The sequence below is a fragment of the Methylobacterium sp. Gmos1 genome (assembly GCF_053764715.1).
Genome location: NZ_JBSNCC010000014.1, coordinates 52786 through 108837 on the forward strand (window position 1 = coordinate 52786; position 56052 = coordinate 108837).

The following is a 56052-nucleotide window of genomic DNA, read 5'->3' on the forward strand; positions in this document are numbered from 1 at the left end:
CCGACCTCGTGGTGATGAACGACGGCGCACCCGAGGCCGGGGCGGAACGGCTCCTCGCCCACCTGCGGGCGCGCTGACGCGCTGCCCGCCCCCTGATCCGGGGACGATGGGGCGTTTCCCGGCGGCCTTTGCGAAACCTTTCACCCTCGTCCATGATTTCCGCTGCACTCCCACCCGGTGGGGGTACGAACGGGAGATCAGGACCACCGTGATGAGCGAACCGCGCGAGACCGAGCTGAAGCTGGACGTCGAAGCCTCCGACATCGCGCGCCTGCGGGAGCACCCCCTGCTCGCCGGGGACTGGACCGAGACCGAGCTGTCCTCGACCTATTTCGACACGCCCGACGGCCGCCTGCGCGAGGCCGGCTACACCCTGCGGGTGCGCCAGGACGGCGACCGCCACATCCAGACCGTGAAGGCCCGGGGCAACGGCGGGGTCGGCCTGTTCGACCGGCCGGAATGGGAGAGCGACGTCGCCGGCCCTAACCCCGAACCCGCGGCCTTCGCCGGCACCCCGGTCGCGAAGATCCTCGACGGCGGGGCGGATCTCGCCCCCCTCTACACCTCCACGGTGACCCGCAGCGTGCGCTGCCTCGGCGAGACCGGGCCGGCCGGCAGCCGCATCGAGGTCGCCCTCGACCGCGGCCGGGTCTGGGGGCCGGACGACCGCGTCTCGCCGGTGAGCGAGATCGAGTTCGAGCTGACCGGCGGCACGCCGTCCGCCCTGTTCGATCTCGCCCGCTCGCTCGGTGCCGACGTGCCGCTGCGCCTCGGCGTGCTGAGCAAGTTCGAGCGCGGCGACGCCCTGATCGGGGGCCGCCTCGGGCGCGCCGTGAAGGCCGAGCCGGTGCCGCTCGATCCGGACATGACCGCCGCCCAGGCATTCCAGGCCGTGGCGCTCGCCTGCCTGCGCCAGACCCGCCTCAACGAGACCGTGCTGCTCGCCCGCCGCGACGTCGAGGCGCTGCACCAGCTGCGGGTGTCCTTGCGCCGCCTGCGCTCGGCTTTCTCGCTGTTCGGCGGCGTGATCGAGGACCGGCGGATGCCGGCGATCAAGGCGGAGGTGAAGCGCCTGAGCGAGTCCTTCGGGCACGCCCGCAACCTCGACGTCTATCTCGGCAAGACCCTGCCGCGCGAGCGCGAGCGGCGCCCGGACGAGAACGGCCTCCTGATCCTGGAGCGCCACCTCGAGACCGAGCGCGCGGTGGCGCACGAGGCGGTGCGGGCGGTGCTGGAGAGCCGCGAGTGGCGCGACTGCCTCCTCGACCTCGTCGCCTGGATCGAGGCCGGCCCCTGGCTCGGCCCCGACAACCCGCACGCGGCCCGCCGCGACGGCCCGGCCAAGGCCTTCGCCAGTGAGGAACTGGAGCGCCGCCGCCGCCAGGTGAAGAAGCGCGGCCGCCACCTCGCCGATCTCGATCCGGAGGCGCGCCACCAGGTGCGGATCGCCGCCAAGAAGCTGCGCTACGGCGCGGAGTTCTTCGCCGCCCTGTATTCGGGCAAGAAGGCGACCAAGCGCCACGCCGCCTTCGTCGAAGCCCTGGCCGACCTCCAGGACCACCTCGGCGACCTCAACGATATCGCCACCGCCCACACCCTGGCGGCCGAGCTCGCCAGGGGCGCACCGGAGGGCGCGGTCTTCGCCGCCGGCATGGCGACCGCCGACACCGAGGCCCGCAGCCAGCACCTGCTCGCCGAGGCCGCGAAGGCGCACGAGGCGCTGATCGACGTCCGGCCGTTCTGGCGCTGACGTCCGGGCCTGCCCTGCGCCCCTCAGGCGCGGGGCATCAGAGCGTAGAGGGTGATCGCGGCGGCGTTCGAGACGTTGAGGCTCTGGATCGCGCCGCGGAACGGGATCCGGGCCATCACGTCGCAGCACTCGCGAGTGCGCTGGCGCAGGCCCTTCCCTTCCGCCCCGAGCACCACCACCAGCGGCGCCCGCGGGCCGACCGCGTCCAGGGTCTCGGGCGCCTCGGAATCGAGACCGACCCGGGTGAAGCCGCGCTCGCCGAGCTCGATCAGGGCTTCGGCGAGGTTGCGCACCACCACGAACGGCACGTGCTCGAGCCCGCCCGAGGCGGATTTGGCGAGCACGCCGGTGACGGTCGGCGAGTGCCGGGCCGTGGTGACGATCGCGGTGACGCCGAAGGCCGCCGCCGTTCGCACGATGGCGCCGACATTGTGCGGATCGGTGATCTGGTCGAGGGCGAGCAGCACCGCGTCGTCGGGCAGCGCGTCGAAGGCCGGGCCGGCCAGGGGATCGGCCTCGAGGTAGAGCCCCTGATGCACCGCATCGGGCCCGAGCAGCCCGGTGATGGCGCCGGGCTTGACGATCTCGGGCGTGATCCGCAGCACGCCCACCTCCTCAGCGAGGCGGAGCGCCGCGTTCTCGGTGGCGAGCAGCCGGCGAAACTCCCGCTTCGGGTTGCGCAGCGCCTCGGAGACCGGGTGCCAGCCGTACAGCACCGTCAGGTCGTCGCCCTCGTCGCGCGCCTCGTCGGCGAACCGGCGGCCGGGACCGCTCCGGCCGGGCCCGCCCTTGCCGAACCCGCCCTTGCCCGAGCTTCCCTTGCCCGGTCCACCCTTCCAACCGCCCCCGCGCGGCGCCTGCCTCGTCGTCATCTGTCGTCCTGCCCGCGTTCGAGGCCCAACCCGGCGCCGACAAGACCGAGCCCTCGTCCCCCGTCAAGCCCATCAATCCGGTTGCCCTGCCGGCAGAACCCCACTATAGCTCCCCTCGCCCCGCACCGGCGCCCTTCGTCTAGCGGTCTAGGACGTCGCCCTTTCACGGCGAAAACACGGGTTCGAGTCCCGTAGGGCGCGCCATGCGGTGGCTAAGTCATTGTAATCCTAGAATCTGTTGGTTTTCAAGTGCTTACCCGTCGGCGCGTACTACACGCGCGTGCTACGGGACCAAGTACGATGGGCCGCATGAAGTTCGTTCAGCGCCGCGCCGGCCGTGACGAGTTTCGCTTCCCCCTCCCCAACGACCTCGCCGGCAAACCAACCCCGCCCCCCGGCCGGAGGCGCTGGCAGCTTTCGTCAATGCGCGAACCGGCCGCCTCAAGACCGAGGTCATCCGCTTCCTTGAGACCAATGACGGCCCGACGCCGACCGGCGGGTGCTCGCTCACATCGCCGAAGCGCACCGGCTCGTCGATCAAGCGCGGCGCATACTGCGCGAGGGGCCGAAGGCAGGGATCAGCGCGGACCAGATCGCTGCCCTGGCGCGCGACCACGAGGTCCATCTCCGCGGCACGGACGAGGTGATCCGCACGATCCGGACGCAACCGCCCCATCGAGCAGGATCCGGGATGACGCCGGGATGCGCCGGGGCACCGATCACTCAGCGGCCCCGTCGCGCGAGCGTCATCGGGCGTAGCGGGTGAAGACGAAGTCGCGCTCCCTTACCCGCGCTTCGTGGCAGGCAAAGCAGGTCTGGTGCTGCGCCTCGTCGACGGGCTTGCCGTCGATGAAGCGGCCGAAGCCCCAGCCACCCGATTGCGGGTAGCGCGCCGCGTCCTTGACCATGACCTGCACGGTCGTGGCGGAGCCCGGCACCGTGGCCGACTCGAACTCGGCGGAGGGCGTGCGCGTCCAGGCGAGCTTCACCAGGATACTACCGTCCGGGAACGGCAGCGTGCCGGTCCGGTAGGCCCGCACGGCGACGTCGTTGCCGAGCACCGCCCGCAGCTCGTTCAGCGGTGCATCCTCGAGGGCCGGGGCGATCAGGCGCCAGTCCCGGTAGCCGTCCGGGACGATGACGCCGTAGACCGGCGAGGCCGGCTTCGCCCCGTCACCGGATGCCCGGGCCGCGGCCAGGGCGAGACCGGCGGCGGCGCACAGGAGCAGGGCGCGCCGCCCGCTTGCGCGACGGTCAGAGGCCATCGACGTCCACCACGGCCTGCGCGAAGGCTCGCGGCGCCTCCTGGGGAAGGTTGTGCCCGATGCCGCCGGTGATCGTGCGGTGCTCGTAGCGCCCGGAGAATTTCTTGGCGTAGGTCGCGGGGTCGGGATGGGGCGCGCCGTTCGCGTCGCCCTCGAGCGTGATCGTCGGGATCGCGATGGTCGGGAAGGCGGCGAGCTTGCGCTCGGTCTCGTCGAACCGCGCCTCGCCCGGCGCCAGCCCGAGCCGCCAGCGGTAATTGTGGATCGAGACGGCGACGTGGTCCGGATTGTCGAAGGCCGGGGCCGAGCGGGCGAAGGTGGCGTCGTCGAACCGCCATTGCGGTGAGGCGAGCTCCCAGATCAGCCGGACGAAGTCGCGGGTGTAGCGGGCGTAGCCCTCGCGCCCGCGCTCGGTGGCGAAGTAGAACTGGTACCACCATTGCAGCTCAGCCTTCGGCGGCAGCGGCATCGCGTTGGCCTGCTGGCTGCCGATGAGGTAGCCGCTCACCGAGACGAGGGCCCGGCACCGCGCCGGCCACAGGGCGGCGAGGATGCAGGCGGTGCGGGCGCCCCAGTCGTAGCCCGCCACGAGCGTCCGCTCGATCCCGAGCGCGTCGAGGAAGGCGACCGCGTCGTGGGCGAGCGCGGCCTGCTGGCCGTTGCGCGGCGTCGCCTCCGAGAGGAAGCGGGTCGCGCCGTAGCCCCGGAGGGAGGGGATCAGCACCCGATAGCCCGCAGCCGCGAGCACCGGCGCCACCTCGGCGTAGCTGTGGATGTCGTAGGGCCAGCCGTGGAGGAGCAAAACGGGCTTGCCGTCCGCCGGTCCGGCCTCGACGTAGGCGACTTCGAGGTCGCCGGCCCGGACCCGCTTCAGCGGACCGAACGCGGCTTGCGGTCCCGATGGCGCCGGGGCCGCACCCTGCGCTGCGGCGGCCGGAATGATCCCGGCGACCGTGCCGGCAGCCAGTGCGGCACCGAGCTGTCCGAGCAGCTGCCGGCGTGCCAGCGTGTCGATCTCGTTCATGGCAACAACCCTCGTGATGATGGGGCGGTCCGACTTCAGCAAGCCGGACGGATCGAGGCTCAGGCGACGGTCAGCACGACGTCGATGTTGCCGCGCGTCGCCTTCGAGTACGGGCAGATCTGGTGGGCGGCGACGACGACCTGCTCGGCCAGGGTGCGATCGAGGCCCGGCACGTCGATCGTCAGGCGGGCGCTGAGAAAGAAGCCGCTGTCGTCCTGGTTCAGCCCGATCTCGGCGTCGATGCGCGACGGCCGGGGCAGCGCGATCCCGAGCGTCCGGGCCGCGCGCTCCATCGCGCCCTCGAAGCAGGCGGACCAGCCGGCCGCGAAGAGCTGCTCCGGGTTGGTCCCCTCCCCGGCGCTGCCGGGCCGGGACAACCGCAGGTCGAGCCTGCCGTCGGGGCTGCGCGCCGTGCCCTCGCGCCCTCCGAGCGTGTGAACGTGAGCCGTGTACAGGCGTTGTGCCGTGTCGTTCATGGATCGATGCTCCTGGCGGTCCGCAGCGGCTCGTGAGCCGGACGGCGGTGCGACGCCCGGCTCATGCCGTCCCCGTCGATCGTCGCCGGCATCGTCGTGCCCCCGCGGTCCCGTCCCCAGTAAGCCGCCGGTTCTTGTGCCGAGTATGTGCTAACAAGCCGGTTTTGTAAGCGCATGTACGCGGCCGGAGCCGCGGGCCGGACCGGCCGCGGGGCCGGCGATCCGGCCCTTGCGCGTGATCCCGGCCGGGACTATCAGCGGCGCCCCAAGCCGGAGCCGCGACGCCGATGAGACTGACCCTGACTGCAATGCCGACCCGCCTTGCCGCCAGGACCGTCTCCCCGCATGTCAGCCCAGCTCTCGCTTCTGAACGTCACGTGGTCCGCGCCTGACGGGCGCGCCGTCCTCTCCGACCTCTCCGTCACTTTCGGGCTCGAACGAACCGGCGTCGTCGGCCGCAACGGCGTCGGCAAGAGCACGCTGCTCGGCCTCCTGGCGGGACGCCTGAGACCGTCCGGCGGCAGCGTCGTCCGCGATGGGACGGTCGCGCTGCTGCGCCAGTTCGCGAGCCTCGCCCCCGACGAGACCGTGGCCGACCTGTTCGGGGCGAGCGCGGGCCTGGCGCTGCTGCGCCGTGCCGAGGCCGGCGCGGGCGAGGCCGACGAACTCGCCGCGGCCGACTGGACGCTCGAGGAGCGCCTGACGGGGGCTCTCGCCCTGATGGGCGTGCCGGTGAGCCCCGAGACGCCCCTGTCGCGCCTCTCCGGAGGGCAGCGCGCCCGCGCGGCGCTCGCGGCGGCGATCTTCGCACGGCCGGATTTCCTGCTGCTCGACGAACCGACCAACGACCTCGATTCCGACGGGCGGGGGGCGGTTCACGAGGCGCTGCGGCGCTGGCGCGGCGGCGCGATCGTGGTCAGCCACGACCGATCCCTGCTGGATGCGATGGACGCGATCCTGGACCTGGAGCCGACGGGGGCGAGCCGCACCCGAGGCGGCTTCGACGCGTACCGGCAGGCTCGTGCGGCGCGCCTCGCGGCGGCCGAGCACGACCTCGCGGTGACCGAGAAGCGGGCGGCGGACCTCGCCCGCCGGGCGCAGGAGACGGTCGAGCGCCAGCAGCGCCGCGACGCGGCCGGAAGCCGCCGTGCCGCGCGGGGCGACCTTCCCCGCCTCCTCGCCGGGGCCCGCCGGGACAACGCCGAGCGGACGGCCGGCGGCACCGCGCGCCTGGTCGAGCGGCAGCGCGCCTATGCCGAGACCGAGCTGGCCCAGACACGCAACCGGATCGCGGCGGTGAAGCCGGCCGCTCTCGCGGTCCCGCCGAGCGGCCTTCACGCCGACCGTCATGTCCTCGCGGTCGAGGACGTGACGGCCGGCTACCGGCCGGGGCGGCCCGTCCTGACCAGCCTGTCCCTGGCGATCACCGGTCCTGAGCGCGTCGCGTTGTGCGGGCGCAACGGGTCGGGCAAGTCGACCCTGCTCGCCCTCGTCGCGGGCCGCCTCAGCCCGTGGGCGGGGCGCGTGTCGGTCGGCGTGCGCGCTGCCCTGCTCGACCAGCGCCTCGGGCTGCTCGACCGCGACCGGACCGTGGCGGAGAACTTCGCGCGCCTCAACCCGGGGGAGGACGCGAACGGATGCCGGGCGGCCCTGGCGCGGTTCCAGTTCCGCGCCGCCGCCGCCGACCGGACCGTCTCGGTTCTGAGCGGCGGCCAGCAGGTCCGGGCGGCGCTGGCCTGCGTGCTCGGCAACGCGGCGCCGCCCCAGCTCCTGATCCTCGACGAGCCGACCAACCACCTCGACCTGGAGGCGGTCGAGGCGCTGGAACTGGGCCTTGCCGGCTACGACGGCGCGCTCCTGGTCGTCAGCCACGACGAGGCGTTCCTCGCGGCCTTGCGGATCACGCGGCGCGTCGTCCTCGACGATCCCGCCGGGTGACACGATGTCCGGAAGATTCCCTCCGGACATCGTGTCACCAGCCCGCGCGGCGCAGCTTTCTCGGTACACATGAGCGAAGCCGATTTCCGCATCGCGAAAGCGATTCCGCAGGGATCGCCTGAAGCGATCAATCGGAAATCGTATGACCTGCGCGAGGGCGCGTTCAGGCGAGCGTGACGACGGCTTCGAGACCGCCGCCCGCGCGGTTGCATAACGTGAGCTTGCCGCCGAGCGCGGCGGCGAGCTGATCGGCGATGGCGAGGCCGAGCCCGGTGCCGCCGGTGTCGCGGCTGCGCGATTCTTCCAGCCGCACGAAGGGCAGCAGCACCGCCTCGAGCTTGTCCGCCGGGATGCCGGGTCCCCGGTCCAGCACCGCGATGGCGAGCCGGCCTTCCCCCGCCCTCACGTCGATCTCGGCCCGGCCGGCGTAGCGCAGGGCGTTGTCGATCAGGTTGGTGAGGATGCGCCGCAGGGCCTGCGGGCGCGTCGCCACCGTGACGTCGGCCAGGGCGGTGAGGGTCACGTCGCGGCCGGCGTCCTGGTAATCGAAGACGAGGCTCTCGATGAAGGCGCGCAGATCGAGGCGGGCCGTCGGCTCGACGTCGCCGTGCACGCTGCGGGCATAGGCGATCCCCTCGCGCACCAGTGCCTCGACCTCGTCGAGATCGGCCAGCAGCCGATCCTGGACGGGCCCCTCGGCCCCCGTCTCGACCCGCAGCCGCATCCGGGTGATCGGGGTCTGCAGGTCGTGGGAGATCGCCGCCAGGATGCGCACGCGCTCGTCGAGGTGGCGGCTGATGCGGGCCTGCAGCGCGTTGAAGGCGCGTCCTGCGCGCGCGACCTCGTCCGGCCCGGCCTCCGCGAAGCGGGTCGCGGGCCGGCCGGGCTCCAGCCGGTCGGCGGCCTCGGCGAACCGGGTCAGCGGGCGTACCGCCAGCCGGACGGCGAGCCCGACGCAGGCCGCCAGCACGAGGAGCTGCACGCCCAGGGCCACCGGCAGCCACGACGCGACCGGTCGCATCGCCGGCCGCACGTCGATGGTGAGTTCCGCGCCGTCGGCGAGCACGACGTGACCCTGCAGTCGCTCGGACGGTGCCGGCACCGCGTCGAACCGCACGGGGAAGCGCGGCGCGAGGGCGGTGCGGATCTCGTCCGCGATCATCCGGGTCCGGGCTGGGAGGTCGGGCGTTCCGGCCGTGCCTGGACCGAGCTCGTAGCGATAGGTCGGCCGGTCGAGCAGCGGCAGCCACCCGGCCCTCTCCTCGGCCGGCAGCCGGTCCAGCAGGGCGACCGCGACGGCGACGTCGCGCTGGAGCGTCGTCAGCATGACCGCCCGCGCCGACTGGTCCCGTTCCAGGAGCATGATCGCGAAGGCGAGCCCCTGCCCGCACAGGAGCCCGGCGAGCAGGATCAGGAAGAGCCGGCTGCGCAGGCTGCCCGGCAGGCGCGGCCTCATTCGTCGCGTGCCTGCGCGATGACGGCCGGCCATTCGTCGCGCGCCTGCGCGATGACGACCGGCATCGCCAGGACGTAGCCCTCGCTGCGCACCGTCTTGATGTAGGCCGGCTCGCGGGCGTCGTCCCGCAGGCGCTGGCGCAGGCGGCTGACGAGGAGGTCGATCGAGCGGTCGAACAGCTCGGCCTCGCGGCCCTGCGTGAGGTTGAGGAGCTGGTCGCGCGAGAGGACCCGCTGGGGGTGGTCGAGCAGGACGCGCAGCAGCCGGTACTCGGCGCCGCTGAGCGGCACGACCGTCCCGGCCTCGTCGAGCAAGTGGCGGGCCGTGGTATCGAGCCGCCAGGCGCCGAAGGCGACGAGGCGGCCGGCCTCGGTCACCTGGAGGTTCGGCGGCAGCATCCGGGTCCGGCGCAGGACCGCCTTGATCCGGGCGAGCAGCTCGCGGGCCGAGAACGGCTTCACCAGGTAGTCGTCGGCGCCCATCTCCAGGCCGACGATCCGGTCGGTCTCGTCGCTGCGTGCCGTCAGCATCAGCACCGGCGTCGTCCTGTGCCGGCCCGCCCGCAGCTCCCGGCACAGGACGAGGCCGTCATCCCCGGGCATCATGATGTCGAGCACCACGAGGTCGACGCGATCGGCCTCGAGGAAGGACCGCATCTGGCGGCCGTCGGCGGCCAGGCTCACCCGCAGGCCGTTCTTCCTCAGGTAACCCGAGACCATCTCGCGGATCTCGCGATCGTCGTCGAAGACCAGGACGTGATCGATGTGCTCCACGGTTCCCGTCCCCCGTTGCGCGCCAGGGATAGCGGGGCCGGGCCCGTCCGGCGAGCCGGTTCCGGTCACGCAATGTAGCCGGCCCGGCCGGTATCCTCGGGCGGGATCGCGCGGCCGCTACAGAGCGATACAAGGATCGGGCGCGCCGCACACAGGCAGGACATGCGGGGCTGATGAGGAAGGGCGGCTCGGACCCAGAAGGAGCCCGTCCGTGATTCTCGCCATCGCCGCCTATCTCGCGGGCGTGCTGACCCTCCTCAGCCCGTGCCTCGTTCCGGTGCTGCCCTTCGTGCTCGCGCGGGTCGACCGGCCCTTCCTGACGGGCACGCTGCCGTTCCTGGCCGGCCTCGGCGCGGCCTTCGTCGCGGCCGCCGGGCTCGCCACCCTCGGGGGCGGTGTCGTGGCCTGGCTCGGCATGGCCGGCCGCGTCCTGGCGTTGGGCGTGCTCGCCGTCTTCGCGCTCACGCTCCTGTCGCCCCGTGCCTCGGCGTGGCTGCACCGGCCCCTCGTGCATCTCGGCGGCATCCTGTCGCGGCGCGCGGCCGAGCCGGGTGCCCGCCGGTCGAGCGGGATTACGGGATCGCTCGGCCTCGGCGCCGCCACGGGCCTGCTGTGGACGCCCTGTGCCGGACCGATCCTCGGCCTCGTCCTCACCGGCGCCGCCCTGAACGGGCCGGGCTGGCAGACGACGGCGCTGCTGGCGGCCTATGCCTTCGGGGCCGCGACGGCCCTGGCCGCGGTCGCTCGCCTGGGCGGCGCGGTTGTCGCCCTGGTCCGACCGCATCTCGGGCTCGGCGAGCGTCTGCGCCAGGTCGCCGGGGCCGCCATGATCGCGGTGCTCGCCGCGGTCGCCCTCGGGGCCGATGCGGACCTGCTGGCGCGCTACCCCGCGGCAGCGACGACCGCCGTCGAGGACGCGATCCTGACGATGCTGCGCGTCGACGCCGCCCGGGCCGCCCCGACCGACGCTCCGACCGCCAGCGATCTCCCGGTCGAGAGCCGGCTGCCGAGCCTCTCGGGCGCTACGCACTGGCTCAACGGCGAGCCGCAGACGGTCGAGGGCCTGCGGGGCCGGGTCGTGCTGGTCCATGTCTGGACCTATTCCTGCATCAACTGCATCCGTACGCTCCCCACCCTGCGGGCCTGGGCCGAGCGGTACCGGGCGCAAGGGCTGGCCGTGATCGGCATCCACGCGCCTGAATTCGCCTTCGAGCACGATATCGGCAATGTCGCCGCGGCGATCCGGCGCTTCGCCCTGCCGTATCCGGTGGCGGTCGACAACGAGTTCCGGCTCTGGCGCGGCCTGCGCAACGCGTACTGGCCGGCCTTGTACGTCGTCGACGCGCAGGGACGCATCCGTCATCACCAGTTCGGCGAGGGAGGCACCGCGCAGTCGGAAGCTGCCATCCAGGCCCTCCTGGCCGAATCCGCCGGAGGTCGTGCCTCCAACGACGGCCCGAGCCCGACGCGAGCGACCGGTATCGAGGCCGCTCCCGATCTCGCGCATCTTGCGTCCACCGAGACCTATGTCGGCTCGGACAAGGCCACGCATTTCGCGTCGCCGGAAGGAGTGTCGCCCGGGCTGCGCCTCTATACCCCCGGTCGGCCGCGGCTGAACGAGTGGTCGCTAGCCGGACACTGGACCATCGAACCCGAATACGCCCGGCTCTATGCCCCGGGTGGCAGCACGACGTACCGCTTCCGGGCGCGCGATCTCCACCTCGTCGTCGGGCCCGGACCTGACGGGCGCCCGGTGCCTTTCGACGTGTCTCTCGACGGCGAACCACCCGGCGCGGATCACGGCGCCGACATCGGATCGGACGGCGGCGGCGTCATCGCGGAAACGCGTTTGTACCAGCTCGTTCGCCAATCCGGCCCCGTGCGCGAGCGCACGTTCGCGATCCACTTTCATCGTCCCGGCGCTCGCGTCTATGCATTCACGTTTGGCTGAGGGTGTCACTCGTCTTTGTGACCCGATTCGCGGGGAAGCCGACACCGCCTAGTTCAGCTCTGCCGGCAATTCGCGTACCGGTAATTCTGCTGTGCGCCATAAGGAGCTTCGTGAACAGAGCCGCTGGGATGGCGCTCAGCTTCCGAGAGTTGCAAGTTGCATGAAATAGCTGGTCAGGGTGGCCACAACATCCGGGTGTCGTGGCTGCCGCTACAGGTCCGCTTTCTCCTGCTGAGCGGACGTCCGGACCGGCACGCTTGAAACTCCGCAAAGGGGGCGAGGCCGTGTGAAAACTCGGCGATGCCCCGAAAGCTGTCGACTAATTTCCCGCGCTGCCGCTGTCCGAGGATCCCGGGTGAGGCCAAGCTGTCGCGCAGCCTCGGTCGGTAGCGGCCGTTCCGCATGTCGGGCTGATCGGATGTGAACCCGCCTGAGCCGGATGGCCCAGGCTCCGGGCGTTCCGCGAAGGCCCCGACCGGGTTCGGGGCCGGACGTCATTTCCGAGCCCGTCAGGCGTTCACGCCGCCGTCGACCGTCAGTGTGGTGCCGGTGATCTGCCGTGCGCTGGGGCTAGCCAGGAAGGCCACCGCGGCCGCGATATCTTCGGGCTTCCCGTAATGGCCAAGAGCCGTTCCCGCCCGCTGCATGTCCGCCTGGGGGCCATCGGCAGGATTCATGTCGGTGTCGGTCGATCCCGGCTGCACGAGGTTCACCGTGATGCCGTGCGGGCCGAGCTCGCGTGCCAGTCCCCGCGTGAAAGAGAGCAGGGCCGACTTCGACATGGAGTAGACCGTCACCCCGGCGAACGGGACCCGCTCTCCAAGGCACGAGCCGATGGAGATGATACGACCGCCTTCCTTGAGGTGGGGGATGGCGGCCTGGGAGGCGAGTACGACCGAGCGGACGTTCACGTCGAGGAGCGCGTCGATGTCGGCGAGGCTCATCTCCACCACCGAACCGCCCCGGGCGATGCCGGCATTGTTCACGAGGATGTCGAGGCCTCCGAGTCCCTCGACCGCCGAGCCGACCGAGCGCTTCACGGCCTCTGCATCCGCGCTGTCGGCCTGGATGGCGAGGGCGCGCCGGCCCTTCGCGTCGATGGCGCGAACGACCTCGGCAGCGCGCTCGGCGGAACGCTCGTAGGTGATTGCGACGTCCGCACCCTTGTCCGCGAGCGCCAACGCGATGGCAGCGCCGATGCCGCGGGAAGCGCCCGTCACGAGGGCGCGCTTGCCTGCCAGTTCGCTCATGGTCCACCTTTTTTGTGGCGATCGACATACAATTCGCTAAGCTTGTAGAGGGGCCGGGTCAAGCGGTTTATGTAACGAACGATGCAGAATGATCCGACGCTGCGCGCACCTGGCGAGATGGCGGCCCGAGGCCGCGGACGGCCCCGTGCCTTCGATCGTGATGCGGCGCTGGGACAAGCGGTGCGCCTGTTCTGGCAGAAGGGCTATGCGGCGACGTCCATCTCGGATCTGACCGCGGCGATGGGGATCGGCTCGCCGAGCCTGTACGCCGCCTTCGGCTCGAAGGAGGGGCTCTACGCCGAGGCGCTGCGCCATTACGGGGAACGATACGAGGCATCCGTCTGGGCCAACTTCGCCGCGGCAGCGACCGCCCGCGACGCCGTCGAGGCTCTCCTGAGGGACTCGGCCGCCGCGCTCACGGGCTCCTGCGGCCGCGTGGAGCCCCTCGGTTGCATGGTGACGCTCTCGGCGGCCGGCAGCGAGGGGCATGCGGAGCTCGGAGACCTGGTGCGGGCGGCCCGGGCGCAGGGGCTCAAGCGGGTCGAGGAGCGGCTTGATCGCGCCGTGGCGAAGGGCGAGTTCCCGGCACCGGTCGATGTTCGCGCGCTCGCCCGGTTCGTGCTCACGGTGCAGAACGGCATGTCGCTTCAGGCCCGCGATGGTGCGAGCCGAGAGGAGCTCGAAGCCGTTGCCCATTTCACGATGGTGGGATGGGGTGCATTGGTCGGCCGGTGACGATTGCTGCCCGATCCAGCCGAGTGGTGCGTCGCTTGCCGCCCGGGGTCCTGCTCACGACGCCCTGCCGTGCCGCCGCCGGCGCCGTCGAGCGCAGCAACGAGCGGAGGGCCTGCGGCCGGGCCTCAATCGCGATCTCGGCAGCCCGGAGCCTGCACGCCGTGCCCCGCGCCAGGTCGCGAACGCCGCGGCCTTCCCCGCGGGAGCCGGCGCCCGGCCGGTATGGAGCGCGTCCCTCCGGAGCGGTATCCTGTCCGCTTCGCTCCCGATCATGCGGTCTCTTGTCACCAATGCTCCGCGATGGCATCGCGACGGGCGAACCACGTGCCCTCGTGGGCGGCCGCATGGGCGAGGAAGCGCTCCAGCCCGCCGATACGCCCGGGCCGGCCGATGATCCGGAGATGCAGGTCCACCGAGAGCATCCGTGGCGCGTCGCCGCCCTCCCGATAGAGACGGTCGAAGGCGTCGATGCAGTGGCGGGAGAAGTCGTCGCCGAACACGAAGCCGCCGCCGCGTTGGAAGCGCATGTCGTTGGTATCGAAGGCGTAGGGCAGCACGACGTGCGGACGTCCCTCCCGGCCCGGCACGAGATAGGGAAGGTCGTCGTTGTAGGCATTCGAATCGTACAGGAAGCCGCCGTGCTCCAGCAGCAGCCGGCGGGTGTTGACCGAAGTCGCCGAGCGGGTGTGCCAGCCGACCGGAGCGCGGCCGATCGCATCGCGGATCGCCGCGACGACCTCGTAGACGGACTCGTTGCGCTCGTCGCCGAGGGCGAGGACGGGCAAGTCTTGCTTCCTCGGTATGGGCGTCGCGCAAGCGTGCCTCAGCGATGACGATGAGGCGTCGCATGATGGCGACGATGGCCACGATCGACGGTTTGCCGGCCTTGGGGAGGCGCTGATAGGCCACCTTGAGGACGGGATCGCAGCGGGCGGCCGTGTCCGGCATCTCCTTGGCCGCCATGGTGGTCGAGCGGCCGAGGAAATCGGTGCGAAACGGCCCGGGCTCGACGACCCGCCGAATGTCTCGACTGCCTTGGCCACCGCCGACCTCGCGGCCGCCGCATCCGTCACGTCGAGCGGCAGCGCGATCATCCGGCCTGCGAAGGTGGCCGTCATCGTACGTCGAGCGCGGTCGCGACGACCTGATCGCCGCGCTGCGCCGCGGCCAGAGCGAGGCGCCGGCCGAAGCCGCCCGAGCAGCCGGTAATGAGTCAGGTTTTCACTGCGCCTTCTCCTGGCTGTGTCCCGACGCCACGACGTCATCGCCGCCGCGGAGCATCACTATCGGCGATGATTGACCAGTCCTTCTCCCCGAGGCCCGCCGCGACAGCTCTGCTGAGCCCCTCGCGGACGGCCTCATGCGGCGGGAGCGTGCGTCAGACCTCGATGCTGGCCTCGGTCGCCAGACGCATGTCCCTTGAGGGCGAGCCTGGCTCTGGATCCCGGCTCGAAGGATCGTTCAGCGATCCTGCCCCGCGTGGTCGGCGACCAGATCCCTGGTATCCGCAACCTGGGCATGCCGATGCCGCCGCCGGCGCGAGACATCTGGACGGGATACCATCGGGATTGACGGCGTCCTCAGCGCCCCTGTGCGTTCATCTCGGCGTTCATCTCGACGGAATCGGACCATCTCGTGAGCGCGGCCGCGTGATGCCGACACGGGACGATGCGGGTTCGCGCGTTCCGCCGGCGCCGCGCAGGATCATGCGGTCCGTTCCGTCGCTCCCTTCCGCGCTCGCGCGACGGTCAACCACACGGCCGAGACCAGGAAGTAGAAGGCACCGAACGCGGCGTAGGGAGCGATGTCGGTGATCCCGGGCGTCGAGGCACCGTTCGCCTTGACGATGAAATGGCCGCCCGCAAGCGCCGACTGGGCTCCGCTCAGCGCCATCGCCCATTGGGCACCGGCCTGCCAGCGCCGCACGCCGGTCGCGAGCTGGAGCAGACCGGAGAGGATGGCCCAGACCCCGAACACCGCCAGCACAGCGTGCGGGCCCCATCCGAGCGCGAGCGCCACCGCGACGGCGACGGCGGTGCTGGCGGCCGCGTTGAGGGCCTGGCTGGGATTGGCGGCCAAGCCGCCGCTGCGCCGGGCGTCGACGACGTTGGCGACGGCGTCCCAGGCGGGATAGGCGACAAGGAGCGCCGCTGCCGCCGGTGGCACGGCCTGTCCGATGGTGAAGGCGGCCGCGACCCAGCCGACTGACACCCCGGCACGGAGGAAGTAATAGGAGCGCAACCAGCGCGACGTGTCACGGACAGGGTGTTGGATGGTCGTCATCGGCGTTCCCTTCGGGTGAGCGGCGCGACGGGGGATGCGGAACGCGGGCAAGTCCGAGTTCCGTGGGGGATGTGGCGACGGGCGATCACGCGGCGGATTCGGCGACCGAACCGCCGGGCTTCGTAAAGGCGACATCTTTTCAGAGAGATTCGCGTCACTCCGGAAGAACCATGTACGAGCGGACGTCGATGACACCCATGACCGGATCGCTGGAAAACTTGACCGTTCTTCCGGACGGCGGACCGGGCTCGGTCTCCGGCGACCTGCTCTCGCACGTGCTGGCGCAGATCCGGCTCACCGGGGATCATGTCCGGTCACACGAGGTTGATGGGTCGACGGGCTTGGAGCTGGAAGCCGGCGCCGCCTATGTCCTGGTGGTCGCCGACGGCTCGCTCGAGGGCGAGGACGAGGCCCGGACGCGCATCGTGATCGACACGGGCGACCTCGTGCTTCTGCCCCGCGGGCTCGGAGGATCCCGGCTGGCGGCATCCGCCTCGCGGGCATCGGTGATCGTCTGCCGGTTCTGGTTCGATCCCCACTCTCTTCGCGGCATGATCTCGGCCCTGCCCGGGCGCATCCACATCCGGCGCGCCGAGGGAGCCGGGTGGCTCGACGGCATCGTCCCCTTCCTGATGGTCGAGGTGACCGACGACGAGCCCGGCGCGGCCCTGATGATCTCGCGGATCATCGACGTCATCGTCATCCGCACCCTGCGGACCTGGGTGCAGCGCGGGCACACAGCCGGATGGCTGGGAGGGCTGTCCGACGCGCGCATCGCCCGGGCGCTGAAGATCATCCACGAGCGACCGCTGCCGCGCTGGGGCGTCGAGGCCCTGGCCGACGCCGCCGGCATGTCCCGGTCGAGCTTCTGCGAGCGCTTCACCGCTCTCGTCGGACGCTCGCCCCTGCGCTACCAGAACGAGTGGCGGCTCACGCTCGCCCGGGACATGCTGGTCGCGCGCGAGGCACGCATCGGCGAGGTCGCGCTCCGCGTCGGCTACGAGTCCGAAGCCGCGTTCAGCCGTGCTTACAAGGCAATGTTCGGCCATCCACCGAGGGACGAGCCCGCACCGTCGAGCGAGACGTGATTGCAGAAGCGCGCCGTCTTCTTGGGATGGCAGGCGCTTGACGGATCGCGAGGCGGCATCCATCGGCGGCAGCGTGGTCTCAAGCTCGGATTGAGGATCCGCGGCCGCACGCCTCGCGCGATGCGTGTCCTGCCGCATCCCCGCCGGCCCGGCGCGGTTCGGAACTGGTCGCCCTGCCGGAGCGCAGATCGTTGCTGTTCTGCAACATTCCGGTGATTTCGGGAGCGATCTCCGCCGCGCCGGCCGCCGGCCCTGGAACGGGGGTGAATTGTTTCGCGCAGAAACACAAGGGCTTACGATGTGACGTGGCGCGTAAATTAGAATGATATGAAATAAGATTAGATATTGACCTGGCCCATCCCTCTTGTGAAGACGTGTATCGGGTGATTTGCTGATCGAAGGAGAGTTGAGGCAGGCCTGGAGCTGAGTCATGCAGCCAATCTCGATCGACGCGCTGCATCGGGGCGATGGCGTGAAACTGCGGCGATTCCTGACGCGCCGGCTCGGCAACCCGGCCGATGCCGCGGACGCGCATCAGGAAACCTATCTGCTGATGCTGTCGGCGCTCTCCCGGACGACGATCGAGCGACCCTCTGCCTTCCTGTTCCAGATCGCCAGCAACGTGGCCCGCCGGATGCGCAACCGGCAGCGGCTCGAAGGCACGATCTTCCAGGCGGTCGGCGACGACGACTGGGCCGCCCTCGCCGACGGGCACGCCCTACCCGAACGCCAGGCGATGGCGCGCCAGGAGCTCCGGCGGCTCGCGGCGGCGATCGACGAATTGCCTCCGCGCTGCCGCGAGGCCTTCCTGCTCGCGCGGATCGACGGGCTGCCGAACGGAGAGGTGGCCGCGCGGCTCGGCATCAGCCGCAACATGGCCGAGAAGCACTTGATCAAGGCGCTTCTCCATTGCCGGCGCCGCTGCGGCGAACTTTTCTAGGGAACGGACATCAGGACCCGGACGCCTCGTCGATCATGGTGGGTGGGGCTTGCATCCACGGACCGTCCGGGGCCTTGGTGAGCCCCGACGAAAGGGCTGCCGTGGCGACCACAGACGACGCGCAGGACCCGGACGCGGCCGGGACCGACCCGGTCGAGGAAGATCCGATCGAGGCGCAGGCCGCGGCCTGGGTCGTGCGCCTGTCCTCGTCCGACGCGACCGAGGCCGACCGCGCGGCCTTCGCGGCCTGGCTCGCCGCCGACCCGGCCCATGCGGCCGCGCACGCGGAGATGGCGGCGTTCTGGCACCGGCTCGGCCACGTGCCGGATGCCCGGCAGCGCCGCACCAAGGGAGCAGCCAGGGGAACGGCCAAGGGGCCTGCCGGGCTGGCGGCCGTCCTGGTGCTGGGCGGCGCCCTGGCCTGGCAGGCGGGCCTCGCCGACTGGCTGCGGGCCGACCTGTGGAGCGGCGTTGGGGCCATCACGCACGCCACCCTGGACGACGGCAGCCGCGTCGACCTGAATACCGGCACGGCGATCGCCCTGCGCTTCACCGAGGTGGAGCGCCGGGTCGAGTTGCTGCGCGGCGAGGCGGTGTTCGACGTGGCGCGCGATCCCGGCCGGCCCTTCGTCGTCGAGGGCGGCGGCGTGAGCGTCCGGGCGGTCGGCACGGTCTTCGTGGTCCGCGCCGACGGGGCTGGCCGGCCGGTCGGCGTCTCGGAGGGCCGCGTCGATGTCGCGATCGCGGACCGGCACCTCGCCGTCTCGGCCGGCGAGGCGGTGATCGCGCCGGATGGGGCCGCCGCCAGCGTGGTGAAGGCGGATATCGGCCGGGCGACGGCCTGGCGCGACGGGCGCCTGACCGTCTCGGGCGAGCCCCTGTCCGATGTCCTGGCCACGCTCGGGCGCTACCGCCGCGGGCGCATCCTCCTCCTCGATGCGAGGGCAGGAGCGCGGCGCGTCACCGGCGCCTTCGACCTGCGCGACACCGACGAGGCTCTGGAGGCCATCGCGGCCAGCCTGTCGCTCCGCGTCACCCGGGTCACCCCGCTGCTCGTCCTGGTCGGCTCGCCGCTCTGAACTTTTTTCGAAAAATCTCACGAACCGACGTCAGGAGATCGCGGCCTCGTTGATCTCAAGCGGGTGAGGGGCGAGAGCGCGCCAACGCGCCGCCCTCGCATTCGCAAGGATGGACGGGGTGGTCGGAATGGCGGCGCGGGAGCGTGGGGTTGCGTGTGGACGGCCGGCGGGGCTCGCCCTCGCCGGCGTGTCGCTGCTGGTACTGGGGCTCGGTCCGGCCCAGGCCCAGGCGACGTCGCGCGCCGCCGCGAAACGGGCCGAGGCGGCGCCCGTCGCAGCGCCGGCCGCCGACGCCGTCGCCCTGTCGATCCCCGATGGGCCGCTCGAACCGGCCCTCGTCCGCTTCACCGAGCAGGCCAAGGTCAAGCTGGTCTACGGGACCGACCTGACCCAGGCCCTGACGACGACCGGCATCGAGGGCACGTTCCCGCCGCTCGAGGCGCTCGGCCGGCTCCTCGACGGGACCGGCCTGAGCTATCGCCGCGTGAGCCCGTCCACCCTCACCCTGGTCAACCCGCGCTACGTCCAGCTCGGCGCCAGGCCCGAGGAAACGGTGCGCCTCGACGAGATCGTCGTCGAGGGCGGGCCGGCCGCGGCCCGCGCCGCCGGCCTGCCGCCTCCGACCGGCACCGTGGGGCAGCCGCCGCCGCCCTTCGCCGGCGGGCAGGTCGCGACCGGCACCCGCGTCGGCTTCCTCGGCAACCGCTCGGTCCTGACGACGCCGTTCAACGTGACCGGCTTCACCGAGAAGCTGATCGCCGACCAGCAATCGCGCACGCTGGCCGACGTGGTGCTGAACGATGCGTCGGTGCGCAACGACGCGCCGCCCTTCAGCGAGCGCGACTCGTTCTTCATCCGCGGCTTCCCGGTCACCAGCCTCGATGTCGCCTTCGACGGCCTGTTCTACCTCGCCAACCCGCGGCGCACGCTCACCGAGGGCCTGGAGCGGGTCGAGATCCTGAAAGGGCCCTCGGCGCTGATCAGCGGCGGCACCGGCCGGGTCGGCGGCACGATCAACCTGATCCCCAAGCGCGCCTACGACGAGCCGCTGACCCGGCTGACCACGACCTACCTCAGCGACTCGCAGGTCTGGACCCACGCCGATCTCGGCCGCCGCTTCGGCCCGAACGGGGAATGGGGGGCGCGGACCAACCTGTCCTATCGCAGCGGCAACACGGCGCTCGACAAGAACGCCATCGAGGTCGGCGTCGCGACGCTCGGCCTCGACTATCGCGGCGAGCGCCTGCGCGCCTCGCTCGACCTCGTCCACAACACCCAGAACATCACGGCGCCGACCTCGCTGTTCAACGCGGTGGCGCCCGGCGTTCCCGTGCCGCGGGCGCCGAACCCACGGCTCAACACGGCAAGCTCGCTCGAATACATCGACAGCCGCTACAACATGGCGGCGGGCCGGGTCGAGTACGACATCCTGCCCGACACGACGCTCTACGCCGCCGGCGGCGTCAGCCGCTACAACGAGGACTTCCTGACCTCGTCCTACCGGATCACCAGCGCGACCGGCCAGGCGACGAACACCCTGGCGATCCAGCCCCAGGAGATCACCGGCATGACCGGCGAGGTCGGCCTGCGGGCGAAGTTCCAGACCGGCTTCATCGGCCACCAGCTCAGCGTCGCGGCGGTGGAAGCGAACAACCGGGGCTACCGCGGCGGCTTCCTCGCACCGACCCTGCCGGTGTTCCAGACCAACATCTACGATCCGGTCCATCTCCCCCGGGGCTCGGTCAACACCCTGTTCCTGCCCCGCTCCGACGGGGGCCGGCCGCTCTTACAGGAATTGAGCGTGCGCAGCGTCGGCCTCGCCGACACCCTCTCCCTCGGCGACGACCGTTTCCTGCTGACGCTGGGCGGGCGGTTCCAGCAGATCGACCAGCAGAGCTACAACACCCGTCCGGGGACGGGCTTCGGCAATCTGGCAACGAGCTACGACCAGGGCCGGTTCAGCCCGGCGCTGGCGGCGGTGTTCCGGCCGACCGACACCCTCTCGTTCTACGGTAACTACATCGAGGCGCTCGATCCCGGGCCGTCGCCGCCGGTCACGGCCGTCAACGCCAACGAGATCTTCGCCCCCGTCGTCAACCGGCAGCAGGAATTCGGCGCCAAGTACGATTTCGGCACGGTCGCGGTCACGGCCTCGCTGTTCGAGATCACGCAGCCCAACGGCTTCACCGATCCAGGTACCAACCGGTTCTCGGTGGGCGGACTGCAGCGCAACCGCGGCCTCGAACTGACGGCCTTCGGCGAGCCGCTGCCGGGGGTGCGGCTCGTCGGCGGCGTCACCTTCATCGACGGGCGCCTCGTCAACACCGCAGGGCGCCAGTTCGACGGCAACCGCGCGCCCGGCGTGCCGGACGTGGCGTTCAACCTCTACGGCGAGGTCGACCTGCCGCCGTGGCTCGCCCCCGGCCTGACGCTGACCGGCCGCGCCATCTACACGAGCGGGCAGTTCTACAATCAGGCCAACACGCAGAGCGTGCCCGACTGGACCCGCTTCGATGCCGGCCTGCGCTACACCTTCACGGGCGCTTCGGGCAAACCGGTGACGATCCGGGCGGTGGTCGAGAACGTGTTCGACAACGCCTACTGGGCCTCCGCCGCCCGCGGCTTCCTTGCGGTGGGAGCGCCCCGCACGGTCGTCGTCTCGGCGACGATGGACTTTTGAGGGTTGGGCGGACCTGGACAAGAAAGGCGCGGGATCCCCTCTCCCACGCGGGAGAGGGGATCCCGCGCCATTTCCAGATCCATCGCTGTCGTCGCCGCACGCATCGATCGGCACCGGCCAGGCCACCGCCACCACGACCAACGCAGCATAACATTCCCGCTTGCGCCGAATAAGCGGATCATCCCGACCGCCATACCCTCGGAAATTCCACCCTTTTTGTTTTTCGAATAGTTCAAATATACGCGCCAATGCGCGAAGTTTTGTCATTTTTTCTTGACTCATGCTCATCTCGCAGGCGAAAGACATAGCCGTCATGGAGGTCGATGCGCGCCACGCGCTCTCCTCGAGCCCGGCCAATTCCGATCTTGCGCACGCCGCGGGATCCGCGCCGCCGGTCGGCGCCCCACCCGGAGGCCAGAACAAGGTTTGGTCGTCATGCCCCCATCGTCCCAGTCCGTCGCCGAGGCGGCGGCGTTCCGCAGCTTCGCCAACGGCTACCGGCGCGAGATCGATGCGGGCATTCCTGTGCGCCACGCGCTGGCCGACGGGCCGCCGGCGGCCTGCGTCGAGTGGAACCTGCGCAGCCAGCGGGTCGCGATCCGGGCCGAGATCGTCGCGCCCTCGCTCTGCGGGGCGCAAGGCTTCGGGCGGCTCTGGACGCGCCACCTGCACGAGCCGCGCTGGCGCGCCGTCGCGCCGATGCGGGCGCTGCAGGAGCTGCTCGGCGAGGCCTATGCGCGCTGCGACGCGGGCGGGGGCGAGGCTGCGCGGGAGCGCGAGCTCGACCTGCTCGGACGGGTCCTCGACAGCTACCGCGAGACCGCCCGCCAGCTCGCTCTCGCCCCGCCCGGGGACGCGCACTTCATCGACGCCGAGCGCGCCCTGGTCTTCGGCCACTGGCTGCACCCGACGCCGAAGAGCCGGCAGGGCCTGACGCCCTGGCAGGCCAAGGCCTACGGGCCGGAGGAAGGCGGGGAATTCCGCCTCGTTGCCTTCGCGGCTGACGCCGCGCGGGTGCGGCACGATTCGGCCATCGCCCGCTCCGCCCCCGAGATCGCCCTCGAACTCCTCGGCACCGATGCCGGGCGCCTGGGCCTGCGCCCGGGCGAGATCGCCCTGCCGATGCATCCACTCCAGGCCGAGGCGCTGCTGCTCGCGCCCGAGATCGCCGCGATGGTGGAGGCCGGGACCCTGCGGCCCCTCGGACCAGTCGGTCCGCGCTTCACCGCGACCTCGTCGCTGCGCACCGTCTACGCGCCGCACAGTGACTGGATGGCGAAGTTCTCGCTGCCCGTGACGCTCACCAACTCGCTGCGGGTCAACCGGATGGCCGAGCTGCAGGCCGGCGTCGCGGTGGCGCGGCTCCTCGCGCGCGGGGGCGGGCTGGAACACCCCGCCTTCCGGATCCTCGCCGACCCGGCCTACCTGACGCTCGCCTGCCCGGGCCGGGAGGAGAGCGGCTTCGAGACGGTCTTTCGCGAGAACCCCTTCCGGGGCGCGGCGGCGCGCGGCATCGCAACGGTCGCGGCGCTCACCGCCGAGCCGGTGCCGGGCCGTCCCTCGCGGCTGAAGGCGCTGCTGCGCCGGGTCGCCGACACCGATCTCGCCCACGCGGCGCGGACCTGGTTCAGCCTCTACCTCGACTGCATGGTCGAGCCGGTGATCGCCCTCTACGACCGGCACGGCATCGCCCTCGAGGCACACCAGCAGAACGCGCTCATCGACGTCACCGGGGGCTGGCCGGCCTGCGGCTTCTACCGCGACAACCAGGGCTTCTACCTCTCGCAAGCAGCCCGCCCGCGGATCGAGCGCCTGGTGCCGGAGGCCGGCACCATCGCCTCGCTATTCTTCGACGATTGCGAGATCCGCCGGCGCCTCGCCTACTACCTCGTGGTCAACCAGGTCTTCTCGGTGATCGCCCGGATGGGCCATGACGGACTGGTCCGGGAGGAGGTGCTCCTCGACGACCTCGGTCGCCGGCTGGAGGCGATCGCGCGCCGCATGGCGGGGCCGGGGAGAGCCTTCGCCCGCTCGGTCCTCGACGAGCCGATGCTCTGCACCAAGGCCAACCTGCGCGTGCGCCTGGCCGACCGCGACGAGCTGGCCGACGGCGAGAGGGCCGGCCTCTACATCGACATGCCGAACCCGCTCGCCGAGCGGCGCGGCGTCCGGGCCGGGTCGGGCCGTGTCCTTGCCTCCTGAACCCGCCGAGGCGCCGGAGGACCGCGTGCTGCGGCAACTCGCGGAGGCCGCCCTGTTCGAGGGGCTGGCCTGCGCGAGCGCGGTGCCGGGCGGCGGGCGGCTGCGCTGGCGGCTCGGCGCGCACAGGTTCCGCGCCCGCGGCACGCTCGGCCCGTTCGGCCGCCCCCGCCTCGTATCGGGTACGATCGAGACGGCGGACGCGGGGGGGGACTGGCGCACCGCGTCCCTCGATGCTCTGGTCGCCGCGCTGCCGGGTGATCGGGACCGGCGCGAGCGCCTGCTCGCCGAGCTCCGGCAGACGATCGCGCTCTGCCGCTGGAACGCCGAGAACCTGACCGCGCCGGGGCGCCGGGCGCTCCCCTTCGCGGCCCTCGATGCGGCGGTGTGGGAGGGCCATCCCTACCATCCATGCTTCAAGGCGCGCACCGGCTTCACCCTGGACGACCAGGCGGCGTACGGGCCGGAAGCCGCGCGGCCGTTCCGCCTCGACTGGCTCGCCTTGCCGCGCGGCGCGGTCGCGTCGTCGCTGCCGGGCGGCGAGGACGCGTTCTGGCGTGCCGCCCTCGGCGCCGACTGGGACGCGCTGGTGCATCGCCTGCGCGCGGCCGGCCATTCCCCCGCCACGCACGCGGTCCTGCCGGTCCATCCCTGGCAGATGCGCCACCTCGGGGCCCGGGAGCCTTTGCGCACGCGTCTCGCGGCGGGCGAGGCGGTCGCCCTCGGGCCGGCCGGACCGCGCTACCGCGCGAGCCAGTCCCTGCGCACCCTGCACGATGCCGACGACCCGCGCCGGGCCAGCGTGAAGCTCGGCATGAGCGTCGTCTCCACGTCGAGCCTGCGCATCCTCGATCCGCACTTCGTCCTGACCGCGCCGGCGGTCTCGGACTGGCTCGCGGCCGTCGTCGCCGGCGACCCGGCGCTGGAGCGAATGACGCTTCTGCGCGAGTTCGCCGCCCTCCTCGCCGACCGGGACGGCCCGCTGGCCGGCCATCTTGCGGCGATCTGGCGCGAGAGCCCGAACCTCGCGCCCGGCGAGGCGGCCGTGCCGTTCAACGCGCTCGCCCTGTGCGAGCCGGACGGTACCGCCTTCGCGGCGCCCTGGCTGGTGCGGTACGGGGGCGAGGCCTGGCTCGACCGGCTGGTCGATGTCGCGGTGCTGCCGGTCTGGCACCTCCTGGTCGCGCACGGCGTCGCGCTCGAGGCGCACGGCCAGAACATGATCCTGGTGCATCGCGACGGCTGGCCCGAGCGGGTGATCCTGCGCGACTTCCACGAGAGCGCCGAATACGCACCCGATTTCCTGCGCGACGCTCCCCCCGTCCCGGACCTCGGCGCGATCGATCGAGCCCATGCCGGCCCGCCCGACGACCGCTTCCACGCCATGCGCTCGGCGGCGGTCCTGGCCGAACTGGTGACCGACAGCCTGTTCGTCTTCAACCTCGCCGAGATCACCCACCTCATGGCCCGCCGGCACGGGCTCGACGACGCCGGATTCTGGGACCGCTTCGGCCGGCGCCTGCGCCGCCACGCGGCCGAGCACGGGCTGACGGACCGCCTCGCGGCCCTGAACGTCGAGGCCCCCACCCTGCGGGTCGAGGCGCTGCTGGCGCGAAAGCTCGGGCTCGCGCAGGCGCATGGCAGCCACGGAGCGCCCAACGCCCTGTTCCCCTCCCCCCTCACCCTCCTGCGGACAGGCTGATGATCGAGATCGACGGACGCACCCTGGCGGCGGACGAGATGGAGGCCGCGCTGGCCCGCGTCTCCGTGCAGGCCGGCCTGCGGGGCAACGGCGAGCGCGTCGCGGCGCGGTTCCGCGACAACGCCGCGAGCCTCGTCTTCATCCTGGCCGCCCGCCGGGCCGGGGCGACGCTGCTTCCGATCCACCCGGCCCTGCCGGATGACGGCGCGCGGCGGCTGGCCATGCGGGCCGGCTGCCACCGGGTCTTCCTCGACGACCTCGTCGCCGAGACCCTGGACGACGTCCCGCCGCCGGTGCCGGGCGAGGGCCACCTGCTCCAGATGAGCTCCGGCACGACCGGCGAGCCGAAATGCATCGCCCGCCCGTGGAGCGCGGTCGCGCGCGAGATCGAGAGCTACGTCGCGGCCTTTACCGAGCCCGCCGGGATGACGCCGGTGATCGCCTGCCCGATCACCCATTCCTACGGGCTGATCTGCGGCCTCCTCGTCGGCCTGGCCCGCGGCCGGGTGCCGGTGGTGCTCGACACCGCCAACCCGAAATACCTGCTGCGGCGCCTGCGCGAGATCGAGCGGCCGCTCCTCTACACCTCGCCCGCCATGCTGCACACGCTCGCCCGGCTGATGCCGGAGGGCGAGCGCATCCACGCGGCGATGACCTCGGGCACGCTTCTGCCCGCGCCGTGGTTCGCCGCCATCCGCGCCCGGGTCGCGCACCTGTTCCAGCAATACGGCTGCTCGGAGACCGGCTGCATCGCGGTCAACCCGGACCTCGACCGGGCAGACGCGATCGGCCGCCCGCTGCCGCATCACCGCGTCACCGCCGGGTCGAGCGCCGAGGCGCCGGCCGAGATCGTCGCCGAGGGCGAGGCCGGCACGGTGCGGACCGGCGATCTCGGCTATTTCCGGCCCGACGGGATTCTGGTCTTCGTGGCGCGCTTGAGCGACACGATCAACGTCTCGGGCCTCAACGTCTATCCGGGCGAGGTCGAGGACGTGGTGATGGCGATGCCCGGCATCACCGACGCCGTCGCCTTCGCCAGGGCCGATGCCTTTGCGGGCGAGCGGGTGACGCTGCTGTTCAGCGCAGCCGTGCCGGTGGCGCCCCGCGACCTCCAGGATTGGTGCCGCCGGTACCTTGCCGGCCATCAGGTCCCGGTCGAGGCTGTGCAGGTCGCGGCGATCCCGCGCCAGGCCAACGGCAAGATCTCCCGCCGCGAGGCCGCCGAACTCCATCGCAGCGGCGCCCTGGAGGCCGCACGATGATCCCCGGGCTGACCCAAGACGAGGCCGTCGCGGCGATCGGCGCGGTTTTGCGCGAGGAGATGAACCACCCGTATCTCGACCGGTTCGGGCCGGGCGCGCGGCTCAACGAGGACCTCTACCTCGATTCGGTGCAGGTGCTGCAGCTCGTCCTGTCGCTCGAGATGAGCCTGAAGCTGTCGATCCCCGAGGAGGCGATCGCCGGCCGCGAGCTCGCGACGGTCGCCGACCTCGCCGGGCTCCTGGCGCGCGAGCCCGCCGCCGTCCCGGCGCCGGCCGCCGCCGCGCCGGAGGGCGTCCACGGGGAGCTGGCCTACGACCTGAAGATCCACTGCTTCGTCAGCTGCGTCTGCGACGGGCTGAAGGCGCGCGGCATCGACCACCGGCCGTTCTACGCCCTGATCTGGGACGCGGAATTCGCCATCACCGACGACTTCCGCCTCGCCTACCACTCGGACGCCATGGACCACGAGGCGTTCCGCTACTGGTTCACGCGGCTCTACGGCGTGCCGCTCCACGCCTGGTACGACCCTTCGCGCTCGAAGGACGAGAATATCGCGACCCTGCTCGACCTCCTGGCGCACCGCGCCCCGGACGAGCAGGTGATGGTAATGCTCGACATGTTCCACCTGCCGGAGCGGGAGAACAAGTTCAACCAGAACCCCTTCCCGCACTACCTGCTGGTGAGCCTCACCGACGACCCCGACACCTGGCAGGTGCGCGATCCCGACTTCCGCTGGGAGGGACGCATTGCGCGCGAGCGGATGCTCAACGCCATCCGCCAGCCGAGCGTCGCCGGCGGCTACCGGTTCGATCCGTCGCGTGCCCGCGCGCCGGCCAAGGCCGACCTCGCAGCCTTCTTCGAGGCCTGCTTCGTCCTCGATTCGAACCCGCTGATCGACGCGGTGCGGGCGATCGTGGCGGCCCACGACGAGGGCCGCGGCGGGCTGACGCTCGCCGGTCTTGATGAAGCGTTGCGCGAATTGCCGGTGATCACGATCCGCAAATGGGCCTACGAGCACGGCTTCGCCTTCTTCTGGCGCGCCCTGCGCTGGCCGGACGCCGAGTTCCAGGCGATCTGCGACGAGATCGAGGCCCTGGTGAACGGCCTCACCGCCCTGCACTACGCCGTGCTCAGGCTCGCCCGGACGCAGGACCCGGCGCAGGTGGCCGACATCATGGCGCGACTCGACGCGCTCGACGCGCTCGAATTCTCGCTCAGGCGCCGGCTCGACGCGGCCTGCCGGGTGTGGGGGGCGGAGAGCCAGGTCGCAGGCGCCATGCCCGCCCCCGCCGCCGGGCGAGAAAAGATCCCTGCGAGAAAAGATCCCTGCGAGGAAGGATGCCCGTCATGATCGAGACCCGCGCCGTCGTCGGCACCCCGCACGCGAGCCGCTACCTGCAGCAGCTCGCCAAGCACTGGGCGCACAAGTTCGAGACCACCTTCGATCCGCACTCCGCCCGGATCGCCCTGCCCTTTGGCGAGGCACGGCTTTCCGCCACCGACGCGGCCCTGACGATCGACCTCTCGACGGACGATGCCGGCAAGCTGCCGGACTTCCGGGCCGTGCTGGTGCGCCACATCGAGCGCTTCGCCTTCCGCGAGACCCTGCACTTCGACTGGACCTGACCGGATGGACATCACGCTGCGCGCCATGCGCGACTCCGACCTGGCGGACCTCGTCGAGATGTACAACCAGCCCGCCTTTCGCGACGGGACCCTGGCGCTGCCGTACGAATCGCACGAGGCGGTCAAGGCGTGGGCGACGCCGCGCTCGCCGCGGGACCTGCACCTCGTGGCCGAGGCCGAGGGGCGCGCGGTCGGCGCCGCGGCCCTGCGCCCGTTCTACGGCCGGCGCGCCCATGCGGGCGAGTTCTGGCTCGGCGTCAACGAAGCGTTCGCCGGGCGTGGCATCGGCTCGAAGCTCCTCGCGGCGATCATCGACACCGCCGAGAACTGGCTCAACGTCACCCGGATCGAGATGACGGTGTTCGTCGATAATTCCCGGGCGATCGCGCTCTACCAGCGGTTCGGGTTCGAGATCGAGGGGACGCACCGGGCCGCGAGCTTCCGCAACGGCGCGTTCGCGGACGTGCACTGCATGGCGCGGCTGCGGCCGGGGGGTGTGCGGTGAGGGCGCCGCCTGCGTCCTGACGCCCTCCCGGTCGTCCCGGGATCCGCCGGGCTCGCTCCGGCTGCCGAACGCCACCTCACGAGGACACCCACCTTGCCGTTATTCTGGACGATCCGGCACGCGCTCGCGGCCCTGCTCCTGGCCGTCCTGGCGGCCGTCCCCCTCGCCGCCGCCGAGATCACCGTGCCGCATGCCAGCGGCCGGACGATCCTGCCGGCCCCTCCGAAGACGATCGTCGTGTTCGATCTCGCCGCCCTCGACACGCTCGACGCCCTCGGCGTTCCCGTCTTCGGGGTGGCGGGCGGGGCGAAGCCCCCGTCCCTCGCGCAGTACGACGAGCCCCGCTACCGCCGGATGGGCACGCTGTGGGAGCCCGATTACGAGGCGATCAACGAGGTCGGGCCGGACCTGGTCATCGTCGGCGGCCGCTCGGGGCCGCACTACGCCGCCCTGTCGAAGCTGGCGCCGACCATCGACCTGTCGAGCGACCCCGCCGACCCCCTCGGCAGCGAGCTGCGCAACATCCGCACGCTCGCCCGGCTGTTCGGCAAGGAGGCGCAGGCCGAGCAGCGGATCTCCCGGATCGAGAGCACCATCGCGGCGGTCCACACCAAGGCCGGGCAGGCCGGCAGCGCCCTGTTCATCCTCTCGACCGGGGGGCGCCTGAGCGCGTTCGGCCCTGGCTCGCGCTTCGGCCTCCTCCACGGCGCCCTCGGCTTCCGGCCTGCGGCGCCGGACCTCGGTGCCGGTATCCACGGCCAGCCGGTCTCGTTCGAGTTCATCGCCAGGACCGATCCCGACTGGTTGTTCGTGCTCGACCGCGACGCGGCGATCGGCGCCCGCGGCCAGCCGGCGCGCCAGTTCCTCGACAACGAGCTGGTGCGGCGGACGAAGGCCTGGCGCAAGGGGCAGGTCGTCTATGTCGATGCCGCCAGCTGGTACCTCGCCGCCGGGGGCTTGCGGTCGCTCCAGACCACCGTCGACCAGATCGCCGCCGCCCTCGACGGTGCGCGCTGACGATGGGATTTCCTCTCCGCGGCGCGATCCTGCCGGGCCTCGCGCTCCTGGCGCTCGCAACGGCCAGCGTCCTCGTCGGCGTCGGCGACCTCGACGGCCCTGGGATCCTGCTGGCGAGCCGGGTGCCGCGCACCCTCGCGCTGATCCTCGCCGGGGCCGGGCTGGCGGTGGCGGGCGTCATCATGCAGCTCGTGGTCCAGAACCGCTTCGTCGAGCCCTCGACCGCCGGCACGACGGAATCGGCGACCCTCGGCATGCTGCTGATCACGCTCATCGCCCCCGACGCGCCGGTCGTCGTCAAGATGCTGGTGGCGACCGCGACGGCGCTCGCCGGCACCGCCCTGTTCCTGCGGGTGCTGCGCGCGATGCCGCTGCGGGCGCGCCTCACCGTGCCGCTCGTCGGGATCATGCTCGGCGGTGTGATAGGGGCGGCCTCGACCTTCATCGCCTACCGCACCGACATGCTGCAATTCCTCGGCACCTGGCAGGCCGGCGATTTCTCGACGGTCCTGCGCGGGCGCTACGAGCTGCTCTGGCTCGCCGCGGTCCTCACCGTCCTCGCCTATGTCCTCGCCGACCGCATCACCATCGCGGGCCTCGGCCGCGACGCGGCGCTCAATCTCGGGCTCGACTATCGCGGCGTCGTCGCGCTCTCGGTCGCGATCGTGGCGATGATCACCGCCGTCACCATCGCGAGCGTCGGCACGATCCCGTTTCTCGGCCTCGTGGTGCCGAACCTCGTCGCGCTCGCCGCCGGCGACAACCTGCGCCGTACCCTGCCTCTCGTGGCGGCCGCGGGCGCCGGGCTGCTGCTGGCCTGCGACGTCGCCGGGCGGGTGATCCGCTACCCCTACGAGATCCCGGTCGGCACCGTGATGGGGGTCGTCGGCAGCGGCCTGTTCCTGGTCCTGCTGCTGCGCCGGGACGCCCGCCATGCGTAGCGGGCGCGCCGGCCTGAGGCCGGCCCACATCCTGGCCGTCCTCGGCTTGGCGCTCCTCGGCCTGGCGATCGCCTTCATGACGATCGGGGCCAACGGCCGCTGGGGCTTCGTGCTGCCGTTTCGCGGCACCAAGCTCGCCTCGCTGCTGCTCGTCGCCTGCGCGGTCGCCACCGCGACGGTGTTGTTCCAGACCGCCTCGGCCAACCGCATCCTGACCCCGGCGATCATGGGCTTCGACGAGCTCTACCGGCTGATCCAGACCGGGCTCGTCGTCGGGATCGGGACCGGGGGGTTCGGCGATCCCCGCCTGCGCTTCCTCGCCGAGACCGGCGCGATGGTGCTGTTCGCGCTGCTCCTCTACCGCTGGCTGCTCGCCCGCAACGAGGGCGGCCTGCATCGCCTGCTGCTCGTCGGGGTGATCTGCGGGGTGTTGTTCCGGAGCCTGTCGCAGTTCCTGCAACGGATGCTCGACCCGAACCAGTTCGTCGTACTGCAGACGAGCTTCTTCGCCAATTTCAATGCCGTCCGCCCGGACCTGCTGGCGCTCGCCGCCCTCCTGGTGCTGGCCGCCGGGATCGGGACGTGGCGCCTGCTGCCCCGGCTCGACGTGCTGCTGCTCGGCCGCGACGCCACCATCGCCCTGGGCGTCGATCACCGCCGCACCCTGACCTGGGTGCTGGTCCTCGTGGCGCTCCTCGTCTCGGTGTCGACGGCGCTGGTCGGGCCGGTGACCTTCCTCGGCCTCCTCGTCGCCCACCTCGCCTACCGGGCCATGCCGACCTACCGCCACGCCCTGGTGCTGCCGGCCGCAGCCCTCATCGCGGCGATCACCCTCGTCGGCGGGCAGCTGGTGCTGGAGCGGGTCTTCTCGCTCAACGCCGCCCTGTCGATCGTGATCGAGTTCCTGGGCGGCCTTACCCTCCTGGTCCTCCTCGCGAGACGCCCCCGATGATCGAGACGCAAGACCTCACGCGCCGCTACGGCGACACCGTGGTGGTGGACGGCGTGTCGTTGCACCTGCCGGAGCGCGCCTTCGTCTCGGTGATCGGGGCGAACGGCGCCGGCAAGTCGAGCGTCCTGTCGATGGTGAGCCGGCTCCTGCCGATGAGCGCCGGCCGGGCCTTCGTGGGCGGCCTCGACGTAGCGGCGACCCCGGGCGACGTGCTAGCGCGCCGCCTCGCAACCTTGCGCCAGGACAACGGCGTTGCCGCCCGGGTGACGATCCGGGACCTCGTCGCCTTCGGGCGCTATCCCCACTCGAAGGGCCGGCTGACCGCGGCCGATCGCGGCCTCATCGCCGACGCGCTCGCCTTCCTCGACCTCGAGCCCCTCGCCGACCGCTTCCTCGACGAGGTCTCGGGCGGGCAGCGCCAGCGCGCCTACATCGCCATGGTGCTCGCCCAGGACACCGACTGCATCCTCCTCGACGAGCCCCTGAACAACCTCGACATGCGCCACGCCGCCGCGATGATGGGCCTGCTGCGCCGGGCGGTGGACGAGCGCGGCAAGACCATCGTCGCGGTGCTCCACGACATCAACTTCGCTTCCAGCTACTCCGACCGGATCGTGGCGATGCGCGACGGCAAGGTGGTGGCGATCGGCCCGCCGGAGGAGATCGTCACCGCAGAGGTGATGCGCGCAGTCTACGGGATCGACGTCGAGGTGGTGGTGGTGAAGGGCTACCGGACGGTGTTCTTCTACCGCTGACCGCCCGGTGCCACGGAGATCGTACCGCCGGCTGCAATCGATCCGCTGACCTGCGCTCGAAGATCAAGCGCGGACAGTTTCCTCTCTCTTAGAATTTCCGATCTGGGTCTTGAATGCGCCGAGGCCGCCCGGGGCCTGCTGCTCCAATCCTCTCACCCATGATGCCGGTCGCCTCCACCTTACGCCGTGCGACGCGACAGAGCCTGAGTTGGGCCGCCCGTTCGGCGCCCCAACGGAACGGCGCCGCTGAGGGGTGACGTTTGAGTGCCCGCACCTGCCGATGTCGCGGTCACCGCTGAAGGACCCGCTCCTTCCTGCGGAGGGGACATAAGGGCCGGGATGCTTGACAGTATGCAGGGGATCGGCAGTTCGCAGGCGCATGGTCGGCTATGCGCCACTTCCAGGCATTTCATCGGCTTCTCCCCATGGCTGCTGACAACCCGACACCGGACCTCCAGGCATCCGCCACTGCACAGGTAATGCGTGCAGAGTCGTGCGACGCCCTCTAGGCGATGGCGGCAGGCTGAGCGGGTGGATCGAACGACCAATCATGTGCGGTGGGTCGGCCTTGTCGTCGCCGTCGAGAGCCCTCGCCCTGCAGCCTCATACCCGGGCCTCTATCGGCTCAAGATCCAACGCGACAGAACTGACGCATGTTATTGCCCCGCAATAAGTGATGAGTTAGATATACCTAAAGCAAAGGTCGTTGTATGCAGGCCCGGCGACGAATTTTAAAAAAATACAAACGAATATGCACGCCGTCAATCCATAATATACCCTGCGCTAAACCCAGTTGCCGATGGGCTCGAGGCCAAGGCCGGGCCCGACACGATCGCCCAGCGTTTCGTGCGGCCGCCTCTCCCGCGCGTCACGCCTCGCGGGGGGGGCACGAACAAGACCATCGTCCGTACCCTGGGCCTGAGCCCGCGGACGGTGGAGATCCACCGTGCGAAGGTCATGGAGGCGCTCGGTGCCCGCACCCTGCCCGAGGCGGTCCTGATCGCCACCGCAGCCGGCGTCCGACCGGCCGATCAGCCCGGCGCCTCGGGGCACGCGGCCCAGCCTCACCCCGAGGGCCGGGCCGCCGAGGCGGCGGGCGACCGCTGGGCATGATCCGAAAAAGCCCGGCTCACGGTGCGAGTCGTGCCGCCTTGAGCTCTGGACCGGCCGAACAGTGCGACCACCTCGCGGTTGAAGGCCGGGATGTCGTCCGGCATCCGGCTCGACACGAGGTTGCCGTCGACGACGACCTCCTGATCCAGCCACTCGACCCCTTGCGTCTCGAGGTCCGTCTGCAACGACGGCCCCGGGGCCATCCGCCGGCCCCGCAGCTTGCCGGTCTCGATCAGCGTCCACGGGCCGTGGCAGATCGTGGCCACGGGCTTGCCGGCATCGAGAAAGGATTGCGCGAACGCGATGGCGGTCTCGTCCATCCGGAGCGTGTCCGCGAGATCGGTCTGCCTGAGCGGCAGCTCGAACTGACCGTCCGTGACTTGGCCGACCTTGCCCGAGTGCTCCCTCAGCTCGCACAGGAGACGCGCCATGCGCTCGGTGCCCGAGGGCACGGCGACATGGACCACCCACTCGTGCGCCGTCGCCTCCTCGGCGAGCCTCGCTCACCGCTCGATGCGGCGGTGCCAGCGCAGCGGGAGTGTTGTGAGGTGCACATAGCCTGGTTGGCGCGAGCTTCCGGCGCGGGATCCATCAGGGACCCCTCCCCCATGCGCCATGACCCTTTCCGGCACCCGGCCACGCCCAACCGTTCGCACAACGGTGGTAGGCGGAGACCTGCCTATGCGGTGACAGGGTGAACGCTCAGAACTGCACGCCCCGGGTCAGCGCACCGTCGACGACGAGGTTGGTGCCGGTGACGAAGCTCGCGGCCGGGCTCGCGAGGAACACGGCGGCGCGGGCGATCTCCTCCGGGCGAGCCATCCGGCCGGTCGGGTTGAGGCGCAAGGCCTCGGCGAACAGGGTCGGATTGCCCTCCTCGATCCGGTGCCACACCCCGCCCTCGAAATAGGTGTTGCCGGGCGAGACCGTGTTGGCGCGGATGCTCTTCCCCGCGAGCTGGAAGGCGAGCCCCTGCGCGTAGTGGATCAGCGCCGCCTTGAAGGCGCCGTAGGGCCCCGCCGCGAAATCGATCTCGCGGCCCGACACGCTCGAGATGACGGTGATCGAGGCCGCCTTCGAGCGCTCAAGGAGCGGCATCGCGGCCTCGACCGCTGCCACCGTGCCCATGAGGTCGACCGAGAAGCCGGCGCGCCAGGCGGCCTCGTCGGCCCCGACCGCGAGCGCGCTGACGTTCGGCACCAGGATGTCGAGGCCGCCGAGTTCGTCGGCAGCCTCCGCGATCCAGGTCTTGAGCGCCCCCGACTCGGCGACGTCGACGGCGCGGCCCGTCGCCGCGACGCCCTTGGCGCGGAGCGCCGCCACCTTGGCGGCGACCTCCTCCGGATTGCGGGCGCAGAGCGCGACGGCGGCGCCCTCCTCGGCGAGAAGGTCGGCGATGGCGCCGCCGATGCCCTTGGTGCCGCCGGTGACGAGGGCACGGAGCCCCTTGAGGCCGAGATCCATGACGCGCTCCTTGGATGGTTAAGCCAGCGCGATCGACTTCGCGATCGAGGCGCCCAAAGTGTATTTCGGATCGACCATGTTGCCGAGCCGCACCCGCCCGCACTGGGTCAGCAGCATGTAGGCGTCGATTTCCTCGAAGCCGAAATCGCTGGCAAGCCAGCGCACCAGCTCGCGGTAGGCGATGCGGGCGGCATCCTCCATCGGCCGCGACGAGCCGATGGTCATGAAGAAGTCCTCCGTCTCGAGGCGCGGCCAGCGGATGGTCCAACCCTTGATGAGGTCGATCTGCACCGTCGTGTGGGTCGGGTGCTCGACCGCGACGCCGCAGAGCTCGCCGTCGCCTTGCGCGGCGTGGCAATCGCCGAGGTAGAGCAGTGCCCCCTTGGTGTTGACCGGCAGGTAGATCACCGCGCCGACGCCGACATCGGGCAGGTCCATGTTGCCGCCGTAATAGTCGGGCTGGAGCGAGGAGATCGCCTCGATCTCCGGCGAGGTGCCGATCGTGCCGATGAACGGCTGGTACGGCAGGGTGATGCGGTCGTTCCAGCGCACGCCGCCCTCCGCCGTGACCTCGAGCTTGCGCACCCGCTCAGGCAGCGACGGGTTGAGGAGCGCGGTGTCGCCTGTGGCGACGAGGCCGCCGAACTCGGGCATGATCAGCGTCGTGCCGCAGGGCTGGGGCCCCCGCGGGCGGATCGACTTGATGGCGACCGCCAGGCAGTCGCCCTTCTCGGCGCCGTTGACCCAGATCGGGCCGTTCTGCGGGTTGAGATAGGGAAAGTTCAGGATCTTGGTCGGGCTGTCGGTCTCGTGGCGGATCTTGCCCTCGAAGGCGTCGTGGGTCTCCACCGTGACGACGGCACCCGGATCGACGGTGAGCACCGGGTCGACGAAGGGCCCGTAGACGTAGTGGTAGCGGCCCTGCTCGGCCTCCGTGATGGTGTGCTCGGCGCCGGGCTTGCCCTTGGCCACGCCCTTCTTCGCCATGATCGACTGGTCGAGCCACTGCATGGTCGTCTCTCCCTTGATTGAACTCAGACGGCGAGGTGGCGCCGCACCAGGTCGCGGTCGTCGAGGTCCCGCGCCGTCAGCTCCGCGACGATCCGGCCCTTGTCCATGACGTAGCTGCGCTGGGCCATGGCGCGGATCAGGTCGAGGTTCTGCTCCACGAACACCACCGTCACCCCGGTACGGCGGTTGAGGTCGACGAGGGTGCGGCCGATCTCCTGCACCACCGAGGGCTGGATGCCCTCGGAGGGCTCGTCGAGCAGGATCAGGGACGGCGCCCCCACCAGGACGCGGCCGATCGCGAGCTGCTGCTGCTGGCCGCCCGAGAGGGTGCCGGCGCGCTGCGTCCGGCGCTCGCGCAGGATCGGAAACGGGCCGTAGGCGCGCTCGATGTCGAAGGGTGTGCCCGCCTCCAGCAGCGAGGCGCCGACAGCCAGGTTGTCGGCGACGCTCATGCGCGGGAAGACGTCGCGCCCCTGCGGCACGTAGCCGATGCCGAGGCGGGCGCGAGTGTGGGCGGGAAGCCGCTCGACCGCCCGGCCCTTGAAGGCGATGCCGCCGGCGGCCGCCGGCAGGAGGCCGATCAGGCTGCGCATCAGGGTCGACTTGCCGACCCCGTTGCGGCCGATCACCGCCACGATCTCGCCGGCCCGCACGGCGAGGTCGACGCCCTGGAGCACCGGCTTGCCGCCGTAGCCGGCGCGAAGGCCGGCGGTGGAGAGCAGGATCTCAGGCATCCTGGCTCCTCCTGGGCGCCTCGGTCTCGCCGAGATAGATCGCCGCGACCGCCTCGTTCGCCACGATCTCGTCGGTGGTGCCTTGGGCGAAGATGCGCCCGAGATGCAGCACGGTGACCCGCTGGGCGATCTGCCGGACGAAGGCCATGTCGTGCTCGATCGCCAGGATCGCGACGCCGTCGCCGTTCAGCGCCTGCACCATCTCGCCGGTGGCGAAGGTCTCGGCCGGCGACATCCCGGCGGTGGGCTCGTCGAGGAGCAGGAGGCGGGGTTTCAGGCTGATCGCCATGCCGATCTCCAGCCACTGCTTCTGGCCGTGGCTCAGCGTGCCGGCCCGCTCGCCCGCGGGTTCCGCGAGGTTGAGGAAAGCAAGAAGCCGCCGGATCTCGGCTCCGAGCGAGGCGCCCTCGAGGTGGTGCTGGAGCGCAATCTCGAGATTGTGGGCGACCGTCAGCCCGGGGAAGATGCCCGGTACCTGGAACTTGACGCTGAGGCCCCGGCGCACCCGCTCGAAGGGCTTCAGGGCGGTGATGTCCTCGCCGCGGTAGAGCACCTGGCCGCGCTCGGGCGTGTACTCGCCGATGAGCAGGCGGAAGAAGGTGCTCTTGCCGGCGCCGTTCGGACCGATCAGGCAATGGACCTCGCCTTCGCCCACGCTGAAATCGACGCCGTTGGTGACGTGCAGGCCGCCGAAATGCTTGTCGAGGCCGCGCGTTTCGAGGATCGCGGTCATCGCGCCGGCGCCTTTCGGGTGAGGCGGGAAAGCCCGCGCATCAGCGCGACGACCAGGCCCTCGGGGGCGGCGAGCACCACGACGACGAGGAGAAGGCCCATCACCACGAGCGCGTACTGGCTGCCGTAGATCGTCAGCGCCTGGAACCCGCCGAGCACCGCGAGGGTGCCGACGAGGGTGGCGGTGAGGTCGCCCCGTCCGCCGACCGCGACCCAGATCACCGGCAGCGCCGCCGCGGTGAGCCCCATGCTGGAGGGCGTGATGTACTGCCCCCAGGCCGTGTAGAGCGCGCCCGACAGGCCCGCGAGGGCGGAGCCGATCACGAAGGCGCCGAGCTGGTAGCGGCGCACGTCGTAGCCCAGCATCTCGGCCCGCTCCGGGTTCTCGCGGATCGCCACCAGGACGTTGCCAAAGCGGGCATTCACCAGGATGCGCAGGGCGAGGTAGGTGACGACGAGGAGCCCGAGCAGCCCGTAATAGAGCGCCACGTCGGGAAACAGCACGAGGTCGCCGTCGAACCACGGCACGGTGAGCGGCGGCATGCCGCTCATGCCGTTGTAGCCGTTGAGGCGGGCCGCCCCGATGCGCCAGTCGGGCCCGGCGGTCTGCGCCATGAAGCGCTCCAGGGCGAGCGTCACCGACAGGGTGATGATGCCGAGGAACACGCCGCCGATCCGGCCGAAGAACAGGAAGTAGCCGAGCAGTGCGGCGAACCCCGCCGCGAGCGCCACCGCCAGCACCAGAGCGGCGATGGTGAAGCCGTAGGCCGCGCCGACATTGAGGGTGAGCACGCCGTAGGCGTAGCCCGCGAGGCCGAAGAACGCGGTCTGGCCGAAGCTCAGTGCGCCGCCGTAGCCCCAGATCAGGCACAGGCCCAGCGCCATGAACACCCAGCAGAAGAAGTAGGCGGTGTTGCCGACCGTGTAGCCGTCGGCGAACCACGGATAGGCGACCGCGAGGGCGAGCACGACCGCGAAGGCGGTCCAGAAGGCGGGGCCGCGGCCGAGGGTCTGGGGCCCTTCGAGCCGGCGCAGGAGACGACGCATCGCGTGATTCCTCATGCCCGCTCGCGCAGGATCAGGCCCGAGATCCCCCGCGGCAGGACCCGGATGACCAGGATCACCGCGACGAGGAGGCCGATCTGCCCGAAGAGCTGGCCCTGCCATGAGGTCAGCACCGCCCGCACCGTGCCGAGCACGAGGGCGGCCGGCGCGGTGCCGAGGAAGATGTCGGCCCCGCCCACCACCACGGTGACGAAGGCCTCCATGATGAAGGTGGTGCCCATGGTCGGCACGATCGTCATGGTCGGGGCGTAGAGCCCGCCGGTGAGGCCGGCGAGGCCGGCCCCGATCCCGAAGGTCAGGGCGTAGACCTTGCGGGTGTCGACGCCGAGCGCCTCGGCCATGTGCGGCACCTGGATCGTCGCCCGCGCCAGCGTGCCGAAGCGGGTGGCGTTGAAGGCGAGGTAAAGCCCGGCGAGGACGCAGAGCGCCGCCAGCATCAGCACGACCCGGTAGGTCGAGTAGGAGTAGCTGCCGAGGGAAAAACTTCCGAGCGGCGTGCCGACGCCCGGCATGCTGGAGCCGAGCAGGATCAGCGTCCCTTGCGTCGCCGCCAGGCTGACGCCCCAGGTCGCCACGATCGTGTCGAGGGGCCGGCCGTAGAGGTGGCGGATCACCAGGCGTTCCAGCACCATGCCGACCGCGCCGGCGACCAGGGCCCCGGCGAGGATCCCGAGCGGCAGCGGCAGCCCGGCGCGGGTCGTCGCGACGGTCACGTAGGCGCCGCACATGATGAACTCGCCGTGCGCCAGGTTGATGACGCCCATCATGCCGAACACCACCGCGAGGCCGCAGGCGGCGAGCACCAGGAACGCGAAGGCGTCCCCGAGCTGGTAGAGGAAGGCGAAGGCCGGATCGAGGAGGACCATGCGGGAGCCGTCTCAGGAGAATTACGGTTTCTGCTCGATCTGTTCAGGTAAGAAACGGGCGCTCTCCCCTCTCCAGGCGATGCCGGGCTTGCCCGGTATCGCTGCAAGGTGTGGGAGAGGGGCCTGGGGATCGAAGATCCCGCGTGAGGGTGGCTCGGCTTCAGGATTGAACTCTGAACGCCGAGCTGGGCAGCGGAACGGTCGCAGATCCATTCGGCACCGTCTCCACCCTCGCCCCTACCCCTCTCCCACACCTCGCAGCGATACCGGGCAAGCCCGGCATCGCCTGGAGAGGGGATCCCGCGCTTTACTTGTTTCGGAGCAGATCAAGCGGTGTTCGCACGAGCCGAGGCGGGAGCCCCGGCCGTCGACATCACGGCTTCGGCGGGTTGCTCGGGGTGTACTGCGCCATCGGATCCTTCTTGGTCAGGTCGCAGCCCGCCTGGCCGAGCCAGTACGGCTTGATGTCGGTCCAGGTCTTGTGAAACGAGATGGCATGCTTCTCGTCGACCTTGGCGAGGTAGATCGTGTGCGAGACGTGCTGGCTCTTCGGATCGATGCAGACCTTGCCCTCGGGCGCGTCGACGCAGACGTCGCCGGCGGCGATCACCTTGCGCAGGTCGGCGCGCTTCGTCGAGCCGTTCGCGCGCTCCACCATCTGCTTGTAGAGGTAGACCGCGTGATAGGAGTTCTCGGCCTCCTGGTTGACGTAGGGCTCGTTCGGGAACTTCGCCTTCCACTTGGCCAGGAACGCCTTGCTCTGCGGCGTGTCGACCTCCTCGATGTAGTTGGTGGTCACGTACATGTTGGCGAGGCTCGGCGGCTTGAAGCGCTTGTGCTCGTAGCCCTGGCCGACATTGACCGAGGAGCCCATCGGAACCTTCAGGTTCGCGGCCGCGGCCTGCTCGTAATACGAGGCCTGGGCGGTGCCGACGAGCAGCGTCATCAGGATGTCGGGCTTGGCCTTCTGGATTTTCTGGATCGTCTGCGAGAATTGCGACACGCCGAGCGGGATGAACTCCTCGCCGACCATCTCGCCGCCATTCTCCTTCACGATGTTGCGCACCCACTCGGCCGAGATCTGGCCGAAGTTGTAGTCGGCCGCGATGGTGTAGACCCGCTTGCCGAACTTCTCCATCATCCAGGGGATCAGCGTCGAGAATTGCTGCTCGGGCACGGCGCCGGTCACCACCATGTGGCCGTCGCAGACGCCGCCCTCGTACTGGTTGTTGTAGAAGGCGAAGCCGTCGAGCTGGTCGACGATCGGCCGGTAGGCCTCGCGCGAGGCGGACGAGAAGCCGGCGAAGACCGCGGCGACCTTGTCGCGCTGGAGCACCCGGCGCATGAATTCCTGGTAGCGCGTGTTGTCGGACTGGGTGTCGTAGATCACCAGCTCCAGCTTGCGCCCGGCGATGCCGCCGGCGGCGTTGATCTCGTCGGTGGCGAGCTGGATGCCGTGGACCTTGCCGATGGTGGCGAGCGCGAAGTCGCCGGACTGGTCCTCGAGCACGCCGAGCTTGATCGGCTCGGCGGCCCGGGCGGCCGGGCCGGCGAGCACCAGGGCGGCCGCGAGGGCGGTCAGGCGGGATCCGTGGCGGGGTCTCGTCATGGTGGGCGTCCTCGTGCTGGGGGTCACTCGGGAAAGGCGATGCGCCGGGCCGGCGCCGGCACGTCGGGGCGGGCCCGCACCAGGGCCTCGCAATAGTGTTCGAGCGGCAGGCGGGCGCGCATGCTGTCCCGCCGCAGGACCTCGAAGGCGGCCTCGTCGTCGAGGCCGCGCTCCTGCATCACCCGCAGGATCGCCTTGACGACGTGGCGCCGTCCGCGCCGGCGCTCCTCGTGACGCGCCAGCTGCTCCTCGAGGGCGCGGCGCCGCTGGTGCTCGTTGATCGTGAGGTACAGGGCGGCGTAGACCGACGCGCCGTGGATCGGCTTGCGCAGGAGACCGGTCGCGCCGAACTGCAGCAGGCCCTTGAGCCGGCTCGGCGCCTCGACGCCGACGAGGCCGAGCACCGGGACCGGCGGCAGGTCGCAGACGGTGCCCGACGCGGTCCCGGGCAGCGGCAGGTCGCCATCGAGGATCACCAGGGCACGCTCGGGTTCGAGCTCCGCCCAATCGACCGGAGGGGCGTCGCCCGCCGGCCAAGTCGACGTCACGGTCAGCCCGAGCTTCATCAGCGTCGCCACGAGCGTATCGCTCATGGTCGTCGGCGCCACGATCAGGTGGGCCTGCATCCCGCTGAAATTCTGAATGAGGCGCGATCCCGTCACGACGGCACCACGCGCAGGCTCGGGCGCCGGAGCACCGGGACGACGCGCGGGGCGCTGCGCACCAGGTAGGGGTCGGGCGCGACCGGAGCCGGCGCCTCGGCCAGGATCGTGAAGCGCGCCGCCGCGGTGGAGAGGCCGATGCGCGGCGTCAACGCTGTATGGAGCGTCGTCTCGTCGAGGCGCACCGTTCCCTGCGGCGCCTCGAAGGCGACTTCGCTTGCCGCCCGCCGAAGGGCCGCGATCCCGTCGGTGCCCGCCCGCGCCAGGGTTCTGGCGAGGAGGTGGACGGCGATGTAGGCGGCTTCCGTGTCGGCCGACGGCGTCGGCCCGCCGGGAAACCGCGCGGCGTAGGCGTCCGTGAAGGCGCGGTTGCGATGGGTATCGATGGAGGAAAAGTAGACGCTCGAGCTGATATGGCCGTCGACGGCCTCCGGGCCGATCGCTTCGAGTTCCGGCTCGGCGAGGCTGCAGCTCGCGACCGGAAGCTCGCGGGCCTGATCGATGCCGCGCGCCCGACAGGCGCGGCGCAACTCTTGAAAGAACCGGTAGGCCGAGACTCCGATCAGCGTATTGAACACGAAATCCGGTCGCGCCGCCATGATGGCGTCGATCACCTGCCCGAACTCGGTCTCGCCGACAGCGAAGTAGCGCTCCGCCGCGACCCGCCCGCCGGAGAGCGCTATCGTTTCGCGCAGGATGCGGTTGTTCTCCCACGCCCAGATGTAGTTCGAACCGACACAGAATGCGGTCCGGTCGCCACGGGCGAGCAGGTACTGGGCCAGCGGCACGATGTGCTGGTTCGGGGACGCACCGGTATAGATCACGTTCTCGGAGGTCTCGAAGCCCTCGTAATGCGATGGGTACCACAAGATCCCATCGAGTTTTTCGAAGACCGGAATGATTTCCTTGCGACTCGACGAGGTATAGCAGCCGACGACGTGGCGAATCCCGTCACGCAGCAACTGCTCGGCACCCGCGGCATAGCCGGCGATCGCTCCCTTCGGGTCGATGATGTCGGGCACCAGGGTGATCCCGAGGCCTCCCGCATTCACCTCCTCGATCGCCAGGACGGCGCCGTTCCGCATGGCTCGTCCAACGAGGCCGTAGGGCCCGGCGGTGGAGAACAGGATGCCGATGCGATGTCCGTCAGTCATCGGTGCCTTTGGAACGCAAAAAGCCCGCCAGCGCGAAGCGCTGCGGGCTGCATTGCCGGATCGGAGGGAGCCTTGTGGCGCGGGAATGGGCATCGTTGCCCAGCGCCTTAAAAGCAGGCTCCAACGTTACGCCGACGATGTCAAGCTGGTTTCTGAAACACGCGGAGACGTCCGTCGGAGGGCGAGCGCGCGCTCTGACGCCGATGCTCCAGGGCGGCGCGCCCATCCGCGCGCTCCCACGTCTCGCCACCGGACCTCGCCGTCACGCGGACCGAATGCCTCGGCGCGGACGTTCGTGTTGGGGCTACAGGTTCGGAACGTCCTGGAGCCCCCACGCCCGTCGAGGGCTCGCCGCTCAGGACCTGCCGAAGCCGTAGAGCGCAGCCGGATTGTCGACGAGGATGCGCCGCCGCGCGGCCTCGCTCGGGGCCCATTCGGCGAGGAGATCGAACAGGCCGGCATCGTCCGGCATGTGCTTCTCGCCGCGATGCGGCCAGTCGCTGCCCCAGACCATCCGCTCCGGCGCCGCCTGCGCGAAGAGCCGGGCGACCTCGGTCGCGTCGGCGTAGGCCGGCGGGCCGCTCGTGGTGTTGAGGTAGGCGCCCGAGAGCTTCATCCAGGTCCGGCCGCCGTCGAGGAGCTTGCGCACGACCGGGACGGCGCGGTGGTTCGGCCCCTGCCCCGGCAGGAGGCGGGCGAGATGGTCGATGACGAGCGGGGTCGGCAGGCGCGCCAGGACCTCGGCGTGGTCGGCGATCTGGTCGCCGGTCATGTAGACCTGGACGTGCCAGCCGAGGGGATGGACCTTCCGGGCCATCGTCTCCAGGCGCTCGGCCGTGGTGGCGCCCCAGGATTGCGGGGTCACGAAGTTGACCCGGATGCCGACCGCGCCCCGGGCGGCCATGTCCTTCAGCTCGGCCTCGGTCACGTCGAGGTCGACGACCACGACGGCGCGGGCCGACGCGCCGAGCTGCGCCACCCCGTCGAGGGTGGCGCGGTTGTCGATGCCGTAGGTCGACGGCGTCACGACGACGGTGCGGCTCGTCCCGATCCGCTTCTGGAACAGGCGGTAGGCCGAAACGTCGCTGTCGGCGACCGGCTGTCCCTTCCAGTGGGCCGAGGCGGGAAAGCGCGTCGAGAAGATGTGGATGTGCGAGTCGCAGGCATTCGCCGGCACCTCGGTCTTCGGCGGCTCGGTGCCGGCGGAGAACGGCACGGCGCCCTGCTGCGCGAGGGCGGGACCGCCCCGTAGCCCGATGGCGGCAGCCGCGCCGAAGCCGGCGGCCCGCAGGATCTCGCGCCGCGACAGGTCGAAGGTCGTCACGGTATGTCCTCCCATTGGTGATTGGTGGGCCGGGCTCAGAAGCCGTAGAGCCGGGCCGGGTTGGTCACGAGGATCTTCGCCTGCACGGCGGGATCGGGCGCCCACTCCGCCAGGAGGTCGAGGAGGCCGGCATCGTCCGGTTTGCCTTCGGCCGGCGAGGTCGGATGCGGCCAGTCGGAGCCCCAGACCAGCCGCTCGGGCGCGAGCGCCACGTAGGCGCGGGCGAGCCGGCCGCGATCGGCGTAAGAAGGCGGGCCGGACTTCGACAGGATGTAGGCGCCGGTGAGCTTCACCCAGGCGCCGCGATTCGCGACCAGGTCGGCGATCACCCGGAAGGCCGGATGGTCGGGCCCAGCGGGCTCGGGCAGGTGACCCATGTGGTCGAACACCACCGGGACCGGCAGCCGCTCCAGCACCTCGCGCAGCTCGACGATCTTCTCGCCTTCCGAGACGAGCTGGATGTGCCAGCCGAGATCGGCGATCTTGCGGGCGACCGGTTCGAGATCCGTGATCGGGGCGCCGCCCGGGAGCCGCGTGCCGAAGCGCACGCCGCGGATGCCGGCCTCGTCGAGGCGGCGCAGCTCTTCCGGGGTGACGCTCGCATCGAGCATCGCGATGCCGCGCGCCGTCGGCCCGAAGGCCGTGACCGACTTCACCAGCAGCCGGTTGTCGGTGCCGTAGGTCGAGGGCTGCACCACGACGTTGCGGGTGAGGCCGAGCCGGCGCTGGAGTGCGCGGTAATCCTCGATGCTCGCATCCGGCGGCCGCAGGGTCGCGGCCGGTGCCGAGGGGAAGCGGGCATCGTAGATGTGGTGGTGGCAGTCGGTGGCGTTAGCCGGGACCGTGATCCGGGGCTTCTCGGTGCCACTGGACCAGCGCACGGCCTCGGCCGCAGCCGGCGTGCCGCCGAGGGCGAACCCGGCCGCAAAGGAGCCCGTCGCCAAGGATCCGGTCGCCAAGGATCCGGTCGCCAGAAGCGCGAGGTGGTCGCGCCGGGTCATCGTGCTCATCGATATCCTCAGGCGTGGGAGAAGAGGGGCTGGCCGGGAGCCGGCATCGGCGCGGTCAGGATGCTGCCGGTGGCGGATTCGGTGATGAACAGGGTCTTTCGGTCCGGCCCGCCATACGCGACGTTGGTGGTCGAGATGCCGGCGGGCGACCTCACCCGCAGCAGCGGCTCGGCGACCGGGGACAGCCGCCAGATCGAGCCGAAGCCCGTATGGGCGACGATCAGGCAACCCTCCTCGTCGAGCGCGATGCCGTCCGGCCCGCCCATCCCGCCGTGCAGCTGCGCGAACACGCCGACCTTCGAGACCAGCCCGCTCGTGCCGAGGGGGATGCGCCAGATCTGCTGCGCCCGGGTCACCGCGACGAACAGGTTCTTCATCGCGGTGTCGACCACGATGCCGTTGGGGCTCGGCACGGTGTCGATCAGGCAGGTCAGCTCGCCGGAAGGGCGCAGGCGGTAGACACGGCCCGTCGGGTCCTGCAGCCCGGTCTGGCCCTGGTCGGTGAAGTAGAGGTCGCCGTTCGCCGCGAAGGTGAGGTCGTTGACGCCGCGAAATCCCTCCGAGCCGGCGGTCTCGAGAAACGGCGTCACCGATCCGCTGCCGGGATCGAGCAGCATCAGTCCGTTCTTGTAGCAGGTGATGAAGATCCGCCCGTCCTGGTGGATCTTCAGGCCGTTCGGCCAGCCGTCATACTCGGCGACGAGGTCCCAGGCCCCGTCGGGCGTGATCCGGAAGATCCGCCCGTGCGGGATATCGGTGACGTAGAGACGGCCCTCCCGGTCGAAGACCGGTCCTTCGAGGAAGGAATCGATCGCCTCGCCGCCGCGGTTGGCGTTGGCCCAGGCGGTGGGCTTTCGCGTGCGGTAGCGGTCGGGCAGGCGGGTGAAGATCTCGGCCGTGACGGCCGGCGGGGGAGCGAAAAACATCGGGGCCTCGCGAGATCGGGACTCAGGCCGGCACCGCCTGCGCCCGCACGGCGCGGGCGTGGGAGCGGCTGATCATCAGCACGCTGACGGCGGCCGCCACGTCGAGGAGCGCCACCGGGAGCAGGCCGAGGGCGAAGCTGCCGGTCTCGGTCTTCACATAGCCGACGACGTTCACCATCAGGCCGCCGCCGATCAGGTTGGCGATGGCGTTGATGCCGGCGAGCCCCGCCGCGAGCGTCCCAGCCGAGAGCCAGCCGGCCGACAAAGCCCAGAACGGCCCCTTGAAGGCGTAGGCGCCGACGAGCGCGAACGACACCGCGACGATCGTCAGGGTGATGCCGCCCGCGAGGTTGAGGAAGGCGAGGCCGAAGCCGGCGAGCAGCAGCGGGATCGCGGTGTGCCAGGTGCGCTCGGCGCGGCGGTCCGAGTGGCGGCCCCACAGGATCATCAGCAAAGTGGCGATGCCGTAGGGCACCGCGTTGACGAAGCCGGTCTGGAGGTTGGTGAGCCCGAACGACTTGATGATCTGGGGCTGCCAGACCGAGAGCGTGGTACCGGTGGCCGAGGCCCCGGCGCAGACGAGCGCCATGGTGAGGAAGTACTTGTTTCGGGCCAGCCCCCACAGCGAGATGTGGCCGACCGGGGTCTTGCCCGCCGCCTCCTCGGCGAGCCGCCCGACCAGCCAGCCGCGCTGCGCATCCGTCAGCCAGGTGGCGTCCTTCGGCTTGTCGGTCAGCACGAACAGGCAGGCGATGCCGAGCAGTACGGTCGGCAGGCCCTCCAGCACGAACAGCCATTGCCAGCCCTTGAGGCCGAGGAGGCCGTCGAGTTCGAGCAGCGAGACCGAGAGCGGCGAGCCGAGGAAGGTCGCGAGCGGGATCGAGACCGTGAAGGTGGCGAGCACCCGGGCCCGGTACCGGCTCGGCAGCCAGTAGGTGAGATAGAGGATCGCGCCGGGAAAGAACCCGGCCTCCGCCGCGCCGAGCACGAAGCGCATGACGTAGAGGGAGTGCGGCCCGGTCACGAGGGCCATGGCCATCGTGATCAGTCCCCAGGTGATCATGATCCGGGCGATCCAGCGCCGCGCCCCGACCTTCTGCAAGGCCAGGTTGCTCGGCACCTCAACCAGGAAGTACGAGACGAAGAACAGGCTCGCGGCGAAGCCGAACATCGCCGGGGTCAGCCCGAGATCGTGATTCATCTGGAGGGCTGCGAAGCCCACGTTCACCCGGTCGAGCAGGGCGAAGAAGTAGCAGACCATCAGGAACGGCACGAGCCGGAGGATCACCCGGCGCATGGTCGTTGCCTCTAAGGTCTGCGGGTCGTCTGTGGTGGCGCTCACGTCCCGTCCTCCCGTTCGATGTTAGTTGTCGAGGCTGGTCGATCAGAGGCCTTCGCAGCCGGCCTTCTCCAGCTCGCGCTCAACCCACGAGCGGTCGACGGTGCCGGCCTTGATCGCCGCCATGGTCTTGGCCTCGCCCTGCTGCTTCTTGTCGGCCGCGACGAAGACCTTTTCGGTGAGGTCGTACGGCACGCAGACGAAGCCATCGTCGTCCCCGACGATCAGGTCGCCGGGCTCGATCACCATCCCGTCGATGGCGATCGGGCAGTTCATCTCGCCGGGACCGCTCTTGTAGGGCCCGCGATGGGTCACGCCGGCGGCGTAGACCGGAAAGGCGTTCGCCTTGATCCAACCGAAGTCGCGGACGGCGCCGTCGACAATCACGCCGGCGCAGCCGACCTGCTGGGCATGCGAGAGCATGAGCTCGCCGAGGATCGCGTTGGTCAGATCGCCGCCCGCGTCGACGACGATGACGTCGCCCGGCTTCACGCGGTTGAGGGCGGCATGGACCATCAGGTTGTCGCCCGGGCGCGCCTTGACGGTGAGGGCGACGCCGCAGAGCACGCCGCCGGCATGCATCGGCCGCAGCCGCGGCCCGCCATGCGTCATGCGCCCCATCGAGTCGCTGATGTTGGCGACCGCGATCGCCTTGAACTTCTCGACCGTGGCGGCATCGACGGTGCGGGTGCGGGGATGGATCTTGAAACCGATGGACATGGGGGGATTCCAGGATTTTCGGGTTGTCGTTGTGCAGTTCATTCCACCCACGACCTCATCCTGAGGTGCGAGCGAAGTGAGCCTCGAAGAAGGGCTCCAGCATGCATGGAGATTTCTGGAGCCTTCCTTGTAGGTCAGTCGATCCTTGATCGACTGGCATCTCAGGATGAGGTCGCGGGTAGGACGAATTAGTCTATGTCGATACGTTCTGGGATGGCGCGGAGCGTCGGGTCACGCGCTGCCGGCAGGCTTCAACCCCGCCTTCTCGACCATCGCGTCCAAAGCCTCCTGGTAGGTGGCCGGCACGACGCCCTTGAAGTGGTCCTTGAGCCCCAGGCTCTCCTTCCAGCGCAGGCGCTGGGCGATGGCCCGGGCCATGATCGGCTCGACGCCGGAATCGGCGACCGCCTCAGCCGACATCTCCAGTTCCTCGGCCCGGCGCTTGGCGTGGATGACGCCGGACGGGGTCAGGCTCTTCACCGTGTCCATCCACGGCCGGTCCAGGGTCTTCGAGGCCGAGGCGAGCACGACCTCGTCGATGCCGTACTGGCGGGCGGCGAGCAGCATCTCGTCGTGCAGCGCCTCGATGCCCTTGATCAGGACCGAGCGGAGGATCTTGATGCCGGACGCCGTGCCGAGGGCCGGGCCCATGAAGGCGATCTGCATCCCCCAGGGCACCAGCAGGTCGCGCACGCGCTCGCCCGCCGGGCCGCTCGACAGCATCCGCATCGAATAGCCGTGCAGCGGCGTGCCCTCGATCGCGCCGTCGCCGAGGAGCGCGCCGGTGGCCGACAGGCGCTCGGCGACGCCCTGCTTCACCTTCGGGGTGGCGGAGGCGAAGTCGAGGAAGGTGTGGCGCTCCGACAGCACCGGCGCGAAGGCCTCGGCGCTCTCGATCGAGGCGACGCCCGGCGTCACGCTGACGATCAGGTCGGCGGCCTCGGCGAGTTCGGCGTTCGAGCGCACGAGCGTGACGCCGGCCTCCCGCGCCCGGCCCTGGATCAGGTCGGCATAGGGCCCGTCGAAGGCGTATTTGTCGTAGCAGGCGATGGATTCCAGGCCGGCGCCGCGCAGGCCGGCCCCGAGGGTGCTGCCGATCTCGCCGTAGCCGACGAGGCCGAATCGGAATTGCGTGCGCTCGGTCATGAGAGACTCCTGTGGTGTCGGGTTTCAGTGCGCCGCTTGCGTGAGGCGGGGCGCGGGGATTGATTTCGCGAGGTGGTCGCGCAGGATCTCGACCGGGTGCGGCAGCCGCACGCCGTCGACGATCTTCACTTGCGAGCGGCACGAGTAGCCGTCGGCGAGGAGGCGGCCGGTCCGGCCCTTCTCGGCCACGGGCTTCGCCCAGCTGAGTCCGTAGATGCGCTCGGAGGTCGCCCGGTTCTCGGCCTCGTGGCCGTAGGTGCCGGCCATGCCGCAGCAGCCGGAGGGCAGCACCGTGAGCCTCAGCCCGAAGGCCTGGAAGACCTGCATCCAGGCCGCCACGGCGGGCTGCGCCGTCGCCCGCTCGGTGCAGTGCGGCAAGAGCCAGTACGGCTCGCCCACCGCCCCGGCGGCGCGGGCGTCGAGGCGCGCGGCGAGCCATTCCTGCACGAGCGCGACCCGCGGCAGGTCGCGTCCCGGCAGGGCCTGCTTGTACTCGGAGCGATAGGTGAGCGTCATCGACGGATCGAGGCCGACGAGGGCGACACCGGTCGCGGCGAGCCGGCCGAGATCCTCGGCGTTCCGGTCGGCGACCCGCTCGAACTCCCGGAGGAAGCCGTGGACGTGCAGCGGCTTGCCGTTGGGGCGGAAAGGCGCGAGCCAGGGCCGGAGGCCGAGCCCGATCATGAGATCGAGCAGGGCCAGGAGGACGGGCGTGTCGTAGTGGCTGGTGAAGGCGTCCTGCACCACGACGACGCTCGCCAGCCGCTCGGCCGGCGAGAGCCGCGCCAGCCCCTGCGGGTCGGCCAGGGCCACGCCGCGACGCGCCATCTCGCGCCCGAGATCGAGCCCGGACAGTTTCGGCGCGTGGACGAGACCGACCGCCCTCCCCGCCCCGAGCCCCATCGCGGCGTTGACGAGGCGCGGGGCCCTGGCGAGCCGGGGCGCCAGCGGCTCCAAAGCCGCGATTGCGTGGTGGCGCAGGGGCCGCAGGTAGCGGCCGTGATAGAGTTCGAGGAACTTCGCCCGGAAGGTCGGGACGTCGACCTTGATCGGGCACAGGCCCGTGCAGGACTTGCAGGCCAGGCACCCGGCCATCGCCTCGTGCACGGCGTGGGAGAAGTCGTCGTCCCGCCGGCGCAACGTCGCGGCGAGGCGGGCGGGAAAGCCGCGCCAGCCCGGGCGGGCCCGTAAGGCCCGCGCCTCCTCCAGCGGGTCGACCCCAAGGGCTGCGAGGCGCCGCAGCCACTCGCGCATCAGCTGGGCGCGGCCCTTCGGCGAGTGCCGGCGCTCGCGGGTGCCCTTCCAGGACGGGCACATCGCCTCGTCCGGATCCCAGGAATAGCAGGCGCCGTTGCCGTTGCAGTGCAGGGCCTCGTCGTAGCCGGCCCGCACCTCGGCCGGGATGGCCCGGTCGTGGCCGCCCTTGGTCGGCACCCCGTCGACCGTGAGGAGCCCTGCCCCATCCGGCGCCGCGATTTTCCCCGGATTGAACTGGTTCTTCGGGTCGAAGGCGGCCTTCAGCGCCTGGAGCGCCGGATAGAGCGGGCCGAACACCTGCGGCGAGAACTCCGAGCGCACGCCCTTGCCGTGCTCGCCCCAGAGCAGGCCGCCATGGGCCTGCGTCAGCGCGACGACCTCCTCGGTGACCGCGCGCACCAGGCCCTCCGCGCCCGGCGCCTTCATGTCGATCGCCGGGCGGACGTGGAGCACGCCGGCATCGACATGGCCGAACATCCCGTAATCGAGGCCGTGCCGGTCGAGCACGGCCCGGAACGCCGCGATGAAGTCGGCGAGGTTCTCGGGTGGGACGGCGGTGTCCTCCACGAAGGCGATCGGGCGCGCCTCGCCCTTGCGGTTGCCGAGGAGGCCCACCGCCTTCTTGCGCATAGTCCAGATCCGGCCGACATCGGCCTCGGTCCGCGCCACCGTGTAGCCGCGCCGCCCGGCCGCCCGTTCGGCCCCTTGCCCCGTCCCGTCCAGCATGGCCGTGAGGCGGGCAAGCGCTCCGGCGATCGCCGCCTCGCTGTCGCCGACGAACTCGACGAGGTTGACGCCGCGGGCCCGCTCGCCGGCATCCTCGGGGAAGAAGGCGGCGACGCCGTCCCAGACCGGGTCGCCCTGGGCGAGCGCCAGCACCGTCGAATCGACCGTCTCGATCGAGGCCGGCGCGAGACTACTCAGCGCCCGCGCGTCGCGCAGAGCCGCGTCGAAGCTTGCGTAGCGCAGGACGACCAGGGCCACGTGGCTCGGCAGCGGCAGGACGGCGAGCGTGGCCTCGGCCAGGAAGCCGAGCGTGCCCTCCGAGCCGCACAGCACGGCGTTGAGGTCGAAGCGCCCGTCGGCGCGGCGGATATGGGCGAGGTCGTAGCCGGTGAGGCAGCGGTTCAGCGGCGGGAACCGCTCGGCGATCAGCGCGGCGTTCTCGCGATGGATCCGGTCGACCTCGCGGTGGATCGCCCCGGCCCGGTCGGGCCGCGCCTGGACGGCGGCGAGCCCGGCCGCGTCGAGCGGTTCGGAGTGCCAGACCGTGCCGTCGGACAGGATCGTGGTCAGCGCCAGCACGTGGTCGCGGGTCTTGCCGTAGAGGCACGAGCCCTGGCCGCAGGCGTCGGTCGAGATCATGCCGCCGATCGTGGCGCGGTTCGAGGTCGAGAGCTCGGGGGCGAAGAACAGCCCATGGGGTTTGAGCGCCGCGTTGAGCTGGTCCTTGACCACGCCGGCCTCGACCCGGACCGTGCGCGCCTGCGGGTCGATGGCCAGAATGCGGTTCATGTGCCGCGACAGGTCGACCACGAGCCCGTCGGTGAGGGACTGGCCGTTGGTGCCGGTGCCCCCACCCCGGGGCGCGATCCGCATCTCGGCGAAGCGATCCTCGGCCAGCAGCCTGGCGATCCGCACGAGGTCGTCGCGGTCGCGCGGGAAGGCAACGGCTTGCGGGGCGAGCTGGTAGATGGAGTTGTCGGTCGCCAGCACCGTGCGGTCGGCGCTCGACAGCGACAGGTCGCCGGCAAAACCCCGCGCCCGCAATTCGGCGCAGAAGGCCGCGTGGAGCGGCGCCGTCTCGGGCTCGAAGGCGAGGCGCGGGATCATGGCGGCAGGTCCCCGTGATCAGGCCGCGACCGCGACGGGCGTATCGGCCCGGCGCACCTGTCGGCCGAAGGCGAGCATCAGGACCGCCCCGACCAGCAGGCAGGCGCCGACCGCGAGGAGCGGCGCGGTAAAGCCGCCCGAGAGGTCGCGCACCAGGCCGATCATGTACGGCCCGGCAAAGCCCCCGAGATTGCCGATCGAGACGATCATGGCGATCCCGCCGGCGGCGGCGCGCCCGGTGAGGAAGCTGGAGGGCACCGCCCAGAAGGTGGCGACGAAGGAGTTGATGCCCATCACCGCCACGCAGAGCGCCGCGATGGTGAGGACGGGTGTCGGCGTGAACGCGCTCGCCAGCAGGGCCGCGGCCCCGACGAAGAGCGAGATCGCCGGGTAGATCGTCCGGTCGCTGCCGCGGTCCGACATCCGGCCCCACACCACCATGGCGACTGCGCCGCAGATGTAGGGGATCGCCGTCACCACCCCGACGAGGGAGGTGGCGAGGCCGAGCTGCTTGATGATCTGCGGCAGCCACAGGCCGATGCCGAGCGAGCCGACGATGGCGCAGAAGTTGATGCAGGCGAGCATCAGCACGCGCCAGTTCCGCAGCGCCTGGGCCAGCGTCATCTTGTGCTTCTGCTCGATCGCCGCCTTCTCGGCCGCGAGCTTCGCCACGAGGGCGTCGCGCTCGGGCGGAGACAGCCAGGCCGCCTTCTCGGGCCGGTCGGTCAGGACGAACAGGCAGGCGATGCCCAGGACCACCGCCGGCACCGCCTCGAGGACGAGGAGCCACTGCCAGCCCTTGAGGCCGAACCCTTCGAGCTGGATCAGCGCGCCGGAGATCGGCGAGCCGACGATGTTGGCGACCGGGATGCCGAGCAGGAACAGAGCAGTCGCCCGGGCCCGCACCGCGGACGGGAACCACAGGCTCAGGTACAGGAACACGCCGGGGACGAAGCCGGCCTCGCCCAAGCCCAGCAGGAAGCGCGCGACGCCGAACTGGATCGGGCCGGTGACGAAGGCGGTCGCCGCCGAGACCAGGCCCCAGGTGATCATGATCCGGGCGATCCAGATCCGCGCCCCGACGCGCATCATGATCAGGTTGCTGGGAATCTCGGCGATGAAGTAACCGAAGAAGAACAGGCCGGCACCGATGCCGAAGGCGGTCGCCGAGAGGCCGATATCCTTGTTCATCGTCAGTGCGGCGAAGCCGACATTTACGCGATCGAGGTAGCTGATCACGTAGCAGACGAACAGGAAGGGCAGGATGCGCCACATCATCTTGCGATGCAGCGCCTGCTCGTCGACCGCGGCCGATGGTGTGAATGCCGGCCGCGCCGGTCCTGCCCGTGTCATGACGCTTGCTCCCTGCCATTTTTCGCAACGGCGTTTCATTTTGAGTACCCGCGTCGCGCGGTCGGGTCAAGCGCACCGGATCCGTCGCGAATGCCGCAGTCGGAGCGCCCGGTCGGTTTGGTTTGGCGGCGGCGCCCGGCGTCGCTAAGGGGAGCGACCGCGAAGCCCTCGAGACCCGTGAGCGTGAGACGAATGCCGAAAGAGGCCCGACCGAGACCCAAGCTGGAAGGCGTCGCCTCGGCCGAGCGGGTGCTGACCGTCCTGACCGCGTTCCAGCGCGGCGACGACGCGCTCGAGCTGACGGAGCTCGCCCGGCGCACGGAGCTCGTGAAGAGCACCATCATGCGGCTGTGCATCTCGCTCGAGAAGTTCGGCCTCATCGAGCGGCTGGACGACGGGCGCTACCGCCTCGGCGTCGAGGCGGCGCGCATCGGCTCGGTCTACCAGCAATCCTTCGCGCTGGAGGAGCGGGTCGTCCCCGTACTGGAGCGCCTGGCCTCCGAGTCGATGGAGACGGCGTCGTTCTACATCCGCCGCGGCAACCAGCGACTCTGCCTGTTCCGGGCCGACTCGCCCTACCCTCTGCGCATGAACGTGCGGCCGGGCGACATGCGGCCGATGGACCATTCGGCCATCGCGCAAGTGCTGATGACGTTCGGCGACCGGGCCGACTTGCAGGCGGCGACCGAGCTGCCGCTCTACACGTCGGGGATCACCGATCCGCACGTCGCCTCCCTGGCGATGCCGGTCTTCGGTGCCGGCCGCAGGCTGATCGGGGCCCTCGCGCTGTCGGGGCCTTCGTCGCGCCTCACCGCCGATCAGGCCGGGCTCCTCGCGCCACGGCTCCGCGAGGCCGCAGAACGGCTGTCGGCCGAGCTGGGCGCGCAGATTTGAGCGGAGAGCGCTCGCTCATGGGCGCGGCCGTAGGGAAGGTCAGGATCGATCCGCGGAACGGACCTTCGCCTCGACCAAGCTCGGCGGTCCTTCGTGTCATGCGCCAAGTGTCGGCGCGCACCGGCATGCCGCCTGGGGGTTAGAAGGCCGCTCCTGACCGCCGAGCAGTTGGATCTGCGTGCCCATGATTTGATTTTTCTGTTAAAGAGAAAACCAAATCACGTCACGGTCGTCGTCCGGACGGACACCTCTCGGAGCGCGGCCTGACGCGGCAGACCGAGAGGTTCGACCGCGACGCCCTCAACCAGGCGTTCAAGTCGGCGGGCCTGGTGCCTCGCTGCTCCGTCCTCCAGCCGCATTTCCTGGCGGTGCCGAGCCTCATCGCGCATTCGCGCCGCGTGGCGATCGTCCCGGCCTCGCTGGCGCGAGGCTTCGAGGCCGCCGGCGTGGCGCGCGCGTCCACGCCGGCCTGGAACCCGCGTCCGATGACCGTGCAGATGGTCCGGCACGAACGGTGGACGCAGGATCCGGCCCATACCTGGCTTCGGCAGGCCCTGCTCCGCGCCAGTCGACGCGTTGCCGACATCGTCGGGGATGACCGGCACTGATCGCCGAGGTCTTCCGTACGGCGATGATGCGAGGTCGGGGTCGCCGACACGGGCCGACCCGCTCGTGCCTGCGGCCGGTCCGCAGCGCGACAGCACCGATCTCCGGATGCTGTCGTCCGGCGGGCGGATCAGCCGTGGTTGCCGCAGCCGCAACCCGGCGCATGAGTGCCGCCGGGCCAGCGAGACGCGCGGATCACGCTGCAGAAATTCCCCCTGCGGAAACTCGGCTCCTTGTCGGCGATCACGTCGGCCTTCACGTTGCCGAAGGTGGTGTCGGGCTTGTGCTTGATGCCGTCGTAGAAGGCCTGGATGATGTCTTCCTTGAAGTCCGGCGTGCGGGGATAGCCTGAGACGACCGCCTCGCGCTCGGCGTCGGAATACTCGCCGTAGGTCAGGCCCAGCACGTCCATCTCGACGCCGGCCGTGACCAGGGCGACCACCGGATGCATGTGGACCGGGATGCCGGGCGTGGTGTGGAGCGCGATCGCCGTCCAGACCGTGTAGACATCCGCCTCCGGCACGCCGTGCGCCTTCAGGAAGGCGCGGGCGGCGTTGGCACCGTCCACCTCGAAGCGCTCCGTCGCGCTGCTGTGATCCGGCATCAGGCCGACATCGTGGAACATGGCGCCGGCATAGAGAAGCTCGCGGTCGAAGATCAGGCCGCGATGGAAACCGGCGAGCGCCCCGAACCGATAGACCCGGCTCGAATGGT

At 70.9% G+C, this 56052-nt stretch carries 49 protein-coding genes, 1 tRNA gene and 2 pseudogenes (2 of these 52 cut by a window edge); 24 read left to right on the plus strand and 28 right to left on the minus strand.

What is annotated here, in order from left to right; translation table 11 throughout:
- A protein-coding gene (phnN, locus tag ACS5PV_RS23040) for a phosphonate metabolism protein/1,5-bisphosphokinase (PRPP-forming) PhnN (RefSeq protein WP_455397767.1) crosses the window boundary here: on the plus strand, window positions 1–77 show its 3' end. 457 nt of this gene lie to the left of the window's left edge; the window shows 77 of its 534 coding nt (coding positions 458–534); the start codon falls outside the window, past its left edge; its stop codon occupies window positions 75–77.
- A 134-nt stretch (window positions 78–211) separates the two neighbouring features.
- On the plus strand, window positions 212–1750 hold the full coding sequence (locus ACS5PV_RS23045) for a CYTH and CHAD domain-containing protein (protein WP_455397681.1): 1539 nt from the start codon (window positions 212–214) through the stop codon (window positions 1748–1750).
- 23 nt (window positions 1751–1773) lie between these two features.
- Here the strand turns inward: ACS5PV_RS23045 and rlmB are convergent, their stop codons facing one another.
- The gene (gene rlmB / locus ACS5PV_RS23050; RefSeq protein ID WP_455397682.1) at window positions 1774–2622 is read right to left on the minus strand and encodes a 23S rRNA (guanosine(2251)-2'-O)-methyltransferase RlmB; all 849 of its coding nucleotides are present in this window, start codon (window positions 2620–2622) and stop codon (window positions 1774–1776) included.
- A gap of 128 nt (window positions 2623–2750) precedes the next feature.
- Here rlmB and ACS5PV_RS23055 point away from each other — a divergent pair.
- Window positions 2751–2826: transfer RNA gene (locus tag ACS5PV_RS23055), tRNA-Glu, on the plus strand.
- 542 nt (window positions 2827–3368) lie between these two features.
- On the opposite strand, the gene ACS5PV_RS23060 is transcribed toward ACS5PV_RS23055, so the two are convergent.
- The 3 genes from ACS5PV_RS23060 to ACS5PV_RS23070 are packed head-to-tail and all read right to left on the minus strand — an operon-like array spanning window position 3369 to window position 5387.
- The gene (locus ACS5PV_RS23060; protein ID WP_455397683.1) at window positions 3369–3887 is read right to left on the minus strand and encodes a cytochrome P460 family protein; all 519 of its coding nucleotides are present in this window, start codon (window positions 3885–3887) and stop codon (window positions 3369–3371) included.
- Window positions 3877–4911, minus strand: coding sequence for an alpha/beta fold hydrolase (locus ACS5PV_RS23065; RefSeq protein ID WP_455397684.1), 1035 nt, complete (start codon window positions 4909–4911; stop codon window positions 3877–3879). The genes ACS5PV_RS23060 and ACS5PV_RS23065 overlap by 11 nt, the downstream gene beginning before the upstream one ends.
- 59 nt (window positions 4912–4970) lie before the next feature.
- A complete protein-coding gene (locus tag ACS5PV_RS23070) occupies window positions 4971–5387 on the minus strand; it encodes an organic hydroperoxide resistance protein (RefSeq protein WP_455397685.1) in 417 nt (138 codons plus the stop codon).
- Window positions 5388–5732: 345 nt separating this feature from the next.
- Here ACS5PV_RS23070 and ACS5PV_RS23075 point away from each other — a divergent pair, with 345 nt between their 5' ends.
- A complete protein-coding gene (locus ACS5PV_RS23075) occupies window positions 5733–7325 on the plus strand; it encodes an ATP-binding cassette domain-containing protein (RefSeq protein WP_455397686.1) in 1593 nt (530 codons plus the stop codon).
- A 163-nt stretch (window positions 7326–7488) separates the two neighbouring features.
- Here the strand turns inward: ACS5PV_RS23075 and ACS5PV_RS23080 are convergent, their stop codons facing one another.
- Together ACS5PV_RS23080 and ACS5PV_RS23085 are read right to left on the minus strand one after the other, a co-directional pair.
- Window positions 7489–8781 (minus strand): sensor histidine kinase, encoded by a 1293-nt coding sequence (locus ACS5PV_RS23080; RefSeq protein ID WP_455397687.1) that lies wholly within the window; start codon window positions 8779–8781, stop codon window positions 7489–7491.
- Window positions 8778–9554 (minus strand): response regulator, encoded by a 777-nt coding sequence (locus tag ACS5PV_RS23085; protein WP_455397688.1) that lies wholly within the window; start codon window positions 9552–9554, stop codon window positions 8778–8780. Before ACS5PV_RS23085 ends, ACS5PV_RS23080 begins: the two co-directional genes overlap by 4 nt.
- Before the next feature lie 211 nt (window positions 9555–9765).
- Here ACS5PV_RS23085 and ACS5PV_RS23090 point away from each other — a divergent pair, with 211 nt between their 5' ends.
- On the plus strand, window positions 9766–11505 hold the full coding sequence (locus tag ACS5PV_RS23090) for a redoxin domain-containing protein (protein WP_455397689.1): 1740 nt from the start codon (window positions 9766–9768) through the stop codon (window positions 11503–11505).
- A 509-nt stretch (window positions 11506–12014) separates the two neighbouring features.
- On the opposite strand, the gene ACS5PV_RS23095 is transcribed toward ACS5PV_RS23090, so the two are convergent.
- Window positions 12015–12755, minus strand: coding sequence for a 3-oxoacyl-ACP reductase family protein (locus ACS5PV_RS23095; protein WP_455397690.1), 741 nt, complete (start codon window positions 12753–12755; stop codon window positions 12015–12017).
- 81 nt (window positions 12756–12836) lie between these two features.
- Here ACS5PV_RS23095 and ACS5PV_RS23100 point away from each other — a divergent pair, with 81 nt between their 5' ends.
- Window positions 12837–13490 carry a TetR/AcrR family transcriptional regulator gene (locus ACS5PV_RS23100; protein ID WP_455397691.1) on the plus strand — a complete coding sequence of 218 codons (654 nt, stop codon included), beginning with the start codon at window positions 12837–12839 and terminating at the stop codon, window positions 13488–13490.
- Window positions 13491–13774: 284 nt separating this feature from the next.
- Here ACS5PV_RS23100 and ACS5PV_RS23105 read toward each other — a convergent pair whose 3' ends face one another.
- On the minus strand, window positions 13775–14275 hold the full coding sequence (locus tag ACS5PV_RS23105) for a hypothetical protein (protein WP_455397692.1): 501 nt from the start codon (window positions 14273–14275) through the stop codon (window positions 13775–13777).
- Window positions 14276–14954: 679 nt separating this feature from the next.
- On the opposite strand from ACS5PV_RS23105, the pseudogene ACS5PV_RS23110 reads away from it, so the two are divergent.
- Window positions 14955–15143, plus strand: a pseudogene (locus ACS5PV_RS23110) (LysR family transcriptional regulator); the annotation flags it as partial.
- Between the two features lie 51 nt (window positions 15144–15194).
- Here the strand turns inward: ACS5PV_RS23110 and ACS5PV_RS23115 are convergent.
- Window positions 15195–15773, minus strand: coding sequence for a DUF308 domain-containing protein (locus ACS5PV_RS23115; protein WP_455397693.1), 579 nt, complete (start codon window positions 15771–15773; stop codon window positions 15195–15197).
- Between the two features lie 197 nt (window positions 15774–15970).
- Here ACS5PV_RS23115 and ACS5PV_RS23120 point away from each other — a divergent pair, with 197 nt between their 5' ends.
- The 15 genes and pseudogenes from ACS5PV_RS23120 to ACS5PV_RS23190 all read left to right on the plus strand — a co-directional run.
- Entirely contained in the window at window positions 15971–16861 is an 891-nt protein-coding gene (locus tag ACS5PV_RS23120; protein WP_455397768.1) for an AraC family transcriptional regulator, read from the plus strand.
- Window positions 16862–17291: 430 nt separating this feature from the next.
- Window positions 17292–17801: an RNA polymerase sigma factor gene (locus ACS5PV_RS23125; RefSeq protein WP_455397694.1), complete on the plus strand. Its 510-nt coding sequence runs from the start codon at window positions 17292–17294 to the stop codon at window positions 17799–17801.
- A gap of 101 nt (window positions 17802–17902) precedes the next feature.
- On the plus strand, window positions 17903–18880 hold the full coding sequence (locus ACS5PV_RS23130) for a FecR family protein (RefSeq protein WP_455397695.1): 978 nt from the start codon (window positions 17903–17905) through the stop codon (window positions 18878–18880).
- 127 nt (window positions 18881–19007) lie between these two features.
- A complete protein-coding gene (locus tag ACS5PV_RS23135; protein WP_455397769.1) occupies window positions 19008–21560 on the plus strand; it encodes a TonB-dependent siderophore receptor in 2553 nt (850 codons plus the stop codon).
- Between the two features lie 435 nt (window positions 21561–21995).
- Window positions 21996–23762 carry an IucA/IucC family protein gene (locus ACS5PV_RS23140; protein ID WP_455397696.1) on the plus strand — a complete coding sequence of 589 codons (1767 nt, stop codon included), beginning with the start codon at window positions 21996–21998 and terminating at the stop codon, window positions 23760–23762.
- Between the two features lie 25 nt (window positions 23763–23787).
- Entirely contained in the window at window positions 23788–25461 is a 1674-nt protein-coding gene (locus ACS5PV_RS23145) for an IucA/IucC family protein (RefSeq protein ID WP_455397697.1), read from the plus strand.
- Complete coding sequence (locus ACS5PV_RS23150) at window positions 25461–26723, plus strand: AMP-binding protein (RefSeq protein ID WP_455397698.1); 1263 nt, start codon at window positions 25461–25463, stop codon at window positions 26721–26723. The genes ACS5PV_RS23145 and ACS5PV_RS23150 overlap by 1 nt, the downstream gene beginning before the upstream one ends.
- Before the next feature lie 8 nt (window positions 26724–26731).
- The gene (locus tag ACS5PV_RS23155; RefSeq protein ID WP_455397770.1) at window positions 26732–28075 is read left to right on the plus strand and encodes a DUF6005 family protein; all 1344 of its coding nucleotides are present in this window, start codon (window positions 26732–26734) and stop codon (window positions 28073–28075) included.
- Entirely contained in the window at window positions 28072–28350 is a 279-nt protein-coding gene (locus ACS5PV_RS23160; RefSeq protein ID WP_455397699.1) for a DUF2218 domain-containing protein, read from the plus strand. Before ACS5PV_RS23155 ends, ACS5PV_RS23160 begins: the two co-directional genes overlap by 4 nt.
- A gap of 4 nt (window positions 28351–28354) precedes the next feature.
- A complete protein-coding gene (locus ACS5PV_RS23165; RefSeq protein ID WP_455397700.1) occupies window positions 28355–28855 on the plus strand; it encodes a GNAT family N-acetyltransferase in 501 nt (166 codons plus the stop codon).
- Between the two features lie 93 nt (window positions 28856–28948).
- On the plus strand, window positions 28949–29872 hold the full coding sequence (locus ACS5PV_RS23170) for a siderophore ABC transporter substrate-binding protein (RefSeq protein ID WP_455397701.1): 924 nt from the start codon (window positions 28949–28951) through the stop codon (window positions 29870–29872).
- A gap of 2 nt (window positions 29873–29874) precedes the next feature.
- Window positions 29875–30813, plus strand: a complete 939-nt coding sequence (locus tag ACS5PV_RS23175) for an ABC transporter permease (protein WP_455397702.1) — start codon at window positions 29875–29877, stop codon at window positions 30811–30813.
- Window positions 30806–31765, plus strand: coding sequence for an iron chelate uptake ABC transporter family permease subunit (locus ACS5PV_RS23180; protein ID WP_455397703.1), 960 nt, complete (start codon window positions 30806–30808; stop codon window positions 31763–31765). The genes ACS5PV_RS23175 and ACS5PV_RS23180 overlap by 8 nt, the downstream gene beginning before the upstream one ends.
- On the plus strand, window positions 31762–32520 hold the full coding sequence (locus ACS5PV_RS23185) for an iron ABC transporter ATP-binding protein (protein ID WP_455397704.1): 759 nt from the start codon (window positions 31762–31764) through the stop codon (window positions 32518–32520). Before ACS5PV_RS23180 ends, ACS5PV_RS23185 begins: the two co-directional genes overlap by 4 nt.
- Before the next feature lie 882 nt (window positions 32521–33402).
- Window positions 33403–33633, plus strand: a pseudogene (locus tag ACS5PV_RS23190) (LuxR C-terminal-related transcriptional regulator); the annotation flags it as partial.
- Here the strand turns inward: ACS5PV_RS23190 and ACS5PV_RS23195 are convergent.
- The 18 genes from ACS5PV_RS23195 to ACS5PV_RS23280 form a co-directional block, all read right to left on the minus strand.
- Window positions 33585–34064, minus strand: a complete 480-nt coding sequence (locus tag ACS5PV_RS23195) for a DJ-1/PfpI family protein (RefSeq protein WP_455397705.1) — start codon at window positions 34062–34064, stop codon at window positions 33585–33587. The pseudogene ACS5PV_RS23190 and the gene ACS5PV_RS23195 sit on opposite strands and share 49 nt — an antisense overlap.
- A 271-nt stretch (window positions 34065–34335) precedes the next feature.
- Window positions 34336–35097: an SDR family NAD(P)-dependent oxidoreductase gene (locus tag ACS5PV_RS23200; protein ID WP_455397706.1), complete on the minus strand. Its 762-nt coding sequence runs from the start codon at window positions 35095–35097 to the stop codon at window positions 34336–34338.
- Between the two features lie 18 nt (window positions 35098–35115).
- Window positions 35116–36108 (minus strand): acetamidase/formamidase family protein, encoded by a 993-nt coding sequence (locus ACS5PV_RS23205; protein ID WP_455397707.1) that lies wholly within the window; start codon window positions 36106–36108, stop codon window positions 35116–35118.
- A 23-nt stretch (window positions 36109–36131) separates the two neighbouring features.
- Entirely contained in the window at window positions 36132–36842 is a 711-nt protein-coding gene (locus ACS5PV_RS23210) for an ABC transporter ATP-binding protein (protein ID WP_455397708.1), read from the minus strand.
- Window positions 36835–37575 (minus strand): ABC transporter ATP-binding protein, encoded by a 741-nt coding sequence (locus tag ACS5PV_RS23215; protein ID WP_455397709.1) that lies wholly within the window; start codon window positions 37573–37575, stop codon window positions 36835–36837. Before ACS5PV_RS23215 ends, ACS5PV_RS23210 begins: the two co-directional genes overlap by 8 nt.
- Complete coding sequence (locus ACS5PV_RS23220) at window positions 37572–38621, minus strand: branched-chain amino acid ABC transporter permease (protein WP_455397710.1); 1050 nt, start codon at window positions 38619–38621, stop codon at window positions 37572–37574. Before ACS5PV_RS23220 ends, ACS5PV_RS23215 begins: the two co-directional genes overlap by 4 nt.
- 11 nt (window positions 38622–38632) lie before the next feature.
- Entirely contained in the window at window positions 38633–39505 is an 873-nt protein-coding gene (locus ACS5PV_RS23225; RefSeq protein ID WP_455397711.1) for an ABC transporter permease subunit, read from the minus strand.
- 373 nt (window positions 39506–39878) lie between these two features.
- Complete coding sequence (locus ACS5PV_RS23230; protein WP_455397712.1) at window positions 39879–41114, minus strand: urea ABC transporter substrate-binding protein; 1236 nt, start codon at window positions 41112–41114, stop codon at window positions 39879–39881.
- Between the two features lie 23 nt (window positions 41115–41137).
- Entirely contained in the window at window positions 41138–41740 is a 603-nt protein-coding gene (locus tag ACS5PV_RS23235) for an ANTAR domain-containing response regulator (RefSeq protein ID WP_455397713.1), read from the minus strand.
- Between the two features lie 32 nt (window positions 41741–41772).
- The gene (locus tag ACS5PV_RS23240) at window positions 41773–42930 is read right to left on the minus strand and encodes a transporter substrate-binding domain-containing protein (RefSeq protein ID WP_455397771.1); all 1158 of its coding nucleotides are present in this window, start codon (window positions 42928–42930) and stop codon (window positions 41773–41775) included.
- Between the two features lie 355 nt (window positions 42931–43285).
- Window positions 43286–44254: an amidohydrolase family protein gene (locus ACS5PV_RS23245; protein WP_455397714.1), complete on the minus strand. Its 969-nt coding sequence runs from the start codon at window positions 44252–44254 to the stop codon at window positions 43286–43288.
- A 35-nt stretch (window positions 44255–44289) separates the two neighbouring features.
- On the minus strand, window positions 44290–45264 hold the full coding sequence (locus ACS5PV_RS23250; RefSeq protein ID WP_455397715.1) for an amidohydrolase family protein: 975 nt from the start codon (window positions 45262–45264) through the stop codon (window positions 44290–44292).
- A gap of 8 nt (window positions 45265–45272) precedes the next feature.
- Entirely contained in the window at window positions 45273–46190 is a 918-nt protein-coding gene (locus ACS5PV_RS23255; protein WP_455397716.1) for an SMP-30/gluconolactonase/LRE family protein, read from the minus strand.
- Between the two features lie 22 nt (window positions 46191–46212).
- Window positions 46213–47487: an MFS transporter gene (locus ACS5PV_RS23260; protein ID WP_455397772.1), complete on the minus strand. Its 1275-nt coding sequence runs from the start codon at window positions 47485–47487 to the stop codon at window positions 46213–46215.
- Between the two features lie 87 nt (window positions 47488–47574).
- Window positions 47575–48249 carry an RraA family protein gene (locus ACS5PV_RS23265; protein ID WP_455397717.1) on the minus strand — a complete coding sequence of 225 codons (675 nt, stop codon included), beginning with the start codon at window positions 48247–48249 and terminating at the stop codon, window positions 47575–47577.
- A gap of 231 nt (window positions 48250–48480) precedes the next feature.
- Window positions 48481–49395, minus strand: a complete 915-nt coding sequence (locus ACS5PV_RS23270; protein WP_455397718.1) for a DUF1932 domain-containing protein — start codon at window positions 49393–49395, stop codon at window positions 48481–48483.
- Between the two features lie 24 nt (window positions 49396–49419).
- Window positions 49420–52485, minus strand: coding sequence for a D-2-hydroxyglutarate dehydrogenase YdiJ (gene ydiJ, locus ACS5PV_RS23275; RefSeq protein WP_455397719.1), 3066 nt, complete (start codon window positions 52483–52485; stop codon window positions 49420–49422).
- 18 nt (window positions 52486–52503) lie between these two features.
- A complete protein-coding gene (locus ACS5PV_RS23280) occupies window positions 52504–53838 on the minus strand; it encodes an MFS transporter (RefSeq protein WP_455397720.1) in 1335 nt (444 codons plus the stop codon).
- Window positions 53839–54030: 192 nt separating this feature from the next.
- Here ACS5PV_RS23280 and ACS5PV_RS23285 point away from each other — a divergent pair, with 192 nt between their 5' ends.
- Together ACS5PV_RS23285 and ACS5PV_RS23290 are read left to right on the plus strand one after the other, a co-directional pair.
- Window positions 54031–54732 (plus strand): IclR family transcriptional regulator, encoded by a 702-nt coding sequence (locus tag ACS5PV_RS23285; RefSeq protein ID WP_455397721.1) that lies wholly within the window; start codon window positions 54031–54033, stop codon window positions 54730–54732.
- 263 nt (window positions 54733–54995) lie between these two features.
- Window positions 54996–55340, plus strand: coding sequence for a LysR substrate-binding domain-containing protein (locus ACS5PV_RS23290; RefSeq protein ID WP_455397773.1), 345 nt, complete (start codon window positions 54996–54998; stop codon window positions 55338–55340).
- Between the two features lie 128 nt (window positions 55341–55468).
- On the opposite strand, the gene ACS5PV_RS23295 is transcribed toward ACS5PV_RS23290, so the two are convergent.
- On the minus strand, window positions 55469–56052 hold the 3' portion of the coding sequence (locus ACS5PV_RS23295; RefSeq protein ID WP_455397722.1) for an HD domain-containing protein. It continues 94 nt past the right edge of the window; the window shows 584 of its 678 coding nt (coding positions 95–678); the start codon falls outside the window, past its right edge — the gene reads right to left on this strand; the stop codon is at window positions 55469–55471.

Excerpts from the sequence above, each read along its gene's own strand:
- ACS5PV_RS23045 (WP_455397681.1), top strand. The coding sequence starts at position 212 with ATGAGCGAACCGCGCGAGACCGAGCTGAAGCTGGACGTCGAAGCCTCC.
- rlmB (WP_455397682.1), bottom strand. The coding sequence starts at position 2,622 with ATGACGACGAGGCAGGCGCCGCGCGGGGGCGGTTGGAAGGGTGGACCG.
- ACS5PV_RS23060 (WP_455397683.1), bottom strand. The coding sequence starts at position 3,887 with ATGGCCTCTGACCGTCGCGCAAGCGGGCGGCGCGCCCTGCTCCTGTGC.
- ACS5PV_RS23065 (WP_455397684.1), bottom strand. The coding sequence starts at position 4,911 with ATGAACGAGATCGACACGCTGGCACGCCGGCAGCTGCTCGGACAGCTC.
- ACS5PV_RS23070 (WP_455397685.1), bottom strand. The coding sequence starts at position 5,387 with ATGAACGACACGGCACAACGCCTGTACACGGCTCACGTTCACACGCTC.
- ACS5PV_RS23075 (WP_455397686.1), top strand. The coding sequence starts at position 5,733 with ATGTCAGCCCAGCTCTCGCTTCTGAACGTCACGTGGTCCGCGCCTGAC.
- ACS5PV_RS23080 (WP_455397687.1), bottom strand. The coding sequence starts at position 8,781 with ATGAGGCCGCGCCTGCCGGGCAGCCTGCGCAGCCGGCTCTTCCTGATC.
- ACS5PV_RS23095 (WP_455397690.1), bottom strand. The coding sequence starts at position 12,755 with ATGAGCGAACTGGCAGGCAAGCGCGCCCTCGTGACGGGCGCTTCCCGC.
- ACS5PV_RS23100 (WP_455397691.1), top strand. The coding sequence starts at position 12,837 with ATGCAGAATGATCCGACGCTGCGCGCACCTGGCGAGATGGCGGCCCGA.
- ACS5PV_RS23115 (WP_455397693.1), bottom strand. The coding sequence starts at position 15,773 with ATGACGACCATCCAACACCCTGTCCGTGACACGTCGCGCTGGTTGCGC.
- ACS5PV_RS23120 (WP_455397768.1), top strand. The coding sequence starts at position 15,971 with ATGACCGGATCGCTGGAAAACTTGACCGTTCTTCCGGACGGCGGACCG.
- ACS5PV_RS23125 (WP_455397694.1), top strand. The coding sequence starts at position 17,292 with ATGCAGCCAATCTCGATCGACGCGCTGCATCGGGGCGATGGCGTGAAA.
- ACS5PV_RS23135 (WP_455397769.1), top strand. The coding sequence starts at position 19,008 with ATGGCGGCGCGGGAGCGTGGGGTTGCGTGTGGACGGCCGGCGGGGCTC.
- ACS5PV_RS23140 (WP_455397696.1), top strand. The coding sequence starts at position 21,996 with ATGCCCCCATCGTCCCAGTCCGTCGCCGAGGCGGCGGCGTTCCGCAGC.
- ACS5PV_RS23150 (WP_455397698.1), top strand. The coding sequence starts at position 25,461 with ATGATCGAGATCGACGGACGCACCCTGGCGGCGGACGAGATGGAGGCC.
- ACS5PV_RS23160 (WP_455397699.1), top strand. The coding sequence starts at position 28,072 with ATGATCGAGACCCGCGCCGTCGTCGGCACCCCGCACGCGAGCCGCTAC.
- ACS5PV_RS23165 (WP_455397700.1), top strand. The coding sequence starts at position 28,355 with ATGGACATCACGCTGCGCGCCATGCGCGACTCCGACCTGGCGGACCTC.
- ACS5PV_RS23175 (WP_455397702.1), top strand. The coding sequence starts at position 29,875 with ATGGGATTTCCTCTCCGCGGCGCGATCCTGCCGGGCCTCGCGCTCCTG.
- ACS5PV_RS23180 (WP_455397703.1), top strand. The coding sequence starts at position 30,806 with ATGCGTAGCGGGCGCGCCGGCCTGAGGCCGGCCCACATCCTGGCCGTC.
- ACS5PV_RS23185 (WP_455397704.1), top strand. The coding sequence starts at position 31,762 with ATGATCGAGACGCAAGACCTCACGCGCCGCTACGGCGACACCGTGGTG.
- ACS5PV_RS23195 (WP_455397705.1), bottom strand. The coding sequence starts at position 34,064 with ATGGCGCGTCTCCTGTGCGAGCTGAGGGAGCACTCGGGCAAGGTCGGC.
- ACS5PV_RS23200 (WP_455397706.1), bottom strand. The coding sequence starts at position 35,097 with ATGGATCTCGGCCTCAAGGGGCTCCGTGCCCTCGTCACCGGCGGCACC.
- ACS5PV_RS23205 (WP_455397707.1), bottom strand. The coding sequence starts at position 36,108 with ATGCAGTGGCTCGACCAGTCGATCATGGCGAAGAAGGGCGTGGCCAAG.
- ACS5PV_RS23210 (WP_455397708.1), bottom strand. The coding sequence starts at position 36,842 with ATGCCTGAGATCCTGCTCTCCACCGCCGGCCTTCGCGCCGGCTACGGC.
- ACS5PV_RS23215 (WP_455397709.1), bottom strand. The coding sequence starts at position 37,575 with ATGACCGCGATCCTCGAAACGCGCGGCCTCGACAAGCATTTCGGCGGC.
- ACS5PV_RS23220 (WP_455397710.1), bottom strand. The coding sequence starts at position 38,621 with ATGCGTCGTCTCCTGCGCCGGCTCGAAGGGCCCCAGACCCTCGGCCGC.
- ACS5PV_RS23225 (WP_455397711.1), bottom strand. The coding sequence starts at position 39,505 with ATGGTCCTCCTCGATCCGGCCTTCGCCTTCCTCTACCAGCTCGGGGAC.
- ACS5PV_RS23230 (WP_455397712.1), bottom strand. The coding sequence starts at position 41,114 with ATGACGAGACCCCGCCACGGATCCCGCCTGACCGCCCTCGCGGCCGCC.
- ACS5PV_RS23235 (WP_455397713.1), bottom strand. The coding sequence starts at position 41,740 with ATGCAGGCCCACCTGATCGTGGCGCCGACGACCATGAGCGATACGCTC.
- ACS5PV_RS23240 (WP_455397771.1), bottom strand. The coding sequence starts at position 42,930 with ATGACTGACGGACATCGCATCGGCATCCTGTTCTCCACCGCCGGGCCC.
- ACS5PV_RS23250 (WP_455397715.1), bottom strand. The coding sequence starts at position 45,264 with ATGAGCACGATGACCCGGCGCGACCACCTCGCGCTTCTGGCGACCGGA.
- ACS5PV_RS23255 (WP_455397716.1), bottom strand. The coding sequence starts at position 46,190 with ATGTTTTTCGCTCCCCCGCCGGCCGTCACGGCCGAGATCTTCACCCGC.
- ACS5PV_RS23260 (WP_455397772.1), bottom strand. The coding sequence starts at position 47,487 with ATGCGCCGGGTGATCCTCCGGCTCGTGCCGTTCCTGATGGTCTGCTAC.
- ACS5PV_RS23265 (WP_455397717.1), bottom strand. The coding sequence starts at position 48,249 with ATGTCCATCGGTTTCAAGATCCATCCCCGCACCCGCACCGTCGATGCC.
- ACS5PV_RS23270 (WP_455397718.1), bottom strand. The coding sequence starts at position 49,395 with ATGACCGAGCGCACGCAATTCCGATTCGGCCTCGTCGGCTACGGCGAG.
- ydiJ (WP_455397719.1), bottom strand. The coding sequence starts at position 52,485 with ATGATCCCGCGCCTCGCCTTCGAGCCCGAGACGGCGCCGCTCCACGCG.
- ACS5PV_RS23280 (WP_455397720.1), bottom strand. The coding sequence starts at position 53,838 with ATGACACGGGCAGGACCGGCGCGGCCGGCATTCACACCATCGGCCGCG.
- ACS5PV_RS23285 (WP_455397721.1), top strand. The coding sequence starts at position 54,031 with ATGCCGAAAGAGGCCCGACCGAGACCCAAGCTGGAAGGCGTCGCCTCG.